General features: G+C 49.7%; 48 protein-coding genes (1 of these 48 running past the window's edge). 33 read left to right on the plus strand and 15 right to left on the minus strand.

The window, feature by feature from the left end:
- From T495_RS0114050 to T495_RS0114060, 3 genes are all read left to right on the plus strand, one after another.
- Positions 1–632 (plus strand): hypothetical protein (locus T495_RS0114050; RefSeq protein ID WP_231495123.1); only part of this gene is annotated, 632 nt, incomplete at its 5' end.
- 129 nt (positions 633–761) lie between these two features.
- Entirely contained in the window at positions 762–1,442 is a 681-nt protein-coding gene (locus T495_RS0114055) for a hypothetical protein (RefSeq protein WP_033149141.1), read from the plus strand.
- A 321-nt stretch (positions 1,443–1,763) separates the two neighbouring features.
- Positions 1,764–3,659: a hypothetical protein gene (locus T495_RS0114060; protein WP_155993714.1), complete on the plus strand. Its 1,896-nt coding sequence runs from the start codon at positions 1,764–1,766 to the stop codon at positions 3,657–3,659.
- A 55-nt stretch (positions 3,660–3,714) separates the two neighbouring features.
- Here the strand turns inward: T495_RS0114060 and cysS are convergent, their stop codons facing one another.
- Together cysS and T495_RS0114070 are read right to left on the minus strand one after the other, a co-directional pair.
- On the minus strand, positions 3,715–5,208 hold the full coding sequence (cysS, locus tag T495_RS0114065) for a cysteine--tRNA ligase (protein WP_028903316.1): 1,494 nt from the start codon (positions 5,206–5,208) through the stop codon (positions 3,715–3,717).
- Positions 5,209–5,275: 67 nt separating this feature from the next.
- The gene (locus T495_RS0114070; protein ID WP_033149142.1) at positions 5,276–6,067 is read right to left on the minus strand and encodes an inositol monophosphatase family protein; all 792 of its coding nucleotides are present in this window, start codon (positions 6,065–6,067) and stop codon (positions 5,276–5,278) included.
- Positions 6,068–6,145: 78 nt separating this feature from the next.
- Here T495_RS0114070 and T495_RS0114075 point away from each other — a divergent pair, with 78 nt between their 5' ends.
- Positions 6,146–7,090 (plus strand): DMT family transporter, encoded by a 945-nt coding sequence (locus T495_RS0114075; RefSeq protein ID WP_033149143.1) that lies wholly within the window; start codon positions 6,146–6,148, stop codon positions 7,088–7,090.
- Here T495_RS0114075 and T495_RS0114080 read toward each other — a convergent pair.
- The 4 genes from T495_RS0114080 to T495_RS0114095 are packed head-to-tail and all read right to left on the minus strand — an operon-like array spanning position 7,071 to position 12,478.
- On the minus strand, positions 7,071–8,894 hold the full coding sequence (locus T495_RS0114080) for a CotH kinase family protein (protein ID WP_028903319.1): 1,824 nt from the start codon (positions 8,892–8,894) through the stop codon (positions 7,071–7,073). The genes T495_RS0114075 and T495_RS0114080 overlap by 20 nt on opposite strands.
- 6 nt (positions 8,895–8,900) lie before the next feature.
- Positions 8,901–10,766, minus strand: a complete 1,866-nt coding sequence (locus T495_RS0114085) for a glycoside hydrolase family 97 protein (RefSeq protein WP_051652080.1) — start codon at positions 10,764–10,766, stop codon at positions 8,901–8,903.
- A 1-nt stretch (position 10,767) separates the two neighbouring features.
- On the minus strand, positions 10,768–11,679 hold the full coding sequence (locus T495_RS0114090) for an amidohydrolase (protein WP_033149145.1): 912 nt from the start codon (positions 11,677–11,679) through the stop codon (positions 10,768–10,770).
- A 7-nt stretch (positions 11,680–11,686) separates the two neighbouring features.
- Positions 11,687–12,478: a C1 family peptidase gene (locus T495_RS0114095; RefSeq protein WP_033149146.1), complete on the minus strand. Its 792-nt coding sequence runs from the start codon at positions 12,476–12,478 to the stop codon at positions 11,687–11,689.
- A 136-nt stretch (positions 12,479–12,614) separates the two neighbouring features.
- Here T495_RS0114095 and T495_RS0114100 point away from each other — a divergent pair, with 136 nt between their 5' ends.
- The 6 genes from T495_RS0114100 (at position 12,615) to nrdG (ending at position 18,660) form a co-directional block, all read left to right on the plus strand.
- Positions 12,615–13,229: a deoxynucleoside kinase gene (locus T495_RS0114100; protein ID WP_028903323.1), complete on the plus strand. Its 615-nt coding sequence runs from the start codon at positions 12,615–12,617 to the stop codon at positions 13,227–13,229.
- Positions 13,230–13,262: 33 nt separating this feature from the next.
- Positions 13,263–13,883, plus strand: coding sequence for a deoxynucleoside kinase (locus T495_RS0114105; protein WP_033149147.1), 621 nt, complete (start codon positions 13,263–13,265; stop codon positions 13,881–13,883).
- 42 nt (positions 13,884–13,925) lie between these two features.
- Complete coding sequence (locus tag T495_RS0114110) at positions 13,926–15,173, plus strand: peptidase U32 family protein (RefSeq protein ID WP_033149148.1); 1,248 nt, start codon at positions 13,926–13,928, stop codon at positions 15,171–15,173.
- Positions 15,174–15,484: 311 nt separating this feature from the next.
- Positions 15,485–15,907, plus strand: a complete 423-nt coding sequence (locus T495_RS0114115; protein WP_028903326.1) for a SufE family protein — start codon at positions 15,485–15,487, stop codon at positions 15,905–15,907.
- 18 nt (positions 15,908–15,925) lie between these two features.
- Entirely contained in the window at positions 15,926–18,163 is a 2,238-nt protein-coding gene (locus T495_RS0114120; protein WP_033149149.1) for an anaerobic ribonucleoside triphosphate reductase, read from the plus strand.
- Positions 18,163–18,660 (plus strand): anaerobic ribonucleoside-triphosphate reductase activating protein, encoded by a 498-nt coding sequence (gene nrdG, locus T495_RS0114125; RefSeq protein WP_033149150.1) that lies wholly within the window; start codon positions 18,163–18,165, stop codon positions 18,658–18,660. The genes T495_RS0114120 and nrdG overlap by 1 nt, the downstream gene beginning before the upstream one ends.
- Here nrdG and T495_RS0114130 read toward each other — a convergent pair.
- Positions 18,650–19,954: a histidine-type phosphatase gene (locus tag T495_RS0114130; RefSeq protein WP_033149151.1), complete on the minus strand. Its 1,305-nt coding sequence runs from the start codon at positions 19,952–19,954 to the stop codon at positions 18,650–18,652. The genes nrdG and T495_RS0114130 overlap by 11 nt on opposite strands.
- A gap of 68 nt (positions 19,955–20,022) precedes the next feature.
- Between T495_RS0114130 and T495_RS0114135 the strand changes: the two genes are divergently transcribed.
- Genes T495_RS0114135 through ispG form a run of 5 tightly spaced genes read left to right on the plus strand, consistent with a single transcriptional unit; the run spans position 20,023 to position 24,778 of the window.
- Positions 20,023–20,673 carry a hypothetical protein gene (locus T495_RS0114135; protein ID WP_028903330.1) on the plus strand — a complete coding sequence of 217 codons (651 nt, stop codon included), beginning with the start codon at positions 20,023–20,025 and terminating at the stop codon, positions 20,671–20,673.
- 37 nt (positions 20,674–20,710) lie between these two features.
- Positions 20,711–22,213 carry an RNA polymerase factor sigma-54 gene (gene rpoN / locus T495_RS0114140; RefSeq protein ID WP_155993723.1) on the plus strand — a complete coding sequence of 501 codons (1,503 nt, stop codon included), beginning with the start codon at positions 20,711–20,713 and terminating at the stop codon, positions 22,211–22,213.
- Positions 22,210–22,830: a phosphatase PAP2 family protein gene (locus T495_RS0114145; protein WP_033149153.1), complete on the plus strand. Its 621-nt coding sequence runs from the start codon at positions 22,210–22,212 to the stop codon at positions 22,828–22,830. Before rpoN ends, T495_RS0114145 begins: the two co-directional genes overlap by 4 nt.
- 34 nt (positions 22,831–22,864) lie before the next feature.
- Entirely contained in the window at positions 22,865–23,371 is a 507-nt protein-coding gene (gene purE / locus T495_RS0114150) for a 5-(carboxyamino)imidazole ribonucleotide mutase (RefSeq protein WP_028903333.1), read from the plus strand.
- A gap of 27 nt (positions 23,372–23,398) precedes the next feature.
- A complete protein-coding gene (ispG, locus tag T495_RS0114155; RefSeq protein ID WP_033149154.1) occupies positions 23,399–24,778 on the plus strand; it encodes a (E)-4-hydroxy-3-methylbut-2-enyl-diphosphate synthase in 1,380 nt (459 codons plus the stop codon).
- Between the two features lie 81 nt (positions 24,779–24,859).
- On the opposite strand, the gene T495_RS0114160 is transcribed toward ispG, so the two are convergent.
- Positions 24,860–25,546: a Sir2 family NAD-dependent protein deacetylase gene (locus T495_RS0114160; protein ID WP_028903335.1), complete on the minus strand. Its 687-nt coding sequence runs from the start codon at positions 25,544–25,546 to the stop codon at positions 24,860–24,862.
- 148 nt (positions 25,547–25,694) lie between these two features.
- Here T495_RS0114160 and T495_RS0114165 point away from each other — a divergent pair, with 148 nt between their 5' ends.
- From T495_RS0114165 to T495_RS0114190, 6 genes are all read left to right on the plus strand, one after another.
- Positions 25,695–26,300: an FKBP-type peptidyl-prolyl cis-trans isomerase gene (locus T495_RS0114165; protein WP_033149155.1), complete on the plus strand. Its 606-nt coding sequence runs from the start codon at positions 25,695–25,697 to the stop codon at positions 26,298–26,300.
- Positions 26,301–26,317: 17 nt separating this feature from the next.
- Complete coding sequence (locus T495_RS0114170; protein ID WP_028903337.1) at positions 26,318–27,196, plus strand: FKBP-type peptidyl-prolyl cis-trans isomerase; 879 nt, start codon at positions 26,318–26,320, stop codon at positions 27,194–27,196.
- Positions 27,197–27,208: 12 nt separating this feature from the next.
- On the plus strand, positions 27,209–28,147 hold the full coding sequence (locus T495_RS0114175) for an FKBP-type peptidyl-prolyl cis-trans isomerase (RefSeq protein ID WP_231495124.1): 939 nt from the start codon (positions 27,209–27,211) through the stop codon (positions 28,145–28,147).
- A gap of 113 nt (positions 28,148–28,260) precedes the next feature.
- Positions 28,261–28,740: an Lrp/AsnC family transcriptional regulator gene (locus T495_RS0114180; RefSeq protein ID WP_028903338.1), complete on the plus strand. Its 480-nt coding sequence runs from the start codon at positions 28,261–28,263 to the stop codon at positions 28,738–28,740.
- Positions 28,737–30,455 carry a membrane dipeptidase gene (locus tag T495_RS0114185; RefSeq protein WP_033149157.1) on the plus strand — a complete coding sequence of 573 codons (1,719 nt, stop codon included), beginning with the start codon at positions 28,737–28,739 and terminating at the stop codon, positions 30,453–30,455. Before T495_RS0114180 ends, T495_RS0114185 begins: the two co-directional genes overlap by 4 nt.
- Positions 30,456–30,506: 51 nt before the next feature.
- A complete protein-coding gene (locus T495_RS0114190) occupies positions 30,507–31,502 on the plus strand; it encodes a M28 family peptidase (protein ID WP_155993727.1) in 996 nt (331 codons plus the stop codon).
- Between the two features lie 27 nt (positions 31,503–31,529).
- Here the strand turns inward: T495_RS0114190 and T495_RS0114195 are convergent, their stop codons facing one another.
- Together T495_RS0114195 and T495_RS0114200 are read right to left on the minus strand one after the other, a co-directional pair.
- On the minus strand, positions 31,530–32,609 hold the full coding sequence (locus T495_RS0114195) for a DUF4831 family protein (RefSeq protein WP_081832150.1): 1,080 nt from the start codon (positions 32,607–32,609) through the stop codon (positions 31,530–31,532).
- Positions 32,606–34,117, minus strand: a complete 1,512-nt coding sequence (locus T495_RS0114200; protein ID WP_033149159.1) for a bifunctional ADP-dependent NAD(P)H-hydrate dehydratase/NAD(P)H-hydrate epimerase — start codon at positions 34,115–34,117, stop codon at positions 32,606–32,608. The genes T495_RS0114195 and T495_RS0114200 overlap by 4 nt, the downstream gene beginning before the upstream one ends.
- Positions 34,118–34,208: 91 nt before the next feature.
- Here T495_RS0114200 and hpt point away from each other — a divergent pair, with 91 nt between their 5' ends.
- From hpt to T495_RS0114260, 11 genes are all read left to right on the plus strand, one after another.
- The gene (gene hpt / locus T495_RS0114205; RefSeq protein WP_028903343.1) at positions 34,209–34,745 is read left to right on the plus strand and encodes a hypoxanthine phosphoribosyltransferase; all 537 of its coding nucleotides are present in this window, start codon (positions 34,209–34,211) and stop codon (positions 34,743–34,745) included.
- A 35-nt stretch (positions 34,746–34,780) separates the two neighbouring features.
- On the plus strand, positions 34,781–35,353 hold the full coding sequence (locus T495_RS0114210) for an adenylate kinase (RefSeq protein ID WP_033149160.1): 573 nt from the start codon (positions 34,781–34,783) through the stop codon (positions 35,351–35,353).
- Positions 35,354–36,523, plus strand: a complete 1,170-nt coding sequence (gene obgE / locus T495_RS0114215; RefSeq protein WP_028903345.1) for a GTPase ObgE — start codon at positions 35,354–35,356, stop codon at positions 36,521–36,523.
- A gap of 141 nt (positions 36,524–36,664) precedes the next feature.
- Complete coding sequence (locus T495_RS14960) at positions 36,665–40,099, plus strand: carboxypeptidase regulatory-like domain-containing protein (RefSeq protein ID WP_036891344.1); 3,435 nt, start codon at positions 36,665–36,667, stop codon at positions 40,097–40,099.
- Positions 40,100–40,119: 20 nt separating this feature from the next.
- On the plus strand, positions 40,120–41,724 hold the full coding sequence (locus tag T495_RS0114230; protein WP_033149161.1) for a BACON domain-containing protein: 1,605 nt from the start codon (positions 40,120–40,122) through the stop codon (positions 41,722–41,724).
- Positions 41,725–41,799: 75 nt separating this feature from the next.
- Positions 41,800–42,858 carry an endonuclease gene (locus T495_RS0114235; RefSeq protein ID WP_197020405.1) on the plus strand — a complete coding sequence of 353 codons (1,059 nt, stop codon included), beginning with the start codon at positions 41,800–41,802 and terminating at the stop codon, positions 42,856–42,858.
- Between the two features lie 334 nt (positions 42,859–43,192).
- On the plus strand, positions 43,193–46,534 hold the full coding sequence (locus tag T495_RS0114240; protein WP_033149162.1) for a carboxypeptidase regulatory-like domain-containing protein: 3,342 nt from the start codon (positions 43,193–43,195) through the stop codon (positions 46,532–46,534).
- A 126-nt stretch (positions 46,535–46,660) separates the two neighbouring features.
- Complete coding sequence (locus tag T495_RS0114245) at positions 46,661–48,202, plus strand: glycine--tRNA ligase (RefSeq protein WP_028903349.1); 1,542 nt, start codon at positions 46,661–46,663, stop codon at positions 48,200–48,202.
- A 3-nt stretch (positions 48,203–48,205) separates the two neighbouring features.
- The gene (locus tag T495_RS0114250; protein ID WP_051652083.1) at positions 48,206–48,820 is read left to right on the plus strand and encodes an FKBP-type peptidyl-prolyl cis-trans isomerase; all 615 of its coding nucleotides are present in this window, start codon (positions 48,206–48,208) and stop codon (positions 48,818–48,820) included.
- A gap of 28 nt (positions 48,821–48,848) precedes the next feature.
- Complete coding sequence (locus T495_RS0114255) at positions 48,849–49,685, plus strand: AAA family ATPase (protein ID WP_033149163.1); 837 nt, start codon at positions 48,849–48,851, stop codon at positions 49,683–49,685.
- A 30-nt stretch (positions 49,686–49,715) separates the two neighbouring features.
- Complete coding sequence (locus T495_RS0114260) at positions 49,716–50,717, plus strand: DUF4435 domain-containing protein (protein ID WP_033149164.1); 1,002 nt, start codon at positions 49,716–49,718, stop codon at positions 50,715–50,717.
- Here the strand turns inward: T495_RS0114260 and T495_RS0114265 are convergent.
- From T495_RS0114265 to T495_RS0114285, 5 genes are all read right to left on the minus strand, one after another.
- Positions 50,700–51,653 carry a type I phosphomannose isomerase catalytic subunit gene (locus T495_RS0114265; protein WP_033149165.1) on the minus strand — a complete coding sequence of 318 codons (954 nt, stop codon included), beginning with the start codon at positions 51,651–51,653 and terminating at the stop codon, positions 50,700–50,702. The two genes, T495_RS0114260 and T495_RS0114265, sit on opposite strands and share 18 nt — an antisense overlap.
- 28 nt (positions 51,654–51,681) lie before the next feature.
- Positions 51,682–53,139 (minus strand): TrkH family potassium uptake protein, encoded by a 1,458-nt coding sequence (locus T495_RS0114270; protein WP_033149166.1) that lies wholly within the window; start codon positions 53,137–53,139, stop codon positions 51,682–51,684.
- Entirely contained in the window at positions 53,133–54,488 is a 1,356-nt protein-coding gene (gene trkA / locus T495_RS0114275; RefSeq protein ID WP_028903354.1) for a Trk system potassium transporter TrkA, read from the minus strand. The genes T495_RS0114270 and trkA overlap by 7 nt, the downstream gene beginning before the upstream one ends.
- A complete protein-coding gene (gene dxs, locus T495_RS0114280; RefSeq protein WP_028903355.1) occupies positions 54,485–56,383 on the minus strand; it encodes a 1-deoxy-D-xylulose-5-phosphate synthase in 1,899 nt (632 codons plus the stop codon). The genes trkA and dxs overlap by 4 nt, the downstream gene beginning before the upstream one ends.
- Before the next feature lie 70 nt (positions 56,384–56,453).
- Positions 56,454–56,990, minus strand: coding sequence for a DUF4294 domain-containing protein (locus tag T495_RS0114285; protein WP_155993730.1), 537 nt, complete (start codon positions 56,988–56,990; stop codon positions 56,454–56,456).
- 211 nt (positions 56,991–57,201) lie between these two features.
- Here T495_RS0114285 and T495_RS0114290 point away from each other — a divergent pair, with 211 nt between their 5' ends.
- Positions 57,202–57,671, plus strand: the 5' portion of a protein-coding gene (locus T495_RS0114290) for a helix-hairpin-helix domain-containing protein (RefSeq protein ID WP_033149168.1). Its footprint extends 1,456 nt past the window's final position; 470 of the gene's 1,926 nt are visible here — the first part of the coding sequence; its start codon is at positions 57,202–57,204; its stop codon lies beyond the right edge, outside the window.

Genomic DNA, 57,671 nt, shown 5'->3' on the forward strand with positions numbered 1-57,671 from the left:
TCTCTACCTTTGCCACCAAATTAATTAAATCATTTCGATATATGAATAAAAAAGCCATTAAACTGATAATGCTACTTGGCCTTTTTTCCTGTTGCACATCAGATGACAACAAGGAGAATAGCGAATTGGAGTGTACTGTTGAAATCAGGAATAAGGATTTGGTTGAGGCCATTACAGAATACCAGAATATGATGTATAGCGAATACAAAAAAGATATTGAATCAGGAGATTCTGTCTATGTAGGCATTTGGTCAAGAGATATTAACGATAGCATATATCGATATTACCTAAGTCCTGTTCGTGGTATGTTGATTCTTCCTGTACTTGCTCCCTTTGACCTTTGCAAAGTAAATGGACACCACGTATTATCCTCGCATGCTAATTTGTCAATGATAATTCGGCAGGAAAGAAGATTTAGTGTTCTTTCTGATAATGCATACATCAAGTATTCAAAGATTCTTTTTCCCAACGAATATAAAGATAATCCTAAAGGGAAAATCCTGGATATTTGCCACCCTACAGATTGCTATCTTACATTCCTTGGTGATAGTTTGATAGATAAAACATATAGATGTGGCAGTCCAAGAGATAAAGTCCTTGTAAAACTTAATGGCGAGGAGGTGTGTCTATAAATTGTGGCGTTCGTTCGTGGTATGTGACATGCGATGATTTGAAAGACTGTGTCTGTCGGGAAGTCGGTATAGATGAGTCTGGTAGTTTGGAATAAATCGTAAGGTAAGAAAGATTGGAAGGGTTAAGCAATGGAAATTACAAATTGTCTAAAGAAGTATTCTGACGTTTATTACGAAGAAATGTTTGGTTCTTCTGTTACGAAAAACAATGATGGCTTCAGTCATGCATCGAAGTTCTTGTCAGACTTTGCTCTAAGTACTGATGAGTATCTTCAGGAGTGTGCTCCCAAAATGCAGAAAGTATTCAAGCCCGTTGGAGTTGCAGAATTTAAGATATGCACATCTCCTGTTAATATGCTTTTCCAACCTGATTATGAAACAACACTTCTGATTTCCTCTCCGCTGTTTATGGAAGATACCTATCATCTTATCCAAAAGATTTGTCAAGCGTGTGGCGATCGTTTTCTCTATATCGTTGAGGATTCGGTGGAAGATACGGCGTTTCAACTGAAGATACCAGTTACTACAAGGTGGGAGCAATTACAGTCTGGAGGTTTCATTTCTACTGTATTGTTTAATATGCCATACAACAATTATCGCATCTTTGGTGATAGCTGTAGTTGGGGAAGATGGTGCGATTACGAAAATTCTTGGGCGGATTATGAGATATTCGGCAGCAAATGTGATATACCAGAAATAAAGGATTATCTTCAAAAGATGGCTTTGTCTTTAGATGATTATTTATATATGCAAAACAATATAGGTTTCCCCAAGAGTATTCATGTCATGATTGATGGGGAGCGCGGGTGACAGGGGATGTTAACTCTCCTGATTGAAAGGTATTTCGTTTGGTGTAATACAAAAGTTATAGAGATGAAAAAACAACAAATCATCCATAAAAATGATTATTATCTCCGACTTCGTAAATCCGGACGTTTTTTCTGCTGAGTTAACTCGATTGATGAAATGAGCCAGCTCGTTTCATCGTTTGAATTAACTCGCGGTTTTTCAGTCACTTTATTTTTTTGAAAGAATTGTTAATAAAAATGCTAACGTAAGGATAAAAAACGTATATTTGCAGCATCAACTCTTTCATAACATTAAAGTATCAACCTAAGACTAAGAAGTAGTATGAAGTATCTTAGCAAAATGCTATTCGCGGCTGTAGCCGTGTGGCTGACGTTGCCCATGGTGGCAGGCAAACCCAAGTTCCAGAACTTTAAAGTGTCGACTTATATCCGAGCGCAGGATGTGGCGAGGATGGACGATGAGAAGTTCCTGAAATCAACATGGGAAGTGGTTAACTCACAGGTGGACCTCGACAAGATCTATCTCGAAACGCACCGTGATGCCTTCACAGTGCCCGAGAAGACCATGCTGAAGGTGAAGAAGTTCTTCCTGTCGAAAGGACTCGAGGTGGGAGGCGGTATCACCTATACCCGTTCGGAACCTACCGATTTCGAGACCTACAGCTATGCCCGTCCCGACGAGCGCCAGGTGGTGAAGGAGGTGGCTGAGTACACGGCTAAACTGTTTGATGACTTTATACTCGACGATTTCTTCTTTATCGACCTGAAGAATGATGATGAGATTGCTGCCAAGGGGGCGAAGAGCTGGACAGAATACCGCCTGCGACTGATGGCTGATGCCGGACGTGAACTGGTGGTTAATCCTGCCAAGGCGGTGAATCCCAAGGTGAAGGTCATCGTCAAATACCCTAACTGGTACGACCATTTCCATGGTCTGGGGTTCAATCTCGAGGAAGAACCCGTGTATTTTGACGGCATCTGGACTGGTACCGAGACGCGCGATCCTGGGTCGGCACAGCATCTGCAGAACTATCTCAGCTATAATGTGGTGCGCTACTTCGATAATATCGCCCCGGGCAAGAATGGCGGTGGCTGGGTGGATGCCGGTGGTATCCACATGAGCATGGACCGTTATGCCGAGCAGCTGCATCTCACCATGCTGTCGAAGACACCGGAGATTATCCTGTGGAACTACATGCAGCTCTGCGAGGTGAAGATTACGCCCCAGCAGCGCGCCAAGTGGCAGGAGGCTGCCAGCAGTTTCAACTACGACGCGATGGTGGCTCCCTATACACGTAACGGCAAGACTGTTACGCCCACCACATTGGCACGCTATGCCGATGTGACCCTGCATCAGACGGACAAGCTGATAGGGCAGCTGGGGCGTCCCATCGGTCTTGCCTCGTACAAGCCTTATCATTCTTCGGGTGAAGACTTCCTGCAGAACTACTTAGGTATGATAGGCTTGCCGATGGATATGCACCCGCAGTTCCTCGCCGACCGTCAGCAGATACTGCTCACCGAGCAGGCTGCCAAGGATCCACAGGTAGTGGAGAAAATCAAAGCGCAGTTGAAGAAGGGGGGCGATGTGATTATCACTACCGGTCTGCTCAAGGCCATCCGTTCAAAGATAGCCGATATCTGCGAGCTCTATTGTGGCGACCTGAAGGCCATCGTCAACGACTTTGGCTATTCGGGCAAGTCTGAGCGTGAGTTTATCATTCCTCAGGTGAAGTACTTTACCAACGATGCCTGGGAGGTGGTGAGCGCCGGTCGTCCGCTGAACGGGGGCGTGTCGGGCTATCCCATCCTCCTGCGCGATACCTACTCCAAAGGTACGCTCTTCGTGCTGACCATACCTGATGACTACGGTAACCTCTATGATTTCCCCGCAGGTGCGCTGAACATCATCCGTCGGGCCATGAGCAAGGATGTGGGCGCTTATATCGAGGGCCCGTCGAAGGTGTCGTTGTTCCCTTATGACAATAAGACCATGGTGGTCGAGAACTTTAACGACGAGGCGGTCAGCATCCGTGTGGTGGTATGTGCCAAGGTAGCTGCTATGCGCAATCTGCTGACGGGCGAGAAGCTCTCACCAGCCCAGTTGCCCAAGATGCCACCGATGTGGGGGCGTAACCGTTTCTTCGGCTATCCCGATGGCGCATCGGTGTTCGATGTCAGGATTCCCGCCCACAGCTATGTGGGATTAGGCTATTAAATAAAAATCTCCCGCTCAGTTGAGTGGGAGATTTTCGTATCTTGTGCTTTCTTATTTACTTGTTCAGCTTCCAGGTGACACCGTCCTTGGTATCCTTCACCTCGAAACCGGCGGCTGCCAGTTCGTCGCGGATCTTGTCGCTGGTAGCCCAGTCCTTGTCGGCCTTGGCTTTGGCACGCAACTCAAGCACCATGTCCATTACCTTACCAAAAGCAGCCTCGCGCTCATCGTTAGTACCGCTCTTCTCTTCCTTCAGTCCAAGGATGTCGAAGGCGAAGAGGCGCATGGTCTCTGAGAGCTCCTTCAGGCAGTCGGCACAGATGGTGGCCTTGTGGTCGATCAGCTTGTTAACCACGGTGCAAGCCTCGAAGAGATAGCTCAGTACAAGCGGTGTGGCCAGATCGTCGTTCATGGCGTCGTAGCACTTCTGGCGCAGGGCTTTTACTATTTTCTCGGTCTCGGCATCGCACTTATCGGCAACCTGTACGCGCTCCAGATCGGCAATGGCGTTCATCAGTTTCTCATAACCCTTCTCGGCAGCCTGCAGGGCCTCGTTCGAGAAGTCGACGGTGCCACGGTAGTGGGCACTCAGCACGAAGAAACGGATGGTCATGGGCGAGTAGGGCTTCTCCAGCAATTCATGCTTGCCGGTGAAGAACTGCTCGAGGGTGATGAAGTTGTTATACGACTTACCCATCTTCTGACCGTTGATGGTCAGCATGTTGTTGTGCATCCAGTATTTCACAGCAGGATGACCCATCGATGCCTGAGCCTGGGCAATCTCACACTCGTGGTGGGGGAAGATCAGGTCCATGCCGCCGCCGTGGATATCAAACTCCTCGCCCAGATACTTGCGGCCCATAGCGGTACACTCGCAGTGCCAGCCGGGGAAACCGTCGCTCCAAGGCGATGGCCAGCGCATGATGTGCTCGGGCTGTGCTTTCTTCCACAGGGCGAAGTCGGCCTGGTTGTGCTTCTCGCCTACGCCGTCGAGGTTGTCGCGCGAAGCATCCTTGATATTCTCTAATGAGCGTCCGCTCAGGATGCCGTACTTGAACTTCTTGTTGTAAGCCTCGATATCGAAGTAGATAGAGCCGTTGCTCTCGTAGGCAAAGCCGTTGTCCAGAATCTGCTGCACCAGTTGCTGCTGCTCGATGATATGACCTGTGGCGTGGGGCTCGATAGAGGGGCGCAGCACATTCAGCGCATCCATATACAGATGGTAGCGGTTGGTGTAGTACTGGGCAATCTCCATAGGCTCCAACTGCTCCAGGCGCGCCTTCTTGGCAATCTTGTCCTCGCCCTCGTCGGCATCGTGCTCCAGATGGCCCACGTCGGTGATGTTGCGTACATAGCGTACCTTATAGCCCAGGTGTTTCAGATAGCGGAACACCAGGTCGAAGGTAATCGCGGGACGGGCGTGCCCCAGATGGGGATCGCCATACACCGTTGGTCCACACACGTACATGCCCACATTCGGGGCGTGAAGCGGCTCGAAACGCTCCTTCTGTCGCGTCAGCGTATTATAAATGACAAGCTTTGATTCCATATTCTCTGTAATTTTTGGCTGCAAAGGTAATAAAAAAATAGAAAATAATGCACATTTCGTGCATTTTTTATTCGTTGCCGATGGATTGGATGCTGTGGAGCAAGTCCTGCTGAATGAGCCCGTTGGTGGCTACCACGCTGTTGCCTTGTGTGAAGTCTGCCTGACCATTATAGTCGGTGACAGTGCCGCCAGCCTCTTTCACCATCAGGGCACCTGCCATGAAGTCCCATTGCCCGATATATTGTTCGGCATAACCGTCAAAACGTCCGGCTGCCACATAGCATAACGCCATGGCTGCCGAGCCGCACATGCGGATGCTGCCTACATGACCATAGAACTGATCGATGAGACGTTTGATGACGGGTTTGTAGGCATCGCTGTTGTATGGCAGCTGCAGGCAGAGCAGGGCGTCCTGAATCTGCTGGTTGCTGACCTGCAACCTGTTGCCGTCTAAGTAGGCACCGCCGCCCTGCCATGCATAGTAGCACTCATCGTGGCACACCTCGTAAACCACGCCTATCAACACCTCGTGGCCCTGCAACAAGGCTATGCTAACGGCATATGGCGCATACTGGTGGATAAAGTTGGTAGTGCCGTCGAGTGGGTCGACCACCCAGGTGAGGGCTGCGGGCTTATCCTTGGCTGTTCCCTCCTCGGTGATGAATCCTGCCTCGGGCAGTAACTCGCGCAGAGCACTCACAATACGCTGCTCCGAGCCTTTGTCCACATACGATACATAATCGTGAGCGTGCTTACGTTCTACACGCTCTAACGAGAACTTCTTCCGCTCCTCTCTGATATAGGCGCCTGCCTGTCTGGCCACTTCGCAGACCGACTTTGTTAATCTCTCTAACTCCATTTTTCTTTCACTTAATGCTGCAAAGGTAAGAAGTATTTTTGAGTATTCCAAATAAAATGAGTAACTTTGCACCCGAATATGGAAAAAAGTATTTCGCAACAAAGTGTTTTTCAGCGTCCTCTATGGGCGGCACTCATGGCTTTTACGGCTGCCTTCCTGTGGGGATGGGCTTATCCGTTTATCAAACTCGGGTTCAACGAGTTCGAGATAACAACGGATATGACGGGCAGTAAGATGCTGTTTGCCGGTATCCGATTCTGTATCTCGGGCATCATCATCCTCTCTATTGCATACTTCACGCACCGCTCATTCGGCTTCAAGGATGAGGCGAAAGCGCATATCGTGGGCAACAGCCTGTTCCTGCTGGCATTCACCTTGTTGAATACCACGCTGCATTATGCCGCTTTCTATATCGGCTTGTCGCATAGCCAGGGCAGTAGGGCCGCCATTCTGAACTCCCTGAGTGTGTTTACACTGGTCATCCTGGCGTGTGTGTTCTTCAAGAGCGATAAACTGACCATGCGTAAGATCATCGGTTGTACCATCGGCTTTGGAGGTATCCTCTCGCTCAATGTAGGTGGTGCGGAGAGTGGTTCCTTTACCATTCTCGGCGATGGCATGATTATTCTCAACGCGCTATGCGGTGCCTTTGCCGGCCTGCTGACACGTGGCGTAAACAAGCGCGTGGATGTGTTCGTGGGTACGGGCTACAGTCTGGGTGTTGGCGGTGCTCTGCTCATCATTCCCGGTTTGCTGTTAGGCGGCACGTTGCCCCACGTCACCCTGCTCGGCCTTTTTTATCTGCTGATGCTTATCGCTATCTCTACCATCGGCTTTACACTCTACAACAAACTGCTGACCTGCAACCCGGTGGGTAAGATAGCAATATGGAACTCGCTCATCCCGGTTGTAGGTGCTGTCACCTCATGTCTCTGCCTGGCTGAGGAGTTCCAATGGAAATATGCCGTTGCCGCAACGCTGACAACGGCAGGTATCTACATCATCAATAAGGGGAAACGATGACCTTCTTGGTGGTCTGGCCTTGACGCACGATGTAGATGCCGGGCGACAGGGCATCGAGACTGTTGCCGCAAGGCTGGCCTGCTAACGTGTAAACCTGATAGCTCTTGGTTGTATCGAGAGGTACATCGGTGATGCCGCTGGACTGATGGGTGTAGTTCAGCTTGCGGTCCATCCAGCCGATACGCTGCTGCATATACTGGCGCACATTCTCTACCTCGGCTGTATAGCTACCCCATATATGCGGGTTCTGGTGTACATACTCATTCATGATGGGCCAACGGAGGAAGTTGAGCTTTTGCGACTGGTCCAGCGCCTGTTCTAATGAGTCGATATAGGCCACCATGCTCTCCTCGGTCAGTCCCCTCTGGCGGGCTTCGCCCCAGAGGGCGGTGAGCTGTTGCTTGGAATAGGTGTCGTTAACCACAATCTTATCCACAAACTGCTTCATGTTGCCTGCGCAGCTGCCACCGCTCCTGTAGATATAGTCGGAACGGTTGCTGGTGATGGGGTAGGTGCGGTTGTCGTTGTTGAATGCCAGATCGAAATCCCATACCGGACCGGTGTATAGCATCTCCTCATCGGCGGGCTTATACATATATACACTCCAATAGGTGTCGGTATTGCCTGATAGCTCGCCCACCAGGAAGTGGCGCAGGAAGCTGTTCAGGTCAAGATACTCTTTCCACTGGTTCTCCATCTTGTTGAAGAAGTTCTTGATGTCGGTGACCTGCTCGGCGGTGATGGTCTCCTCGTCGGGCGACTTGATGGTGACGGGATTGTTCTGATTGGATACAAAATACACGGGCTCGTCGTAGGCATAGGCATCTACCTCAATCAGATAGCTGTCGTCGGTGATGTTGACACGATTCTTGTTGACCTCAATCTGATCGCACAGCTGATAGCAACCCTTATATTCGCCATTCAACAAGACATCTACTGCCGTTCCATAGGGCGTGTAGCTCAGTCCCATCCGGCGGCTCAGCTCGAAGGCCAGCAGATTACGCATCAGTGTCTTGTCGCCATAGTTGTTGATCAGTGTCCACTTCTTGGCTTTGGCAGGCGCGTCGAGCACGTTCTGTTTCTTGTCGAACTTGATGCGATAAGGCTTTTTGGGGAACTGACGTGAGGCATTACCACGCTCCTTGGTGGTACCAGGCTCTGACAGCAGATGGGTACCGTCTTCGGAGATGATGGTGAGCTGCGAGGTAATCTGGTGCTCCTTGTCGTAAGGAATCTCGCCGTTCAGCGTGTGGATACTGACTGTGGGCAGGTTGGTTACCTGATAAAGATGCGAATCGTCGCCCTCGCCGGGGGTGCCGTAGAACTCCAGCTCGGCAATGTTACAGCGTGCATCCGACGGTCCGATGTAGCGTACGTAACGGAAACCACGTGAGCAGTTCACATCGGCATACGACATGGTGCCGATGGTACCTTTTTCGCTGATCAGGTAGATGGGGAGGGCATCCATAAAGTCCTCGCGGTTGGCGCCTTCGAATACACCTAATACTACTCTGCCTTCACCCAGTCCGTCATTACGGGGCGACCAGCCCACACGGGTGATGACGTGAGGTGAACCTAAGTCCAGTCCGGTCCATGTGTAGCTTCTGTCCCACGAGGCAAAAAACGTGCTCAGATCGCCATCGAATGCGTTCTCGCGGGTGTTGACAGTGGTTGACTTCTGACCAGTCTGATAATTGACTGCTTCCAGCGTGCCGATAACGGTGCCTGATAGCTTCCCGTCAGCATGAGCTGTACTTTGATAACTTGTTAGTAAGAAAAGAGCAAAAATAAATTTATTAGTCATAGTTGTTTATTTGATGACGAGTACAAAGCCGCCACGGGGTTGTGTGGTGATATGGCGCGGGAGCTGATTGCCTGTAGTGATCAACCAGTCCTTGTTGCCAGTCAGTTGCCATTGTGATGGATCAGCATCGGCAAAGGTCTTCACGCAGTGGTTGCTGCCTGTGATGAAACTCAGATCTACATCGAGTGTCTTCTGGCTGTCGGTACCGTTGATACCGGCTACATACCAGGTGTTGCCACTGCGACGGGCCAGTACCACGCTTTCGCCAGGATAGCCGCTCACATAGCGTGTCTCATCCCAGGTGGTGGGCAGCTGACCGAAGAAATCCTGTACGGCCTGTGGCTGTGCAAGATAGCTCTCGGGCTTGTCGGCGAGATGCTGCAGGGCACTCTCGTAGAGTACGGTCAGCGCCAACTCGTGGGCATCACTGGTGATATGCGGGTGCTGCGAATCGCTGAAGGTACAAGGGGTGTAGTCCATCGGACCGATAATGTTACGGGTGAATGGCAGGGTGGTGTTGTGACTGGCTGCTGCCTTGGTAAAGGTAGCCACGTTGTTGTACCACTCAGCACCATATACACCCTCGGTAGAAAGCAGGTTGGGGTAGGTGCGCTGCCAGCCACGGGGTACGGTAGCGCCATGGAAGTTGACCAGCAGGTGGTGCTTGGCGGCGCACTCCAGCAGGTCGATGCAGTAGGTCATGTCGCGCTGGCAGTCGCCTGAGAAGAAGTCGATCTTCACGCCTGCCACGCCAATCTTCTCGCACCAGGCAAACTCCTTTTCGCGGTCTTCGGGCTTGTTCAGGCGGAACTTGGGTGTTGGTGCGCCGTCAATCCAGCCTACTGATGAGTTGTACCAGATCATGGGCTTGATGCCTTTCTGGTTAGCGTAAGCTACGGCATCCTCGATGGTCTTACCATCTTGCATCTCATCCCACTCGGCATCAATCAGTACGTAAGGTAACTTGAGTGTGACAGCCATGTCGACGTATTTCCTGATGATGTTATAGTCGTTTGAGCCATGGTTGTATGCCCAGTATATCCATGATACTACACCCGGCTTGATCCAGTTGGTGTCCTGCAGCTTGCAAGGCTCGCTGACATCGGTGACGAGGGTGCTCTGGATGAGGTCCTGCATCGAACCGATGATGGCAACACGCCAGGGTGAGTGCCACTTTCCCTTGAAGCTGATCTCGTTCACATCAGGGGTGACGCGCAGCAGGTCGCCATCGGTGTAGAGACATGCCGCAGCCTGGTTACGCTCGATATTAGCTTCGGTAAGCAACATGAACACGCCGTCCTGAGGTTCTACCAGTGTGGGGAATCCCCAGCGCAGGTTGTAGCCCTCGGGCGATTTGACCATACCAGCCATACGACCGATAGGCTTGATCTTGCCTGTGGTGCTCATGGGGTAGAAGCCCTCGTAGCTGTCGGTCCACTGCAGCATCCAGCGCTTGGTGCCTTCGGGAATCATGTAGGCCGTCTGCTCCTTGGGCAGTTTGCCGTTCAGGCCACTCAGCTCGTAGCGGAAGGCAGCGCCGTCGTTGTAGAGGCGCAGTACCAGTTGCAGTCTGCCGTTCAGCTTGGCCACATATTCGTTGGCCTCGTTGGTGCAGATGGACTTCTTACCTGCCAGCATCTCGTAGTTGGCGGCAATCTTATGGGTGGGTTTCCATTTCAGTCTGCTATTCTTGATGCCCTCATAACCTAACACAGGGATGTTGAGCACTTGTTTCTGCTGGTAATTCACAGTGATGCCTGCGGCACTGTTTGCAACGGTCAGTTTGCCGTTGGGTGATACGGGTTGTTGAGCCCAGGTGCTGACAACAGCCAGACACATGGCGCATACTGATAAAATGGATTTCTTTATCATATTATTCACTCATGTTTTTGATATACGGTAATTGTGGCAGTTCGCCGAAACCAAAGAACTGCTTGGCATTCTCGCCTAAGAAGAGCTGTTTTTCGCGGTCGGTCAGCTCGGTCGACTTCAGGACGAAGTCGTACGACATCTTGTAGGTGATGGCGGTGATGGTGCGTGGATAGTCGGAGCCCCACATCAGTTTCTCCATGCCTACCTCGTCGGCAGCCTCCTTGATGGCACGAACGGCTGAGGGGAATGGATAGAACTCATCGTTGAAGAGCCAGGTGATGCCACCACTCTCTACAAAGACGTTTTTGTGACGAGCCAGGCGTATCTGACTCATCCAGCCCTCGCGGGTCACCATGCCGAAATGGCCGATGGCTATTTTCAGGTTGGGGCACTCTTGTATAATCTCCTCCATCTGCCCCACCTGGGCATCGCCATCCATCAGCTCGATGCCGAGAATCCTGCCTTTCTCTTCCAGCAGGTGCATCAGCTGCATCATCTCGTCGGTCAGGAACTGTTGGGGCAAACGGGCGGCAGGCACTTTGATGCCCTTGAAGGAATCGACCACTGCCGGTGCCATCTCCATGTATCCCGGATAGCGATAATCCAGCATGCCAAACGTGAAGAAACGGTTGGGGTAGCGGTTCTCTACTTGTATCAGATAGCTGTTCTGGATACCGTCGATGAACTCCTGGGTTACTACAGCAGCAGCCACCTGGGCGTAGTCCATGTTCGAGAGGAAACGCTCGGCGGTGTTCTGTCCGTCGGTCATGAAGGGGGGCAGCATCTGTCGTTCCTCACCAAAGAACAGCGAGCGACTGCGGTTGGGTTCCAACTGGCAGATACGGGTGCCGTTGACCACCGTGTCCTGATTCAGCCAAAGATGGCTATGTGCATCAATAATTAGTTTCTCCATATCTTGTTTATTCTTCGTAGGCTTCCTGGGTCATTTCCACGGCTACGGTCTCATCCTTGAACCGTGCCATAGGGTAGTATTCCAGACCTTTGTACTGTCCCTTGTCGCCCCATGAGTTCTTCATCACGAAATACTGCTCGCCGGCTTCATCATGGGCAATGCCGACAATAGCCATGGCATGGTTCTGGTCTTCCCAGCACACACCGTGGTGGCGCCTGACTGCCCGTACGGTCTTTGCTAACAATGAGTCCATGGGAATGTTCAGATAGCGTTCGTGGGTCCAGTTGTCGGGCACGTCCAGTTCTGCCTCCTCATCGTAGGGCAGCTTGTCATTGCTCATCAGGGCTATGTATTCGCCTGGCTTGCACACGCTACGGGCAAACTCCTGAGGTGTGTATTGGGCGCCCAGCATGAATACCCATTGGGGAGCAGGCGTGTCAACTTTGCGCATGGCATCGTAGCCACAAATGCCGTATTTCTCTATCATCGTGATGAGTGTGGTGGGCTCGCCACGCTTGGTGGCGGGGCAGGCTGTCTCCTGTTCAATCAGCTTCTCTATATAATAAGGTGATAGGTTGACCGAATCGCCCCAGCTCAGGTGCTCGGTCTCGATGGCAGCCAGCATGGCGTATATCCAGCACGTCTCGCTGTCGCCCTGGTCCTTCACGGGGGTCATGCGGTTCATGACCTCGACGGTGAAGTGTTTGCCCGTTGGTGTGTAGGTACTTGTTTGCTGGGCACAACTGGTCACCAGCATTGCCAACCCCATACAATATACGATCACGGTTTTAAGTTTCATGGGCGCAAAGGTAATACTTTTTTAAAAGACTGAGATACAGAGGTGCAGAGAATTATATTAAAAAAACAAAAAACTCGGTATCTCTGTGTCTCTGTGTTTTATATTTTGCGTAACTTTGCAGCCCAATTCAACGAGTATGCATATCGCAGTAGCAGGAAATATAGGTAGTGGAAAGTCAACGCTCACCCGACTTTTGGCCCGTCATTACGGCTGGGAGGCGAGGTATGAGGCCGTGGACCATAACCCCTATCTTGAAGATTACTACCGTGATATCCAACGTTGGTCGTTCAATATGGAAGTGTACTTCCTGAAGGAACGTTTCCATGATCTCATTGATATCGCCCAGGCCGATCATACCATCATTCAGGACCGTACCATCTACGAGGGTGTGTATGTGTTCATGGAGAATAACCGCGATATGGGCAACCTGAGCGAGCGCGACTACGAGACTTATATGGAGCTGTTTGAACAGATGATGACAGTCGTCAAGGTTCCCGACCTGATGATCTATCTGCGAGCTTCGGTGCCCCATCTGGTAAGCAATATCCAAAAGCGTGGCCGTGACTACGAACAGAGCATACAACTGGAGTATCTGCAGAACCTGAATCGCCGTTACGACGATTTTATCAAGAACAAATACCCTGGTCGTGTGATTACTATCGAGAAAGATCATCTCGACTTCCTTAATATTCCTAAGGATCTCTCTGGCATCATCGACAAAATCGATGCAACACTCTTCGGATTGTTTTAATTATCAATTGTCAATTCTCAATTTAAATAAATTATGCATATTGCCGTAGCAGGAAACATTGGTAGTGGCAAGACCACGCTGACTAAGTTGTTGGCACATCGTTACAATTGGATTCCCCGTTTCGAACCCGTGGATAATAACCCGTATCTGGCTGATTTCTATGCCGATATGCCTCGTTGGTCGTTCAATCTGCAGATTTACTTTCTGAACAAGCGCTTCAAGGAGGTGGTTGAGATTGCCCAGTCGGAGGATACCATCATCCAGGATCGCACCATCTTCGAGGATGCCCGTATCTTTGCACCTAATCTACATGGACAGGGCTTGATGAGCGATCGCGATTTTGCAAACTATACCGATCTGTTCGATCTGATGATGTCGCTCGTGAAGTTGCCCGACCTCATGATCTACATCCGTTCAAGTATCCCAACTTTGGTGGCTCAGATTCAGAAACGTGGTCGTGAGTATGAGCAGACCATGCGTCTGGACTATCTGCAGGGCTTGGAGAAGCGTTATGAGGACTGGATTGCTACTTATAAGGGCCCGCTGATTATCGTTGATGGCGATAACTGTAAGTTTGGCGACAACCCCGAGGACTTCCAGCAGGTATGTGATCTGATAGACCAGAAGCTATACGGCCTGTTCCCCTTGGAGTAAAAAGTCCTGAAGTCCTGTAGTCCGTTGCAAAAAAATATCAAGATGATACAAGATTACGAAATAATGGCCCCTGTGGGTTCACGCGAGTCGCTTGCCGCAGCTATCCAGGCTGGGGCTGACAGCATTTACTTTGGTATAGAGAAGTTGAATATGCGCGCCCATTCGGCGACAACTTTTACCATCGACGATCTGCGCGAGATTGCTCAGACCTGCGATGAACATGGCATTAAGAGCTATCTCACCGTGAACACGATTATCTATGGTGAGGATATCCCCTTGATGCACGAGATTATCGATGCAGCCAAAGAGGCAGGCATCTCGGCTGTCATTGCCAGCGATGTGGCTGTGATGACCTATTGTAATCAGGTGGGCCAGGAGGTTCATCTGTCAACCCAGCTTAACATATCTAATATAGAGGCCTTGAAGTTCTATGCCCAGTTTGCCGACGTGGTGGTGCTGGCGCGTGAGCTGAACATGGATCAGGTGGCTGAGATCTTCCGTCAGGTAGAGGAACAGCATATCTGCGGCCCAAGCGGCAATCAGATCCGTATCGAGATGTTCTGTCATGGTGCCCTCTGCATGGCTATCAGCGGTAAGTGCTATATGAGTCTGCATGCTGCTAACCGTTCGGCGAATCGTGGTGAGTGCATACAGGTGTGCCGTCGTTCATACACAGCTACCGACAATGAGACCGGCTATCAGCTGGATATCGACAATAAGTATATCATGAGTCCGAAGGACTTGAAGACCGTGCGCTTTATCGACCGTATGATGAAGAGTGGTGTGCGTGTGTTCAAGATTGAGGGTCGTGCCCGTGGTCCCGAATATGTCTATACCGTGGTTACCACCTACAAGGAGGCCATACAGGCTGTGCTCGATGGAACATTCACCGAGGAGAAGAAGGATGAGTGGGATGCTCGTCTGGCAACCGTGTTCAACCGCGGTTTCTGGGACGGTTATTATCAGGGTCAGCTCATGGGCGAGTGGAACAAACACTACGGATCGAACGCTACCGAGCGTAAGGTATATATAGGTAAGGGTGTGAAATACTTCTCGAAGTTGGGCGTGGCCGAGTTTACCGTTGAGGCCAACACCTTCAAGGTGGGCGATAAGATGCTGATTACAGGTCCTACCACCGGCGTGATGTATGTGACAGCCAACGAGATTCACGGCGACAATGGTCCCGTAGAGGTGGCAGAGAAAGGCACCCGCGTGTCGATAGCCGTCACCGATAAGATCCGTCCGAGCGATAAGCTCTTCAGATTGGAACCGGTAGAACCGAAAGCATGATCATACCATTAGGGGGGCGCATCACTGCGCCCCCCTAATTAACTTACTAACCAATTACTAATCATTATACTAACAAAAACCTATAAATGTATGAAAAAACTAACTCGTTATCTAACTAATCATTTCTGATTTCCGATGCAAAGATAGGCTGAATTTCCGAGCCTTCAAAATACTTTCAACGAACCCCTAAAAATGTTCAGTCAATTTGTAGATTTATATTTTCTTAAGGCTGAAAATTAACTGATTTTAATATGGTGGATGTTTGGTAGGATAGGGGAAATTTAGTATCTTTGCAGGCAAAAATTAGAGCTATGACAATTAACGAAATTCAGGATGAGATTATCGAGGAGTTCAGTGGTTTCGACGACTGGATGGATAAGTATCAGTTACTCATCGATTTAGGTAACGAACAGGAGCCTTTGGATGAGAAGTACAAGACAGAGCAGAATCTGATTGACGGCTGTCAGAGTCGTGTGTGGTTGCAGGCCGATCTGGTGGATGGCAGTATCCACTTCAGTGCAGAGAGCGATGCCCTGATTGTGAAGGGTATTGTGGCCTTGCTGATTCGTGTGCTGAGCGACCATACGCCTCAGGAGATTCTGGATGCAGATCTGTACTTTATTGAACAAATAGGCCTGAAGGAGCATCTGTCGCCTACCCGCAGCAATGGTCTGCTGGCCATGGTGAAACAGATCAAGATGTATGCGTTGGCATTTAATGAGACACTTAAATAATAATAACTAAATAACCATATGATACAGACAGTAAAGAAGCGCGATGGGCGCATAGTAGGATTTAACGAACAGAAAGTAATGGCCGCTATCCGTAAGGCCATGTTGCACACTGATAAAGGCGAGGACGAGCGTCTGCTCTACCAGATTACCGACCGTATTGCCCAGAGAGGTGAGAGTCAGATGACGGTGGAGGAGATTCAGGACCTGGTGGAGATGGAGCTCATGAAGTCGAGTCGTAAGGACGTGGCTCAGAAGTACATCGCCTATCGCAACCAGCGTTCTATTGCCCGTAAGGCCAAGACCCGTGAGGTATTCCTTGATATCGTGAATATCAAGAACAACGACGTGACGCGTGAAAACGCCAACATGAATGCCGATACCCCTGCGGGCATGATGATGAAATTTGCCAGCGAGACAACCAAGCCCTTCGTAGATGACTATCTGCTGAGTGAGGAGAGTCGCAACGCCGTAGAGCATAACTATCTGCACATTCACGATAAGGATTACTATCCCACCAAGAGTCTTACCTGCGTGCAGCATCCTCTGGATAATATCCTGCAGAACGGTTTTACCGCCGGACATGGTGCCTCGCGCGCAGCCAAGCGTATTGAGACAGCCAGTGTGCTGGCATGTATATCGATGGAGTGTGCTCAGAACGAGATGCACGGCGGACAGGCTATCCCTGCCTTCGACTTCTATTTGGCACCCTACGTGCGTATGAGTTATATTGAGGAGCTGAAAGCCCTCGAAGACCTGTATGGCGAGAGTTTCAAGGACTTATACGATGAACCTTTGATGGACTACCTGAAGGCACCACTCGATGGTCTGGAGGGGCGTGATCGTGCCCGTCAGCATGCTATCAACAAGACCGTTGGTCGTGTGCATCAGGCTATGGAGGCCTTTATCCACAATATGAACACCATCCACTCGCGTGGTGGTAACCAGGTGGTGTTCTCGAGTATCAACTACGGAACCGACACCAGTGCCGAGGGTCGTTGCGTGATGCGTGAGATCCTGCTTTCTACTTATGAAGGTGTGGGCAATGGCGAGACAGCTATCTTCCCTATCCAGATATGGAAAAAGAAACGCGGTGTGAACTACCTGCCTGAGGATCGTAACTTCGACCTGTATCAGCTGGCATGTAAGGTGACTGCCCGTCGTTTCTTCCCTAACTTCCTGAACCTGGACGCCAGCTTCAATCAGGATGCAGAGTGGCGTGCCGATGATCCCAAGCGTTTTGTACACGAGGTGGCTACGATGGGCTGTCGCACCCGCGTGTTCGAGAACCGCTTCGGGCCAAAGACCAGTATTGGTCGTGGTAACCTCTCGTTCTCGACCATCAACATCGTTAAGCTGGCCTTGGAGTGCCGTGAGGAACAGGATCAGCAGAAGCGTATCGATATGTTCTTTGCCAAGCTCGACCAGATGCTGGAGATTACTGCCAAGCAGCTGGACGACCGTTTCCAGTTCCAGAAGACAGCCTTTGCCAAGCAGTTCCCTCTGCTGATGCAGTGCCTGTGGATTGGTGCCGACAAGCTGAAGCCGATGGATACCATCGAGAGCGTCATCAATCAGGGTACTCTGGGTATCGGCTTTATCGGACTGGCTGAGTGTTTGGTGGCTCTGATTGGCAAGCACCATGGTGAGAGCGAAGAGGCACAGGCCTTGGGCGTGAAGATTGTAACCTATATGCGTGACCGCGTGAATGAGTTCTGCGAGCGCTATCATCATAACTATAGTGTGCTGGCTACGCCTGCCGAGGGTCTGAGCGGTAAGTTTACCAAGAAGGACCGTAAGGAGTTCGGTATCGTGCCAGGTGTGACTGATCGTGATTACTATACCAACTCGAACCATGTGCCCGTGTACTATAAGTGCTCTGCCCGTCATAAGGCTGAGATTGAGGCACCTTATCACAACCTGACCCGTGGCGGACATATCTTCTATGTAGAGATTGATGGTGACGCTACGCATAATCCACAGGTGATTATGAGTGTAGTCGATATGATGGATCAGTTGGATATGGGTTACGGCAGTGTTAACCACAACCGTAACCGTTGTATGGACTGTGGCTATGAGAATGCCGACGATCATCTGGAGAAGTGCCCCAAGTGCGGCAGCGCTAACATCGACAAGCTACAGCGCATTACAGGCTATCTGGTTGGTACTACCGACCGCTGGAACTCAGGTAAACTGGCTGAGTTGAACGACCGTGTGACTCATATCGACCACGCCGCCCAGGAGCAGAAACTGTTCTGATGATCAGGGTATTAGACGTCATAGAAGATACAATGGTGGATGGACCGGGGTTCCGGACGTCCATCTATTGTGCTGGATGCAGGCATCAGTGTCCCAGCTGCCATAATCCCCAGTCGTGGGATTTTGGTGGCGGGCGCGAGATGAGCACTGAGCAACTGATGCAAATCATCGAGGCCGACCCATATGCCAACGTGACATTCTCGGGTGGCGACCCTATGTATCAGTGCGACGGATTTGCCGAACTGGCCCGCGCCATACACAGCCGTACCAACAAGGATATATGGTGCTATACGGGATTTACCTACGAGGCACTGATAACACGCGCACAGCGCGAACTGCTATACGAGATAGATGTGTTGGTGGACGGTCCGTTTGTAGAGCGCCTGAAAGATCCCGACCTGCTGTTTCGTGGCAGCTCGAACCAGCGCATCATCAACGTGCCCGCATCGCTTTACGAGGGGCACGTGGTATTGTGGGAGCCGGATATCAACGTTTAGGCTTGGCTAATTTTGCCTCATAATCATTAATTTTCTTCATGTAGTATTCGCGGAAATCGCGATAATGATAATAGGGCGCTATATCAGTAGGTATAGGCAGCGTGGCCTCGTTTTCGTTAAGCAGTACCTTGAAGATAATGTCATGATCTTTTTCGTCCTTCCGGTAGAATATAAACTGGATGTTGGCCGCCATGGGGAATACCTCGAAGTTGATCCAACCATCGATATCCAGGCGGTCCAGATCGCGTATCTCACGACCATAGCCATTCAGTCCTAACAGACAGGTGAGCGGCAGGATAATCGTTTCGTGTCCAAATCGCAATGTGGCGCCAGGGTGCGGCTGGTTAATGCAGCTGTCGGCATCCAGGATGATACGCTCCAGAAGCCGGCGCTGGGTGTAAGGCTGTTTGCCGCCATTGAAGGGATTGCAGCCAAAGCTGAGGTACCAGAATGCATTAGCCTGGAGCCAGTTATTGTAGAGCTCGTCGGGCGAATAGATATCGAACAGACTGAACAAGTCGCGCATCTCGGTGCCTTGTACACTCGATGCAATCTTGAAGATGGAGCGGTTTAACTCAAAAGCGTCCACCTCCCGATTGAAATAATCCTTGTCATTAAACAGTTTGCTCATGGCGGGCTTGTGAATTTCGTATTTCGCACAGAAATTCTTGTATGCCTGTTGGGTTTTCTTGGAATAGCGTTTCTTGTAGAGCGCCGAGTCCTGCATGTTCATGTAGTACATGTCGTGCTGTGAGGCATCGGCATTAAAGATGAGCTTCGGGTTGTTTTTTGCCAGTTGTAGTAGCTCGTGCTGCATGGAGAGGATACAGCGGATAACGACTGTGCTCTTGGCTTCAATCACAGAGCGCCCTTGGAATACTTCTGGGAAACGGTCGTACATGCGCTGGGCAATCTGCTGATGTTGTACGGCGCCAAGCGGTGTCAGGTCGCCATAACGGTCTTGGGCATCTTCGCGCAAGTAGCCTAATAGCCGTAATGCCTTCTGACCTAACTCGGTCAGTTTTCCAAGGCTGTCAGCCTTGAGTAGAACCTGATAGGGATAATCGTACTCTTCGGCCTTAATGAGATAACGCGATCCATGACGCGAATAACTACTGATGTAGAATGGCTTTTCACCTGAGGGTGACGGCGTGAGTTCTCGTGTCGGTCCCTGGTAAGCATAGTAATTACTGCCCGCCTTGAGAAAGTCTCGTTTCAGTTCTTCGCGAACGTTTTGAGCGCAGACGGAGGTTACAGATAGTGCCCAAAGGGCAAATAATACCACTTTTCTCATAATTTTCTCTCCTTTTCGGTGCAAATATACAAAAAAAACATTATTTTTGCAAAAAAATAGCACATAATATGGCAAAAAACTCAAAATGGCAGGATGAATACTGGCTGCTGCTGATGCAGTTGTACTTACAAAACCCCATTGGTATCAAGCCGATGTATAGTAAGGCAATGGTTGATTTGAGCATGGAATTGCATATTGCGCCCAATGTGCTCTTCAACAAAATGTGTCAGATAGCCAATCTGGAAACACCCCGTATCGAACACTTCTGGGAGGTGTACGGGCAGAATCCCCGCAAGCTGAAACGCGCAGTGAACTTATTGCGCGAGATGTGGGGGTTCAACAATGCGTTGGAGTTCTATAATGGTGTGGAGACCAACGAGAGTTTTGAGAAGGATTTCAGACCTGTTGCCGATACAACCCCGTTGACACCTGTCATGTTGACGTTAATCCTGGACCTTTATTTCCGTCTGACACCTATCACGATGGTGGTAGAGACGCCCGAGGTGCAGGAACTGGCCAAAGATATGAAGGTGAAGCCTCAAGATGTGGTCGAGGCGATGGCAACCTTCCAGCATTGTGATCCTTACCTGAACCGCAAGGATGTGGTGAGGGACGATTTGGTGCAGGCTTGTCAGCAGATATGGCGCCGCTATGGCAATGCCAATCCGGAGGATCTGGCCTCGTTTGCCGAGCAGCTGAAAGAGTACTTTAAACATTGAACATTGAGCATTGAACTTTGAATTTTGAACTTTGAGTATTAAGAACGCACAGATACAGGAACAACTACAGCAACAGAAACTGGGACAGACGTTTTCTCAGCAGCAGTTGTTGCAATCGTCGCTGATAGAACTGCCAGTGACGCAGTTGGTTGACCGTATCAACACAGAGATGAACGACAATCCAGCTCTGGAGAGCGAGTCGCCTTATGACGATGATACCATAGCCACTGAAGAAAATGATTTCGATAATGATGCCGAGGGCACTGAGGATTTCGAGACCGTCAACGAGCGTGAAGAGCGTCAGTCGGCGTTGGACGAAGCCCTGAGTGGTATCGGGCGTGACGACGAGGATCTGCCTGTCTATCAGAGCGGCAGCTCGTATAGCGAAGAGCGTGAGGAGATGGTCTATGGTGAGACCGTATCCTTCTATGACCAGTTGAAGGAACAGGTGGGCGAGATGGATCTGACACCGAAAGAGCGTGATATCATGGAATACCTGATAGGGTCGCTCGATGATGACGGACTATTGCGCAAAGATCTTTCGATTGTGAGTGACGAGCTGGCGATATACCATAATATTGATGCAACAGAGCAAGAGATAGAGCATGTACTGCTGATGCTGCAGGCTTTTGACCCGGCAGGTATCGGAGCCCGTTCGCTGCAGGAGTGTCTGCTGTTGCAGATAGAGCGTCGCGACCCGTCGAGGGTGCGCGATCTGATGGAACGTGTGGTGAACGACTATTTCGAAGCCTTTACACGCAAGCACTGGGATAAGATACAAGATGACCTGAAGCTATCCGACATGCAGGCCGAGGCTTTGTTTCATGAACTGCGTAAGCTGAATCCGCGTCCAGGTGCCTCGTTAGGTGAGACTGTTGGCAGGAGTATGCAGCAGATAACCCCCGATTTCATCGTAGATACCCAGGACGATGGTACCATCACCTTTACGTTGAATAATGGTGAGGTGCCCGAACTGAGGGTGTCGCAGTCGTTTGTCGACTCCATGAAGGAGTATCAGCAGAACAAAGACCATCTGAGCAAGCAGACCAAGGAGGCGCTGTTGTACATCAAGAAGAAGGTGGATGCTGCTCAGGGATTCATCGAGGCTGTCAAGGTGCGTCGCCATACGCTGACGGTTACCATGCGTGCCATCATCCAGTTGCAGCGTCAGTTCTTCCTGGATGGTGATGAGGCTTCGCTCAGACCGATGATTCTGAAGGATGTGGCTGAGAAAGCCGGACTCGATATCTCGACCATCTCGCGTGTGAGCAATTCGAAATATGCTCAGACCCGTTGGGGCACCTTCCCGTTGCGTCATTTCTTCAGTGACGGCTACGTGACAGAGAGTGGTGAGGAGTTGAGTACCCGACAGATCAAGGCCGCGCTCCGCGATCTGGTGGATGCTGAGGATAAGCGTAAACCGCTGAGCGACGATCAGTTGAAGGACCAGTTGGCTACCAAGGGATTCCCTATTGCCCGTCGTACGGTGGCCAAGTATCGTGAACAGTTAGGAATTCCCATAGCAAGACTTAGGAAATGAGCAGAGAAAAGAATATCATATTGACGGCACGCGTGGTGAGCATGGTGTTCACACCATTCTATCTGCCGATTGTGGGACTGATGGCACTCTTCTTTCTGAGTTATCTCAGTCTGATGCCCTTGGCCTACAAGTTGCAGGTGCTCGCGTTGGTGTATTTCTTCACAATCCTATTGCCTACGGTACTGATTCATCTCTACCGTAAGTATAATGGTTGGAACCTGATTGAACTGGGACATAAGGAGCGTCGTATGGTGCCCTATGTGATCTCTATTCTGTGCTATTTCTTTTGCGTGTATATCATGGATATGATGCATATCCCCCATTTCATGGGAACCATCGTGTCGGCAGCTCTGGCCATTCAGATTGTGTGTGCCCTTGTCAATGTGTGGTGGAAGATTTCTACCCATACCTCTGCTATCGGCGGTGTGGCTGGCGCTCTGTTTGTGTTTGGCGAATTGTTTGGGTTCAACCCCATCTGGTGGCTATGTCTGGTGCTGATACTGGCAGGTATGCTGGGCACCAGCCGTATGATTCTGCGTCAGCACTCGTTGTCGCAGGTGGTAGCAGGATTCCTGGTGGGCCTTGTATGTTCTGTACTCGGTCTGCTGTATCTGTAAATGGTAAATTGTAAATAATGAAATTGTAAATGATATGAAGCCATTAGTTAGTATTATCATGGGCAGTACAAGCGATCTGCCCATTATGGAAAAAGCCTGTAAGTTTCTCGATGAGATGCAGGTGCCTTTTGAAGTAAATGCCCTTTCAGCTCATCGTACTCCCGATGCTGTGGAGGAATTTGCCCGTACCGCTAAGGATCGTGGCATCAAGGTGATTATTGCTGGTGCCGGTATGGCTGCTGCCCTGCCTGGCGTCATCGCTGCTTCTACTACGCTGCCCGTCATTGGCGTACCCATCAAGGGTATGTTGGATGGTCTTGATGCGATGCTGTCCATCATCCAGATGCCCCCGGGAATTCCCGTGGCTACGGTTGGTGTGAACGGTGCACAGAACGCTGCTATCCTGGCTGTTGAGATGATGGCGCTGGCTGATCAGGATCTGGCTCAGCGTCTGGCTGTGTATAAAGGTAATCTGCGTATCAAGATTGAGAAAGCCAACGAGGAACTCGCAGAGATCAAGTATCAGTTCAAAACCAACTAAAGTTCAAACCTCAAAGTTCAAAGTTCAATGTATAAAAGAAGACAATCATCCGAAGCCCGTGTAGGCGGTATTGGCATTGGTGGTCAGAACCCTATCCGCATCCAGTCGATGGGTACGGTAGATACCAATAATACCGAGGGGTGTGTGGCGCAGGCCAAGCGCATCATCGACGCTGGTGGCGAACTGGTGCGTTTCACCACTCAGGGAACTCGCGAGGCAGAGAACATGAAGAACATCTCGGCTCAGCTCAAGGCCGATGGCTATCAGACACCACTGGTGGCCGACGTGCATTTCACCGCCCATACGGCCGATGTGGCAGCCCTGTATTGTGAGAAGGTACGTATCAATCCAGGCAACTATGTGGATCCGGGACGTACGTTCAAACACCTGGAATATACTGATGAGGAGTATGCTGCTGAGTTGCAGAAGATAGAGAAGCAGCTGGTGCCATTCCTGAATATCTGTAAGGAACATCATACTGCCGTTCGTATCGGTGTGAACCACGGTTCGCTCTCTGACCGTATCATGAGTCGTTACGGCGATACGCCCGAGGGTATCGTGGAGAGCTGTATGGAGTTTCTGCGTATTTTTAAGCGTGAGAACTTCAATGATGTGGTTATCTCGATCAAGGCTTCGAATACCGTTGTGATGGTAACCACCATGCGTCTGCTGGTAAAGACCATGGATCAGGAGGATATGCACTACCCCCTGCATCTGGGTGTGACTGAGGCCGGTGAGGGCGAAGACGGACGTATCAAGAGTGCTGTAGGTATCGGCGCCCTGTTGACTGAGGGTATCGGCGACACCATCCGTGTATCGCTGAGTGAGGAGCCCGAGTGTGAGATTCCTGTGGCTCGTAAGCTGGTGGATATGATTCCTGAGTGTACCGCCCTGCGCGAAAAGGCTGAGGCCAGCATCAAGAATGATACCATCACACTCGATGTGGATGCTCCCGATTGGGAGACGCTCCAGCTGAAAGCAGCGATGGCAGTTGGTGCCCTGCTGATAGATAAAAAAGCCCACCAGCTGGTCATCAACAGTTCAACGTTCAAAGCTCAAAGTTCAAAGTTAGTTGAGCTGGCCGATGCCATCCTTCAGGCCGCCCGCATCAAGTTTACCAAGACCGAGTATATCTCGTGCCCAGGTTGCGGACGTACGCTCTATAACCTGCAGGAGACCATTGCCAAGATCAAGGCTGCTACCAAGGATCTGGTAGGTCTGAAGATTGGTATCATGGGCTGTATCGTGAACGGTCCTGGTGAGATGGCCGATGCCGACTACGGTTACGTAGGTGCTGGGCGCGGAAAAATCTCGCTCTACAAGGCCAAGGAATGTGTTGAGAAAAATATCCCAGAGGAGGAGGCTGTAGAGAAGCTCTTAGAGCTTATCCGCAAGGATAGAGGATAAAGAAAAATCCGTAAAAACGGGTTATTTTGAAAAGTACCTGGAGAGCAATTGTTTTCCAGGTACTTTTCATTTGCAAACCAGTTAGAGAATTTTTACTAACTCTTTCATGCCTTCGGAGGCGCCTTTTTGGATTTGTGTGACGCGACCGCCTGCGTTCACAGGGTTAGGGTCGATCAGGTAGATGGGTACGCCAGGACGGGCATAATGCAGCAGGCCTGCGGCAGGATAGACCACTAACGAAGTGCCGATGATAATCAGAATGTCGGCCTCCTGTACCTCTTCGGCTGCCACGGTGATGTTAGGCACTGCCTCGCCGAAGAAGACGATGAACGGGCGCAGCAACGAGCCGTCGCCAGCCTTAGTGCCTGGTTCTATCTCGCAGTTCTCGGGGGTGAGCTGTATCTGGTAGCGCGGGTCGTCAACATCCCGACTGGAACACACCTTCATCAGTTCGCCGTGCAGGTGGATGACTTTGGTGGAACCTGCCATTTCATGCAGGTTATCAACATTCTGTGTCACCACTGTCACATTGTAGTTCTTCTCGAGTTCTGCCACCAGTTTATGCCCTTCGTTGGGCTTGACGCCCCAGCACTTTTTACGGAGCATATTGTAAAAATTGGTGACGAGTGTAGGGTCGTCCAGCCAACCCTCGTGAGTAGCTACTTTCTGTACGGGATAATTTTCCCATAAACCATCGGCATCACGGAAAGTCTTCAGGCCGCTTTCTACCGACATGCCAGCACCTGTAAGCACAACGATCTTTTTCATAAGAATGATTTTTAAGTTTGATGTTGCAAAAATACAACTTTTCTGATATAAAAAAGAAATTTTAGCAATTATAATGCATCGGAATAAGAAAAAAAGTGTAACTTTGCAGCCGATTTTTTAGAAGGTTACACATTATTAATAAATAGAAATGGATAAGTTAAGTTATGCTTTAGGTCTGGGCATTGGTCAGCAGTTGTCTCAGATGGGTGCTGAGAACATCAGTGCCGAGGATTTTGCACAGGCCATCAACGATGTGCTGAAGGGCAATGAGTTGAAGGTTTCACACCGTGAGGCTCAGACTATTGTACAGGAATATTTCCAGAAGCAGGAGCAGAAGCTCCAGGCTGAGCGTGCCGAGAAAGGAAAGGCACATAAGGAGGCTGGCGAGAAGTTCCTCGCTGAGAATAGTAAGAAGGATGGAGTCATCACCCTGCCCAGCGGCCTGCAGTATCAGGTGCTGAAGGAGGGTAACGGTAAGAAGCCATCTGCAAAGGATACCGTACAGTGCCACTACGAGGGCACACTGATTGATGGTACCGTATTCGATAGCTCATATCAGCGTGGCGAGCCCGCTACATTCCCACTCCAGCAGGTAATCGCTGGTTGGACCGAGGGTGTTCAGCTCATGCAGGAGGGTGCTAAGTACCGTTTCTTCATCCCTTACCGCTTGGCTTATGGCGAAGGTGGTGCTGGTGCTTCTATTCCTCCATTCGCAGCTCTGATCTTCGATGTAGAGTTAATACAAGTAGTTTAAAATAATAACAGAAAACAATGAAAAAGTTATCAATTGTAGCCGTTCTGGCTATCGCTGCTGCTGGTTTCACCGCATGTGGCAATTCAACTCCTAAAGCTAGTCTGAAGACAGACGTTGACACCATGAGCTACGCTATTGGTATGGCTCAGACTCAGGGTCTGAAAGAGTATCTCGTTGGTAGTCTCGATGTAGATACTGCTTACATGGCTGAGTTCATCAAAGGTCTGAACGAGGGTGCCAATGCCGGTGACAACAAGAAGAAGGCTGCATACTATGCAGGTATTCAGATTGGTCAGCAGATTTCTAACCGTATGATCAAGGGTATCAACCATGAGGTATTCGGTGAGGATTCTACCAAGACAATCTCTCTGAAGAACTTCCTGGCTGGATTCATCAGTGGTACAACTGGTAAGAAGGGGCTGATGACTCCCGAGGTTGCTCAGGAGGTTGCTCAGCGCCTGATCCAGGAAATCAAGGCTAAGGAGATGTTGAAGACCTACGGTCCTAACAAGGAGGCTGGTGAGAAGTTCCTCGCTGCTAATGCCAAGAAGGACGGTGTGAAGACTCTGCCCGGCGGTGTACAGTATAAGGTTATCAAGGAGGGTACAGGTGCTATCCCTGCTGATACTTCACTGGTAAAGGTACACTACGAGGGTCGTCTGATCAATGATACAATCTTTGATAGCTCTTACAAGCGTGGTGAGCCTACTACATTCCGTGCTAACCAGGTAATCAAGGGTTGGACTGAGGCTCTGACTCACATGCCTGCTGGTTCTGTATGGGAGGTTTACATTCCTCAGGATCTGGCTTACGGTGAGCGTGCTCAGCGTAACATCGACCCATTCTCAACTCTGATCTTCAAGATCGAACTGCTCGAGGTTAATCCTAAGAAGTAAATGAAAAAGACTATGATTATTGCACTCGCCCTTGTGGCGGGTGCATCTTTATCTATAGATGCTGCCAAGAAAAAGAAGGTAGTCAAGCAGCAGAAGCCTGCTGTCGAGGTTTTCAGCTTGAAGTCTGTTTCTGACTCTATCAGTTATACAGCTGGTATGAGTGTTGGTAGCAGTGTTATTCCTTTCTTGCTCCAGCAGAAGGTGGATACCGCTTATATGGCCGACTTCGTACGTGGATTCCAGGAGGCTGCCAAGGCCGAGGGCGATGCACGTCAGAAGGCTTATCTGATGGGTATTCAGATTGCTAATCAGGTAAATGAGCGTGTACTCCCCAGTGTTAAGCATGACTTCGAGGGCTCTTCTGATTCTATCGAGACCGCAAAGTTCTATCGTGGATTCACAGATGCACTGCTGAAGGATACTTCTGTATGCAAGGTGCTTGATGCTGAAAGCTACTACATGGTGAAGACCAAGGTGGCCAAGGCAGTGAAGGAAGAGAAACTCTATGGCGCCAACCGCGACGCTGGTAAGAAGTTCCTGACTGATAATGCCAAGAAAGATGGGGTGGTTACCCTGCCCAGCGGTCTGCAGTACAAGGTGCTGAAACAGGGTAAGGGCGCTGTGCCTACCTTGAGTGATAAGGTGATGGTGAACTATGAGGGCCGACTGATTGATGGCACTGTGTTCGATGCCTCAAAGAATCATGGCGACAAGCCTGCTGAGTTCCGTCCCACTGATGTCATCAAGGGCTGGACCGAGGCACTGACAATGATGCCTGTTGGCTCAAAATGGCAGCTCTACATCCCTGCCGAGCTGGCTTACGGCAATCGTGAGGCAGGTCAGATCAAGCCTTACAGCACACTGATTTTTGATATCGAGCTTGTTGGAATCGATGGTAAGACATCGACAACCGGCAAAAACACCAAAAGTCAGAAAAAAACAAAGAAATAAGTAAGTGTGTCACGAAAGTGACACGCTTTTTTTAATTTTTTCTCCAAAAAAGTTGCATTGTTCGATTAAAATGCTTACTTTTGCTGACAAAATGTAACCAAAAGGGGAAAATCATGGAAAAAATTGATTTTTTGGATAAGAAGATATTGAGTATCCTATCCAAGAATGCGCGTATTCCTTTCAAGGATGTAGCAGCAGAGTGTAATGTTTCAAGAGCCGCCATTCACCAGCGTGTTCAGCACCTGATTGATGCTGATGTGATTACTGGTAGTGGATTCGATGTTAATCCTAAAAGTCTGGGCTATTCTACCTGTACTTATGTAGGTATCACCCTTGAAAAGGGATCGATGTATAAAGAGGTGGTAGAGCGCCTGCAACATATTCCAGAGGTAGTGGAATGTCACTTTACTACTGGTCCGTATACGATGATGGTAAAGCTCTATGCCAAGGACAACGAGCAGCTGATGGAACTGTTGAACGGCAAACTGCAGGGCATTCCTGGTGTTGTAGCCACAGAAACCCTGATCTCGCTGGAGCAGAGCCTGAAGCGTGAGATACCTATCGTACTCGACGAAGACGATAAGAAACTATGAACAGATTTGACCTTCAGTCGCATCTGAGTGATGTGTATGCTCACTTCCCAGAGGCTGAGAAGCGTCCAATAATCGGTATCACTGGTAATTACGAAGACCTGACCTGTAAGTTAGGTCGCGGCTATTACCAGTCGGTAGTCGAGGCGGGTGGTGTGCCTGTAGTGATACCACCTGTAGCTGATAAACATGTGATTGTGAACACCCTGGAGCATATCGACGCCCTGATTTTGAGTGGAGGCGGCGATATTAATCCTTTATGGGCTGGTGAGGATCCCTCGCCTAAGCTTCATGGTATCAATCAGGAGCGCGACCTTCCTGAACTGTTGATAGCCCGTTTGGCTTATAACCGTCAGATCCCGATGTTAGGCATCTGTCGTGGTATCCAGACGTTGGCTACGGCTTTAGGCGGAAAGGTGCGTCAGGATATCAGCGATGTGGCTACAGTGAAACATTCGCAGGATGCCGACCGTTCGGAGGCAACCCATCGTGTGAAGATTGAACAAGATTCGGTTCTTTACAGCATATATGGCCATGAGAACCTGATGGTCAACTCGTTCCATCACCAGGCAGTGTCGGAAGCCGGCGACAAGTTCAAGGTTGTAGCCAAGTCGGCTGATGGAATTGTTGAGGCGATGGAGAGCAGTGAGTTCAAGTCGATACTCGGTGTGCAGTGGCATCCAGAGTGTATGGCTGATGGTCTGCCCTTGTTCCAGTGGCTGGTGGGCGAGGCCAAGTGCTTTCATGAAGCCCACAGAACGCATGATCGTGTGCTGACACTCGACACCCATTGCGATACCCCGATGTTTTTCCCTCAAGGAATTCATTTTGATCATCGTGATTCCAAGATTCTTGTCGATCTGCATAAGATGACAGAAGGTCGTCAGGATGCTACCATCATGGTGGCTTATCTGCCACAGCCAACGGTTAATCCTACGGCTTTTGCCGACGATATCTTCGACCAGATTGAGGTGATTGTGAGTCAGAACAGCGATTATATCCGTATTGCCAGCACCCCTCACGACCTGTGGATGAACAAGCACATGGGATTGAAGAGCATCATGCTGGGCATAGAGAACGGTATCGCCATCGATGGAAAACTGGAGAATCTGCAGCACTTTGTGGATCGAGGCATTGTGTATATGACACTTTGTCATAATGGCGATAATGATATCTGCGATTCGGCTTCTAAAACCAATCATACCCACCATGGTGTGAGTGCCTTTGGTGAGCAGGTCATCAAAGAGATGAACCGTCTGGGCGTGATCGTCGATATGAGTCACGCCGGCGAGGAGAGCTTCTATCAGGCTTTGGAAATCAGTAGCAAGCCTATTGTGTGCAGCCACTCTTCTGCCCGTGCGCTTTGTGATCATCCACGTAACCTGACTGACGACCAGATGCGTGCCCTTGCTGCTAAGGGCGGTGTGGCGCAGACTACCATCTATCATGGTTTCCTGAAGAAGGACGGCGAGGCAACCATCAACGATGTGATGGCTCACTTAGAGCATGCCATCGACGTGATGGGCATCGACCATGTGGGGCTGGGTACCGACTTTGATGGCGATGGCGGCGTTCGTGGTCTGGCTGATTCGTCGGAGCTGATTAACTTTACCCGCAGATTGCTGGCGCGCCGTTTCAGCGAACAGGACATCCAGAAAATCTGGGGTGGTAACTTCCTGCGTGTGATGGAGGAGGTACAGAGAAACGTGAAAAGGTAAAAGGGTAAAAAAGTAAAATTTGAAATGAGAGATAATAAAATAGCAAAAGTAATGAGGTTGGTAAGGATTGTACCTTTTTACCTTTTTACCTTTTTACTTTTAGTGAGTTGTGGTAATCTGAAGAAACAGACCACTGATGAGTCTGTGTCAATGCAGCCTATTGGTCCTGCTTTCTGTGCAGATAGTGCGTATCAGTACTGTCAGGCTCAGTGCGATTTTGGTCCTCGTACCATGAACAGTCAGGCACACGATGATTGCGAAGCGTGGATTATCTCGAAGTTCAAGAGCTTCGGCATGACGGTGCTGCCGCAGAAGGCTGTGCTCAAAGGCTATGACGGCACGCCGCTCCACAGCACCAATATCATTGCCAGCTATCGTCCGGAACAGAAAGACCGTATTCTGCTTTGTGCCCACTGGGACAGTCGCCCTTGGGCTGATAATGATCCTGATGAAGCCAACTGGAAAACGCCTGTGATGGCTGCCAACGATGGCGCCTCGGGTGTGGCAGTGATGCTTGAAGTGGCTCGATTGCTGTCGCAGGACACCTTGAAGCTGGGTGTAGACTTTATCTGCTTTGATACTGAAGACTGGGGTGTGCCTCAGTGGGAGGAGAATGATTACGAGGGCGACTCATGGGCTCTTGGGTCTCAGTACTGGGCAGCCAACCTGCATCAGAAAGGCTATAAGGCCCGTTTCGGCATTCTGCTTGATATGGTAGGCGGTCAGGGTGCACAGTTCTATAAGGAGGCCATGTCGGTACAGTATGCCAGTCATATTGTGGATAAGGTTTGGCGCGCTGCACAGGTTGTTGGCTATGGTAGCTTCTTCCCTGGTCAGATAGGCGGGGGTGTTACTGATGATCATCTGCCTGTCAATACGAAGGCTAAGATCCCTACCATCGATATCATCCCACACTATCCCAATTGTGCGCAGAGCACCTTTGGACCTACCTGGCATACCATCAATGATGATATGGCGCATATCGATAAAAATACCCTACAAGCAGTAGGGCAGACATTGATTCAGGTACTCTTCTCAGAGAAGTAGTACCTGAATCATCTTTTTACTCTGTTTTTATTTGGGCTGTTCTGCCTCTAAGTTCTCTACCGCTCCTGTCAGGGGGTGGAGTAAGAGGCGTGTGGTATATTTCTTGTTGAACAAGGCGCCGCTCAGCAACTCTACATTGCCAAACTGTGCGGCAGGGAACTCGCTGGCCAGAATCTGGTTCTTGGCGTCGAAGATGGTGGCGCGCAGTCTGCCGGGAATGTTCACATAGATGCCTGCCTGCTGAGGCTTGACGGCCTTCTTGGGGTCAGCAGGTGCTGGCTCGGCAACTGTCTTCAGATTCTCTATATTAATATAATAAGGTGTACCAGAGAGGTCGTCGTTGTCAACCAGTCCGAATTCAGGCGAGATGCGGAATAGTACGTCACGCTTGATGGGCTTGTCAACTATGTAGGTGATGGTGTGACTGGTGGTGTCGCAAGTGGTGACACCAGTAAACATACTGGTCAGGGCCTGGTCCTGTGTGCCCAGCTCCTGCAGCATCAATCGCAGCTGCTCACCATCTTTAGGCATGAAGTCGGCCTGTCCCTTAGCCAGCATACCTCTGCTTTCTCTGATTTCATAAATCTCCTGAGCTGTCAGTTCGGCCATCTTGGCGGTGCTACCTGCTGAAAGGATCTCCTCGCTCAGGTATGACTTGGGCGATTTGGTGATGGGCGCAGCCTTGATGGGGGCTGTGGTCTGAGGCGTTTTCTGTTGCTTGATGTCTCTGTTGATAGCCAGCAGGATACCGTCGTCGGACAGTCTGACGTTGCAGGCCGATGTCCTGGCGTCGAACTTCACGGCAAAGCACTTCGAGGTATCGGCCACGGCAAACGGTTCCTGACTGACGGCCATCAGTCGGTACTTGGTAGATGGCGTAGGCGATACGTCCTTGATACGCAGGTATTTCTCGGAATATTTGCAAAACTCACCAGGGGTATAGGTGGTCTTCTCTATCTGGAAGGTGATGCGGATAGCGGTCTTGGGCAGGTAATACACTGCTCCCTCGCTGGTAACTCCTGGTTTGTATGAACTGATAACTGTCTGGGCCTTCATACTGCCTGTAGTCAGCAGCAAGGCCATAATCATTACTGATAATTTATTCATTCATTAAGTCTTTTAAAGGCGTAGGGTAAGTTCTGTATCAGGTCGCTGGCAATGACGCTCTCCTCGCCTAATTCGCGAGCGGCAATATCGCCAGCCAGTCCGTGCAGGTACATACCTACGATACAAGCGTTTTCCTGATTATATCCACGGGCCAGCAATCCGGTGATGATACCTGTCAGCACATCGCCGCTGCCTGCTGTTGCCATGCCGGCATTGCCTGTAGAATTGATGATAATATGTCCGTCGGGCAGACAGAGTGAGGTGTGGTGCCCCTTCAGTACCACGTAGCCCTGTATGCGCTCTGCCAGTTCGCGCGCTTTCATCAGTCGTTCATAACTGTCGTTCGAATGACCTTCCATGCGGTCGAACTCCTTGGGGTGGGGTGTCAAGATGATGCCCTTGGGCAGCTGCTGCAGCCAAGCACGATGGGTGGCCAGGATGTTGATGGCGTCGGCATCGGCAACGATAGGGCACTGGGTGCGGCGTAGCTGTGCGATGATAGCGATAGCTGTCTGTTCGCTGGTGCCTAAACCCGGACCAATGCCTACAGCGTTGAATCCCTCTGTATCGACAGCCTCAGAGAAAGTCGTCTCCTCTCTGTCGAACTGGATAATGGCCTCAGGTACACTGACTTGCAGAATGGCACTGTTGCGCTTAGGGGTGTGGGTGGTGACCTTGCCTACACCTACGCGCAGACAGGCCTTGGTGGCCAGTACTGAGGCGCCTGCCATGCCATAGCTGCCAGCTATGATCAAGGCATTTCCCATCTTGCCTTTATGGGCGAATGGATCACGTTTTAGCAGTCGCGCGCGTATGTCGCTCTCTTCGAGCAGCGTATAGTTGGCATCAATCTTTTTCATGCCTTGTTTGCTCAGTCGGATGTCGAGCACCTTCAGTTTACCAATGAAGATCTGGTTCTCTGGGAACAGGAACGAGAGTTTGGGCATCTGAAGCGTCAGCGTCAGGTTTGCATGGATGATGTTGGTCCTGACGTTGTAGGTGTTATCCTCCGTCATCAGTCCTGAAGGCACGTCGATGCTCACTACCTGAGCTGGCGAGGCATTGATGTATTTTACAAGTGAACCGAATCCGCCTGCCAAAGGCTTGTTGAGGCCTGTGCCGAACAGACCATCAACCACCAGCATGCCTTCTTCCAGCTGTGGTGGCTCAAACTCCTGAATCACCTCTATCAGCGCCTTCGACCGTTTTTCGATCAGACGACGCTTATTGATATCACAGTCTTCAGAGAGGTGATTGGATATGTTGAATAAATAGACTTTGACATCGTAATCCTTGTCGATGAGCATTCTGGCTACGGCCAGCGCGTCGCCACCGTTATTGCCTGGTCCTGCAAAGATAATCACAGGCGTGTTCACACTCCAGCTATCGGTGATGGCTTGAGTTATGGCTTTTGCAGCGCGCTCCATCAGGTCGATAGACTTAATGGGCTCATTTTCTATGGTGTATTTGTCCAATTCATGGACTTGTGCGCTCGTAAATATCTTCATAATGGTGCAAAAATACGAAAAAATTGCTAATGAATGATAGAGTTTGGCAGATTTTTTGTAATTTTGCACAAATTTTTAATTCTTTCAGCGTATGAGTGTCATTCAAGTTAAGGATAAATCGTTCAAAATCTCTATTCCAGAGGCAGAGATTAAGGAGCGTGTAAAGGCTCTTGCTCAGCAGATCAGTAAGGATATGGAAGGTAAGAATCCTCTGTTGTTAGGCGTACTGAACGGCGCGTTTATCTTTGCTGCCGACCTGATTCGTGAGATGACTATCCCTTGCGAGATATCGTTTGTAAAATTAGCTTCCTATCAGGGAACTACCTCTACAGGTAAGATCAAGGAAGTGTTTGGTATCAACGAGGACTTGACTAATCGTACGGTGATTATCGTGGAGGATATTGTGGAGAGCGGACTCACCATGAAGCAGATGATTGAGTCGCTGGGTACCCGTAACCCTGAATCCATTCATATCTGCACTTTGTTCTTGAAACCCAGCAAGTTGAAGGAGGATATCCATCCGGAGTATGTGGCATTCAGCATTCCTGATGATTTCATTCTCGGCTATGGTCTCGACTACGATCAGCAGGCCAGAGGTTTGAAGGATATATATACCATTGTAGAATAAACGTAGCAACTTAAATAAAACTAAATATCAGGATAATGAAGAATATCGTTATTTTTGGTGCTCCCGGCTCAGGCAAGGGAACACAGAGTGATAAGATGATTGAGAAGTACGGACTGAATCACATCTCAACTGGTGACGTACTTCGTGGTGAAATCAAGAATGGTACCGAACTGGGTAAGACGGCTGCCAGCTATATCGAGAAGGGACAGTTGATTCCCGACGATCTGATGGTTAGCATTCTTGCTTCTGTTTATGATAGTTTCGGACGCGACAGCAAGGGTGTTATCTTCGATGGCTTCCCCCGTACCATTCCACAGGCCGAGGCTCTGAAGAAGATGCTCGACGAGCGTGGCGACAAGGTGGCTGCTATGATTGAGCTGGATGTGCCTGAGGACGAACTGATGAAGCGCCTCATCCTGCGCGGACAGCAGAGCGGTCGTGCCGACGACAATGAGGAGACCATCAAGAAGCGTCTCGTAGTTTACCATTCTCAGACTATGCCTCTCATCGAGTGGTATAAGCAGGAGGGTGTTCACTTTCATATCGACGGTCTGGGCGAGCTCGACCGCATTTTTGCAGACATTTGCCAGGTTATTGACAATATCTAAATGGAATCAAATTTCGTAGACTACGTAAAGATCTACTGCCGCTCCGGTAAGGGTGGTAAAGGCAGTATGCACTTGCGTCATGTAAAGTATAATCCCAACGGTGGCCCTGATGGTGGCGACGGTGGTAAGGGTGGCAGCATTATTCTGCGTGGAAACCATAACTACTGGACGCTGCTCCACTTGAAATACGAGCGCCATATCTTTGCCGAACACGGCGGAAATGGTGGTCGCGACAAGTGTCATGGAACCGATGGTAAAGATGTTTACATCGATGTGCCTTGTGGTACTGTGGTCTATAATGCCGAAACAGGTAAGTACGTCTGCGATGTTACATACGATGGTCAGGAAGTATTGCTCCTGAAAGGTGGTCGTGGTGGATTGGGTAATTTCCAGTTCCGTACCTCTACCAACCAGGCTCCCCGCTATGCACAGCCAGGTGAGCCCATGCAGGAGATGACCATTATTCTCGAATTGAAACTCTTAGCTGATGTGGGCTTGGTAGGTTTTCCTAATGCAGGAAAATCTACCTTGGTCTCATCGCTGTCGAATGCTAAGCCCAAGATAGCAAACTATCCTTTTACCACGATGGAACCCTCATTGGGTATCGTTGGCTATCGCGATAACAAGTCGTTTGTGATGGCCGATATCCCTGGCATCATCGAGGGTGCTTCGGAAGGAAAGGGCTTGGGACTTAGATTCCTGCGCCATATTGAGCGCAACTCACTCCTGTTGTTCATGGTACCAGGCGATACCGACGACATCAAGCGTGAGTACGAAATTCTGCTGAACGAACTCTCGCAGTTCAATCCTGAGATGCTCGACAAGCATCGCGTCTTGGCTGTTACCAAGTGCGACCTGCTTGATGAGGAACTCATCGAAATGCTGAAGGAGAGCCTGCCAGAGGATCTCCCCGTGGTCTTTATTTCTGCCGTCACTGGTTATGGTCTCGACGAGCTGAAGGATGTGTTGTGGAACGAGCTGAACGCTGAAAGCAATAAGCTCAATGCCATCACTTCGGAGGACTCTTTGGTACACCGCGACAAGGATATGAGCCGTTTTGCTCAGGAGCTTGCCGACGAGGGCGAAGATGAGGATATTGAGTATATTGACGAGGATGAGATCGAAGATCTCGAGGATTTTGAGTTTGAAGACCTCGACGACGAGGCTTAACATTTCTCAAGAGTTTTTACCAATTTTAAAAATATTTTCCGATTTAGAACAATAAATCGGAAAAATTTCCTATCTTTGCACCGAAATTTTAAACCAATCGGACGTAGTCCGCTAATTATTTAATTAAAACAGTTCTAGTTTATGCAGAAAAGATTGCTCTTTCTGGTTTCATTAATGTTGACATTCTCGTTAACATTGATGGCGCAAATCACAACTTCAAGTATGGCTGGAAAGGTGACCCTCGACAATGCGAATGGCGAGGAAGTCATCGGTGCTACAGTTGTGGCTGTACACGAGCCTTCAGGTACTCGTTACACGGCAGTGACTAATACCACAGGTCGTTTCTCGATCAATGGTATGCGTACTGGTGGTCCTTACAACGTGACCATCTCTTACATTGGTTTCCAGCCAAAAACCGTCAAGGGTATTACCCTCCAGCTGGCTGAAACTTACAATCTCTCAGTGTTCTTGACTGAGGATGCTACTGAGCTGGCAGAGGTTATCGTAAGTGGTAAGGCCTCTAAGTTCGCTGCTGAAAAGACGGGTGCAGCTACTAACATCAACAGTTCGCAGATTACCAATCTGCCAACCGTAAGCCGTTCTATTACCGACGTTACACGTCTGTCTCCTTATGGAGGTAATGGTATGAGCTTCGCTGGTGCTGATGGTCGTACTGCTAACTTCACCGTCGATGGTGCTAACTTCAACAACAACTTCGGTCTTTCTGACAAGTTGCCTGGTGGTGGTACCCCAATCTCTATCGATGCTATCGAGGAGTTGCAGGTGGTTATCTCTCCTTACGATGTTCGTCAGACCAACTTCATCGGTGGTGGTGTGAACGCTATTACCAAGTCGGGTACTAACACCTTCAAGGGTAGCGCCTATGTTTATCACCAGAATGAGAATATGCGTGGTGATGCTGTGAAACGTCAGCAGATTACAGGTGCTCGTGAGAAGGCTCAGACCACTACTTATGGTTTCACCCTGGGTGGCCCAATCATTAAGAACAAGCTTTTCTTCTTTGTAAACGGTGAAATGTCAAAGATTCCTTCAATCGTTAACCGTTGGAGAGGTTCTGAGGATGGTGTAGCTGATGCTACCAACTACATCTCTCGTACAACTAACGCTGATTTGGAGGCCGTTTCTAAGTATGTCGCCAACAAGTATGGTTACGATACTGGTTCTTGGACCAGCTTCCCTGCTGATGAGAGTAACTACAAGTTGATGGCTCGTATGGACTGGAATATCACCGACAGACACCATCTGGCAGTTCGCTATAACTATACTAAGAACAACATCTGGAACGGTCCTAACGCTACCTCTATGGACGGTGGTACACGTATGTCGGGTGCCCGTATGTCTCAGTATTCTATGGCGTTCGCTAACACCATGTACTCTATGGAGAATTTGGTTCACTCTTGGTCAATCGACTTGAATAGCCGCCTCACTGACAATCTGTCTAACCAGTTCCTGGCTACTATCTCTAAGCTCGACGACATTCGTGGTACCAACTCTTCAGCGTTCCCACATATCGATATCACTAAGGACGACGATAACTACATGGCTCTGGGTTATGAGCTGTTCACTTGGAACAACGCTGTTCACAATACTATCTGGAACATCAAGGATGATGTAACTTACTACATGGGTGCTCATAAGATTATGGCTGGTTTCAGCTTCGAGCATCAGATGGCCGACAATATGTACATGCGTAATGGTGCTGGCTACTATCGTTTCAACATTACAGACGATATGTACAACGCCAACGGTGTACTCAATGCAGCTATGCTCTTTGGTGAGGAGGCTTTGCCAAATGGAAAGTATAATCTTCCTGAGATCTTCTGTCTGACCTATGGTTACGATGGTAAGTCTGATCCTGCTGCTCGTGTACAGTTCAACCGTCCTGGTTTCTATGCTCAGGATGAGTGGAACGTTAACGATAAGTTCAAGCTCACTTACGGTCTGCGAATTGATGGACTTTTCTTCAATAATAGCGACCTGATGACCAATGGCGTGTATAATCCTAACTATACAGGAACTCTCTATGACAAGAATGGAAAAGTTGCAACTTCTAGTACATATCCTCTTTATGATGAAAAGGGCGATTATGTTCGTAGCGGTATCCTTGGTCTTGATTATAATGGACGTCATATCGATACTGGTAAGTGGCCTAAGAACAGCATTACCTTCTCTCCACGTCTCGGCTTTACCTACGACGTATTTGGTGACAAGAGCCTGAAGGTACGTGGTGGTACTGGTATCTTCTCTGGTCGTCTGCCTCTGGTATTCTTCACCAACATGCCTACCAACGGTGGTCTGGTACAGTATCAGGCACAGGTAAATGCTAAGAATGCTGCCGCTAAGGGCTTCACAATGGAAGAGTTCAGCGCTAACAAGAATGGTGGTAAGTTGATTACTGATGTCAACGAGATGATTACCAAGCTGCATTCTTTGGGCTATCCTACCACAGCCACTCCTGAGGATGGATCTGTTCCTTCTACTATCTCTGCTGTTGATCCTAAGTTCAAGATGCCACAGGTATGGAAGACTTCTTTGGCTGTCGACTATCAGATTCCTGTTGACTTCCCATTCTCTGTAACAGTTGAGGGTATCTTCAATAAGAAGATCTATGATAACTGCATCTCTGACTGGTCAATCCAGAATGTAGGTGGTTTCGCACGCTTCAACGGTGTTGACAACCGTCCTATCTATCCAGATAATTTCCGTTCAGGCACACCTGCCTTCGTTCTTGAGAACACTACAAAGGGTTATGGTTGGAGTGCTAACGTAACTCTGAACGCTCAGCCTGCTGACTGGATCAGCTTGATGGCTGCTTATACTCACACTGTATCTAAGGAGGTAACTGGTATGCCTGGTTCTAATGCTGAGTCTGCATTCACATACGTTCCTACTTCTGAGGGTCCAAACAATATCAAGTTGCACAACTCTCAGTATGTAACTCCCGATCGTGTAGTTGCTTCTGCTACTATTCACGACAAGAGCGGTAACCACTATAACTTCGTTTACGAGGCTTGGCATGGTGGAAACAGCTATGGCTGGATGCTGACTAACGATATGAATGGTGATGGCTACAAGTACGATGCTCTCTATATTCCTACCGACGAGCAGGTTGCTAACAAGGAGTTCCGTTTCAAGACTGAGGATGATGCTAAGCGTTTCATGGACTTCGTTCATAACGATAGCTACCTGAGCAAGCACCAGGGTGAATATGCTGAGCCTTACAGCGCTTACTCTCCATGGGTACACCGTATCGACTTCGGTTACAAGCACGACTTCAAGTTCAACGTAGGTCAGACCAAGCACATGCTGCAGCTCACCTTCGATGTGAAGAACGTCCTGAACTTCTTCAACTCTGCATGGGGTGTTGCTAAGTACCTGAATCCTGAGATTGGTACAGAGTCTCGCTGCCTGAAGTATGAGGGCGTTGATCGTGATGGTTACGCTGTATTCTCTACTCCAAGCGCTATCAATGGTAACACTAAGACTTGGACTACTAACTATGGTCTTGGTCAGTGCTGGTATGCTTCTGTAGGTATCAAGTATTATTTCAACTAATTAATTAAGGTAAGATAAATATGAAACTTAAATATTTCATTCCGTCTCTCGTAGCAGTTATTGGTGCTTTGTTCACCAGCTGCTCTGAGGACAATACTCCCACTTATCTGGGTAACGTGAAAGTTTCGTCATCTTATGTGGCACTCCCACAGGCTGGTGGAACAACGACGATTACAGTTAATGCTGCTGAGAACTGGAGCATTGATGCTTCGTCAGTACCTGAATGGCTCACTATCAGCCCCATGTCAGGTAGCGTAGGTGAGAGCAAGGTTTCTTTCTCTGCTGCTGAAACAGAGGATGGTAATAGCTGCGAGGTGCTGCTCAACTGTGGTGAAAACACGCAGCGTATCAACGTACTGCAGTTTGCTGAGGAAACAGAGCCTGTTATCCTGACTGTTAAGGAGGCTGTTGATATGATCAAGGCTGGTACTCAGGGATCTAAGTCGTACTATGTAAAGGGTATCGTTTGTAAGATTAATGAGATCAGTACCTCTTATGGTAACGCAACCTTCTTTATCTCAGATGATGGCTCATACAAGGGCGATAACGCTAATGAACTGGAGATTTATCGTGGTCTCTGGTATAATGGTGGCGCTTACACCGATGCGAACGCCTTCTCTGTAGGTGACGAGATTGTTATTAAGGGTGTACTGATTGACTATAAGGGTACTCCTGAGACTCAGGAGAAGAACTCTGAGGTAGTATCACTCTCTAAGTCACTGATCAAGTGCGAGTATCTGGCTATTGGTGAGGAAGTAACCGACGAGCTTCCTGTTGATGGTGGTGAGATTACTGCTTACCTTACCTGCAAGACTACCAATGGCGTAGCTGTTGAGATTCCTGCTGAGGCTAAGGATTGGCTGGGTGTAGTTTCTTCTACTGTAGGCGAAGTTCCTTCTGTAACCTTCTATGCCAAGAAGAATGAGGGTGGTGATCGTTCTGTTACTGTTTTCTTCAAGACAACTGACGGTTCTAAGGACTACACCTCTCAGGCAACCATTAAGCAGAAGGGAGCTATCGTCACTTGCAGTAGTTTGGCAGAGTTCCTTGCTGCACCAGTTGGAAACACTCAGTATCGCATAACTGGTGTTATTTCCAAGGTTGCTAAGGCTCAGTATGGTAACATCTATATTAAGGACTTCTCTGGCGAGGTTTACGTTTATGGTGTTGGTGCTAAGGGTGACTTCGAGGCACTTGGACTGAAAGTTGGTGACATTGTAACACTCGTAGGTAAGCGTGGTGAGTTCAGTGGTACTGCTCAGATGACAGGTGGTCAGTATGAGAGCCACATTCCTGTTACTGAGGTAACTATCGAGGAATTCCTCACCAAGCCTGATAGTAAGACTACTTATTATATGGTAACAGGTACTATTAAGTCTCTGCTTGACAGTAAGGGCAAGGCTAACGATTATGGTAACCTCTACATGACTGATGGCACTAACGACCTTTACGTTTATGGTTGCTATCCTGGTTATGGAGCTACGGGCGACAACAAAAAGTTCTTCATTGCTGAGAACGAGATTCAGGTAGGAGACAAGCTGACCATGATTGGTTACAAGGATACCTACAATGGACTTGTTGAGCTCTGTGGTGGTATCTGCTTCGGATTCGAGCACGCTGAATAATCAATTTGAATACAATATTTGCTCCCGATGTCGTTAGTGGCATTGGGAGCATTTTTTCCTAAAAACCAGATTTATATGAAGAAATCTCTACTTTTTCTTTTTGTTTTTTCTGTCTGCTCAGTTTGGGCGCAGGGACCAAATGAAACAGGAACTTACTATCAGGCAGCTGATGGTAAGAAAGCTGCGGAACTGAAATCAGCCCTTTTCGCAATCATTAGCCCGCATACTATCCAGAAGTACACCTATGGTGTATGGGATGCGATTGAATCTTACGATCTTCGTGAGGATGGTAAGATTTGGGAAATCTATTCCAGCATCTCTAATTTTACCCCAAAGACTGATCGGGATAAGGGAGATGAAACTGTAGTTGATGAAGGATTGAAGTATAATCGTGAGCATGCGATGCCTAAGAGTTGGTTTAATGAAGCTACTCAGGATAATTATTCTACCAATGTGTATCCCATGTATACCGATCTTCATCATCTGTTCCCAACAGACCGAATCATTAATACAATGAGGTCAAACTATCCTTATGGAGAGGTTGGCAACGTCGTTACCAAAAAGTCAGAAGGTGGTTTTTCAAAATTCGGCCGCTGTAAAGAGGAGCTTGGTTATAAGGTGAACAATCAGAACGGACGCGTGTTTGAACCCAACGATGAGTACAAGGGCGATTTGGCTCGTGTGTACTTCTATATGGCTACGGCCTATGAGTCGTACACGAACGAAAAAGGTGAAACCCGCAGTCCTGCCAACTGGACAAGCGATATGCTGGCTTCGAATGTTTATCCTTTCTTTACGGAGTGGGCGCTGAACATGTTGCTCCGTTGGGCTGCCAATGATCCCGTTAGCGAGAAGGAGATCAAGCGTAATCAGGGTATCTATGAGATTCAGGGCAACCGTAATCCCTTCGTGGATTATCCTGGCCTTGAGCAGTATATCTGGGGTAGCAAAAAGGAGGATGCCTTCAGCTACGACAATTACGTGCCTGTAACTTCTGGTATCGAGGAGATTACCAAGACCATCTTCGTTGAGGACGATGGCGCTATCTATAACCTGCGTGGACAGCGTGTAGATGGTAAGAACCTGAAAAAGGGTATCTACATCCGTAAGAATAAGAAGGTGATCGTAGAGTGATTTTTTTCAGAATTTTCTGAAAACATATCAACATCTCATCCAGACGGCCTGAAAGCCTTTGTGGCAAAGGGTTTGCGCTGGATGAGATGTTTGCTTAACCTCTCACTCAACCTCTCCCTTAACCTCTCACTTTTTCTTGTTTCCAGTCCTCTTTTGGTAGTACGCCAGTCCTCTTACTGCAGTACTCCAGTCCTTTGACGCCAGGACTGCAGTCCTTTAACGGGAGTATTGGCGCTGAAATGAATACAATCTTAAACTTTTGACCTAAAAACTTGCATCCTATCAAATATTTTTGTATCTTTGCCGCAATAGTATAAACGAAAAACCGGTTCGAATGATGAAAAGACTATCTACATTGCTATTGACCCTTCTGATATTCACGATTTCTGTTGTGGCTCAGGTTACTACGTCGGGTATTACTGGCGTGGTGATGGCTGATGGCGAGGAGGCTATCGGCGCTACCGTTTCGGCCAAGCATGTGCCATCGGGAGCCATCTATCGTGCTGTGACAAATATCGAGGGCCACTACTCGATAACTGGCATGAAAGCGGGTGGCCCTTACGAGGTGGAAATATCGTATATCGGATTCCAGACAGCTAAGTTTACCGATATCCAGCTGATGCTGGGACAGAACGCTGTGGTAGATGCCACGCTGAGCGAAGGAACGGAGCTGATTCAGGAAATCGTAGTGACGGCAAAGGCCAACAACACGATGCGCTCTGACCGCAGTGGCGCCGTGACAAATCTGAACGCCCAGCAGATGGCTGCTGTACCTAACATCGGCCGCTCTATGCTTGATATCATGAAGATGACACCACAGTCGAGCTCGGCCAGCGGTATGGCTATCGGTGGTGGAAACTATCGCCAGTCGTTTGTGACTATCGATGGTGCCTCGTTCAACGACTCGTTTGGTATGGAGCCCAGTCCGCTGCCTGGCGGTGGCACGCCTATCTCGCTCGAGGCGCTCGACCAGATGACGGTTTCGGTGACGCCTTACGATGTGCGCCAGAGTGGATTTACAGGTGGTGGTGTGAACGCTGTCACCAAGAGCGGTACCAATACCTTTAAGGGTATGGCCTATACGTTCCTGACCAGTTCAGATCTGAAGGGTAAGAAAATCCGCAATGCCGAACTGCCAGTATCCGAGGGGCATAACAGCACCTTCGGCTTGAGCTTCGGTGGTCCTATCATCAAGGATAAGCTCTTCTTCTTTATTAACGGTGAGTACGAGGATAACGTGACGGCTGGTCCGGCAGTGTTGGCAAGTACTGATGCTACGTCTTCTGCATCTTATTCGGCTATCAACCGTCGTCCGAGGATTGGCGAGCTGGAGAGTCTGTCGAAGTTCTTGCAGGACACCTACGGCATTACCACAGGTCCTTGGCAGGACTATCATCTGAAGACGCCTGCCTATCGTATTCTGGCCCGTATCGACTGGAACATCAACGAGAATCATAAGCTGAACGTACGCTTCACGAAGTCGAACCGCAAGGAGTCGAATCCTGCTTCGGCCTCACGCAGCATCGGCAGCAATCGCACCTCTATTATATATGGTGGCAATCAGAACTCGTATGGTGGCAATACCGACTACGGCATGTCGTCGCTCTCCAGCAGGTATATGACCGAGTTCCGCTTCACCTCGGTAGCTGCCGAGTTGAATAGTAAGTTCGGCAAGTTGCACAACACCCTGCGTGGCACCTATTCGTATCAGGACCAGCCGCGTAGCAACGAGTATGGCGTAGGTGTGCCTGTGGTTGAAATCGTGATGAGCGACAATCAGGGCCACTATCCTTACTGGGCGCTGACTGGCGACCTGTTTACCTATGGCAATGTGGCGCAGACTAAGAATACCGTGATTACCGACGAGGTGAACATCCAGTTGGGTAAGCACAACCTGTTTGGTGGCTTGCAGTTCGAGAACGATTGGGCTGCTAACGGCTATGCCCAGGCTGGTGCCGGCTATTATGCCTTTGAAGCTACTCCCGAACAAGTGGCTGCTGGCGACTGGAAGAGCGTGTTTACCCTCGAGCATACCCGCCTGTTTGGTATCACCTACGGCAATGGCGACGACCACTCTCACTTCGTAGCTAAGATGAGCACCAACCAGTGGTCGCTCTATCTGCAGGACAATTGGAGTATTTCCGATCGTTTCCGTATGTCGTTAGGTGTGCGCTTCGAGCTGCCATCTTATCCCAGTCTGAAGAATAATTTCAATAAGGAATACTATGACTTGGGCGATCTGCCGCCTACAGACAAGAACTACTTTGGCGGACAGCACTTCCGTACGGATAATGTGCCCAAGGCCAGCATATCGTTCTCGCCGCGTGTGGGATTCAACTGGGATATCACAGGCGAGCGAAACCTGATACTGCGTGGCGGCTCGGGTATCTTCGTAGGTCGCCTACCGTTCGTATGGCTCATCTCGGCAGTGGGCAACTCGGGTATGGGACAGACCTCGTATATCGCCTCGCAAAAAAATCCGGAAGGTATTCCCACTTTTACTACCAGTCAGCAGGATATGCTGCAGCAGATTAAAGCTAAAAGTAAGGTATCTATCCCCAGCAGCGCTACGATTCTGAGCGACAATCTGCGTATGCCCAAGACGTGGAAGACCTCGTTGGCACTCGATGCCAAACTGCCTGGCGATATCGACTTCACCATCGAGGGAATCTACAACCGTGATATCAACCCTGTGGTGGTGGCCAATCGCGATATCTACTGGGACGGGCATTCTACCATCGACTTAGGGCATGGCGATGTGCGCCACAGTATGTCGTACTATAATCCCAACTACTCGGCCTACGTGCTCGAGAACGCTGGTCATAAGGCCTACTATCTGTCGCTGACAGCCCAGCTGCGCAAGAAGTTCGACTTCGGTCTCGATCTCTCGGGAAGTTACACCCTGTCGAGAGCCAAGACCTATACCGATGGTATCGGCAACCAGGTGGCTTCGGCCTATAACAACTACCGCAATTCGGTGAATGCGGTTAACGACAACGAGATGGGCTATGCCACCTATGTGGCGCCTAACCGCTTGCTGCTCTCAGCCAGCTATACCCTCAAGGAGTCGAAGCGTGCCAGCTCGCACTTCTCGCTCATCTACGATGGCTACCAGTATGGCTTCCTGACCGAGTATGCCTTCAGCCGTTACAGCTATATCTTCTCGGCAAATGTGAACAACGATGCCTTGGCGCCTGCCAACCTGATCTATGTGCCTGCCTCGCGTAAGGAACTCGACAGTTGGGATTTCGCCGAGAGCGTATATGATGGCCATCAGGTATATACTGCCGATATGCAGCGCGACGACTTCTGGGCTTATATCCAGCAGGACGACTATCTGAAGCATCGCACAGGTCAGTATGCTGAGCGTGGTGGCGCCAAGATGCCTTGGCACCATCAGATCGACTTCAAGTTCCAGCATGATATGAGTCTCGACTTCGGTAAGACCAAGCACACTCTGCAGTTAGGCGTCGATATCCTGAACCTGCCTAATCTCCTCAACAAGAAGTGGGGCCTCTACAAGCAGATAAGCGAAACAGCGCTGCTCTCGTACAGTAAGGGAAAATACACCTATAACACGGTTAATGGCGAGCGCCATCTGCACACCTATACTGACTTCCTGGGGCTGCAGTCTACTTATCAGATTATGTTCACGATACGCTATCTCTTTAATTAACAGAGATTAATCCTCGCCAGATGGCGGGGATTTTCTCTGATTTTTTGTTAATTATCAATCCACCATGAACAATTCTCGATTTATTTGTGTATCTTTGCACCCAAAATAGCAAAATAAACGTTTATTATGGCACAAGAAGATGTATTTAAGAAGATCGTAAGCCACTGTAAGGAGTATGGCTTTGTATTCCCCTCAAGTGAGATTTACGATGGTTTAGGAGCCGTTTACGATTATGGACAGAACGGTGTAGAGTTGAAGAATAACATTAAGCAGTACTGGTGGAAGGCTATGACGATGCTTCACGAGAACATCGTTGGTATCGATAGCGCCATCTTTATGCACCCCACCATATGGAAAGCGTCAGGACACGTGGATGCTTTCAACGATCCCTTGATCGACAACCGTGACTCTAAGAAGCGTTATCGCGCTGACGTGCTCATCGAGGACCAGATTGCCAAGTACGACGAGAAGATCCAGAAGGAAGTGGAGAAGGCTCGCAAGCGTTTCGGCGACAGCTTCGACGAGGCTAAGTACATGGAGACCAGCGAGCGCGTGAAGGAGACCAAGGAGAAGCGCGACAACCTGCACGCCCGCTATGCTGAGGCTATGCAGGGACCGGATCTCGAGGCCCTCAAGCAGATTATCCTCGACGAGGAGATTGTGGATCCTATCAGCGGTACCAAGAACTGGACCGATGTGCGTCAGTTCAACCTGATGTTTGCTACCGAGATGGGTGCCAGCGCCGATGCCTCAATGAAGGTTTACCTGCGTCCTGAGACTGCTCAGGGTATCTTCGTGAACTACCTGAACGTGCAGAAGACCGGTCGTATGAAGATTCCTTTCGGTATCGCACAGATCGGTAAGGCTTTCCGTAACGAGATTGTAGCCCGTCAGTTCATCTTCCGTATGCGTGAGTTTGAGCAGATGGAGATGCAGTTCTTCGTACAGCCTGGTACAGAGCTCGAGTGGTTCCCCAAGTGGAAGGAGACCCGTATGAAGTGGCACCAGGCTCTGGGCTTCGGCGCTGAGAACTATCGTTTCCACGACCACGACAAGCTGGCTCACTATGCCAACGCTGCTACCGATATCGAGTTTAAGATGCCATTCGGCTTCAAGGAGGTTGAGGGTATCCACTCTCGTACCAACTTCGACCTCTCGCAGCACGAGAAGTTCTCTGGCAAGAGCATCAAGTACTTCGATCCTCAGACCAACGAGAGCTATACTCCATACGTTATCGAGACTTCTATCGGTGTCGATCGTATGTTCCTGAGCATCATGTGCCACGCCTTCGAGGAGGAGAAGCTCGAGAATGGTGAGACACGTACCGTACTGAAGTTGCCCGCAGCTCTGGCTCCTGTTAAGTGTGCTGTGATGCCTCTGGTTAAGAAGGACGGTCTGCCCGAGAAGGCACGTGAGATCATCGACCAGCTGAAGTTCCACTTCAACTGCCAGTACGATGAGAAGGATTCTATCGGAAAGCGTTATCGTCGTCAGGATGCCATCGGTACGCCTTACTGCGTAACAGTCGATCACGACACCCTCACCGATGGTAAGGTAACTCTGCGTTTCCGCGACACTATGGAGCAGGAGCGTGTGAACATCAGCGATCTGAACTCTATCATCGAGGATAAGGTGAGCATCGCATCATTGCTGAAGAAACTCCAGTAAACAATGAAGAATTGGAAATACATATTGCTGAGCGTGATACTGTTCCCACTTGTGGGGATGGTATCATCGTGCAGCGAAGATACTACTGAGGAAGATGAGTTCGGTAACTGGGAGCAGAAGAACGAGGCTGTCATCACTGAGTGGGCCAAGAACACCAGCTATCAGAAGATTCTGACTTATACCAAGGATGCTACGGCTCAGGGCTTGACCAACTCCGACTATATCTATGTAGAGGTGCTTGAGGAAGGCGAGGGTACAGAGTCGCCACTCTATACTGATACCTGCCGTGTGGCTTATCGTGGACATTACATCCCCACCACATCCTATCCGGAAGGATTGGTCTTCGCCCAGACTTATACACAGAAGGATTTTTCTTGGGATCGTGCCGATACCGCTGATGACCAGTCGTGGGTGGATGGCTTCTCAACAGCCCTGCAGCACATGCATATTGGCGATCGCTGGCGTGTTCGTATCCCCTATACGCTGGGCTATGGTGCCAGTGCCTACAATAGTATTCCAGGCTACACCAACCTGGTATTCGAAATTGCCCTCTACGACTTCTGGCATCCAGGTGAGAAACGCCAGCCTATGAAGTCGCGCGTTATTGATATCGAATAAGGTTATCATCTTTTAATACCCATTGCCTATGCCTAAATATGCCGATTACATTAAACGCATCGAGATCGACTCGCTGTGGAGCGGGAAGAAACACATTGTGTGGGAGCTAAACCGTCAGGTGAACATCCTGAGTGGCATTAACGGTGTGGGTAAGAGTACTATCCTCAACAAGGTGGTGAAGGGATTGGCCGCTGGCGGCGAGTTCCCCTCACACATGTTGAAGGGAGTACGCTTGGATGTGGTGCCCGAGGATGCCAAGTGGATTCGTTACGACATGATCCGCTCGCTCGACTCCAACCTGCAGCAGTCGCTTGCTGAGGGCGAGGGCTTCCTCCGTCAGGCACTCTCTGCGCTTGCGGGTGTGGGTGGTGGTTCGCTGCTCGACATCCAGTTGTACAACCTCCAGCGCAAATACCTGGACTATCAGGTGAATATAGGCAATCGCATTATCGAACAGCTGCAGGCTGGTAATGCCGATGCTGCCCAGAAACTATCACAGAAAAAGACACGCTTCCAGGATATCGTCGACGAGTTGTTTCGCGATACTGGCAAGAAAATTATCCGTACAGAGAACGAGCTCCGCTTCACGCAGATTGGCGAGGTGCTGTTGCCCTACCAACTGTCGAGTGGCGAGAAGCAGATGTTAGCTATCCTGCTCACCGTGTTGGTGGAGGATAACGAGCCTTATGTGCTGTTTATGGACGAGCCTGAGGTATCGCTGCATTTCGAGTGGCAGAAACGCCTTGTGGATCTCTGTATCGAACTGAATCCCAACGTACAGATTATCCTCACCACCCATTCGCCTGCTATCGTCATGAATGGCTGGGTTGACTCCGTAACTGAAGTGAGCGATATCACGGTCTAATTGACAATTGATGATTGATAATTGACAATTATGCCAAATAGGCTGAGGGATAATCTGAATAGCAAGTATTTCGAGGCGGCCAATGCACTGACCTCCAAGATGGCACGACGTAGGATAGTGGCCTATGTCGAGAGCTATGATGATATCTACTTCTGGCGAACGGTACTCTCTGATTTCGAGAATGATAAGCGCTATTTCGAGGTGATGCTGCCCTCGAAAATCAACCTTACACGTGGTAAGAAGTCAGTCCTGATGAACTTCCTTGAAGGCGAGCCGCTGGGGCGTGATATGATAGCTTGTGTGGATGCCGACTACGATTATCTTATTCAGGGGCGCACCCACCAGTCGCGTCGTGTGTTAGAGAGTCCGTATGTATTCCATACCTACGTGTATGCCATCGAGAACTACCAGTGCTATGCCCCTTCGTTGCATAATGTCTGTGTGTCAGTGACGCTCAACGACCATCGTATCTTCGATTTCCGCGACTATTTCCAGCAGTTCTCCGAGGCCATCTTCCCGCTGTTTGTGTGGAGTATCATGGTGTATCGCAATGGCAACTACCCCAGGTTCTCCATCACCGACTTCTGTCGGATAGCCGATCCAGGCGGATTCAGTGTGCAGAATCCTGCTACCTCTATCAACAAGTTGAAGCACAAGGTGCGCACCAAGGTCAACGAACTGCAGCGCCTGTTCCCAGATGCCAAGGATGAATATCTGCAGACCAAGGACGATATCCGTGCTCTGGGGGTAACGCCACAGACCACCTATTTATATATACAGGGACACCATCTGTTTGATACCGTGGTGTCGCCCATGCTGTCGAAGGTGTGTAACCAGCTGCGCCAGGAGCGCCAGAACGAGATCTATCATGCAGTGGCTCATCGTACGCAGAAGCGAAATGAAATGTCCTGCTACGAAAACTCGCTGCAGGACATTAAGTCGATGCTTAAGAAAAATACGGGCTACATGAGTTGCGAACAATTCCAACGCCTGCAATCCGACATCCGTCAGTATTTAGACGAACGTCTCTAAGAACTTTACTTCGCCCTCGATCTTGACTTCGCCAGTAGTCGCTGGCAGCAGGATGGTGTCGCCCATACGGAAGGTGGTTGCCTCGCCATCAGCCTTGATGGTGCCCTCGCCCTTGACTGCAATCAGGATGACAAACGAGTCGAGCTCTGAGTAGTCAAGCGTCATGGGCTCAGTCAGGTCGTACACGGCTGTGGTGAAATAGGGACATGTAGCCACTTGTACACCCACATTCTTGGTGCGCTCGTATTCGGTACGGTAGTTGGGCAGTACGGTGTAGTCGATGCTCTCAGCCGCCAGTTCGGTGTGCAACTCACGATAGTTGCCGTTCTTATCCTTGCGCTTGAAGTCGTAGATACGGTAGGTCACGTCGCTGGTCTGCTGGATCTCAGCCACAAAACAGCCAGCGCCAATGGCATGGATACGTCCTGCAGGGATGAAGAACACGTCGCCCTCGCTCACCTCGTAGCGAGCTAATGCATCTGTGATGGTATCGTTAGCTACCATCTGCTTGTACTGATCGGGTGTGATCTGCTGCTTCAGTCCGTTGTAGAGTTGTGCGCCCGGTGTTGACTCCAAGGCATACCACATCTCGGTCTTGCCACGACTCTTGCCTTGGCGGTGGGCTATCTCGTCGGTGGGGTGTACCTGTATGCTCAGATCCTGACGTGCGTCGATAAATTTGATGAGTAATGGGAACTCGTCGCCAAAGCGCTGGTAGTTGTCTTCGCCCACCAGTTGGCCTTTCTGCTCGCGTACCAGTTCGTTCAGACTCTTACCTTTGTCAGGTCCTTCGGCTACGATGGTCTCATTGTTGTTAACACCTGAAATCTCCCAGCTTTCGCCTACGTTTTCCAGTTGATCTTTTAAGTTCTTAAAGGGGATAATCTTGTCGCCTCCCCAGAGCGTCTGCTTAAGCAGTGGTTCAAATTTGTACATTGTTCTCGTTATAATAATAGTTGTTAGTTTAATTTTCTTTCCAGAAGCTGGGTGTAAACAGCACCAGTACCGTCATGATTTCCAGACGTCCCATCAGCATCAGCGGACAGAGAATCCACTTGATATACTCGGGTAGGACTGACCACGACATGACGGGACCAATCTGTGTGCCGAGGGTGGGGCCGACATTGCTTACACAGCTGAGGGCTATGGTGATAGCATTTGTATTATCGATACCTGCCACAATCATGATGGTGGCGGTGACGAGTGTCATGAGCATGGTCAGTGTGAAGAAGGCGAATAGCGCCACCAGCTTCGATTGTGGAATGCTGATGCCGTTGATCTTCACGGGCAGTATGGCGTTGGGGTGCAGTATCTGGCGAAAGTTGTTGCGGATCACCTTCAGCAGCATCACGCCTCTGATGCACTTGAATCCGCCACTGGTACTACCAGCACAGGCGCCTAAGTACATCACCACGCCTAAGATGACCCATGTGATATGGGGCCAGGTGCCGGCATCCTCGTTGAACATACCTGTGGTGGTAATGAACGATACTACTTGGAACAGAGCACTACGGAAAGCGTGCTCCAGGTCGTAGTCCATACGCGTCAGGAGCAGATACATGATCCAAAGGGTAGCGCCTACCACCATACCGAGATAGAGTTTGAACTCTGAGTTGGTAAAGAGGGCCTTTACGCGCATCTTGATGATGCTGATATATAATAAGGTGAAGTTGATACCCGATAGGAACTGGAACGTGATCGAGATGTAGTCGATAGTGGGTGAGTGGAAGTACTCCGTGCTCTCGTTGTGTATAGCAAATCCGCCAGTGGCTGTAGTGGTCATCGAGTAGTTTAGTGCCTCAAACCAGTTCATGCCGGCAGCCCAGTATGCCAGTCCGCATGCCAAGGTGAGAATCACATAGATACTCCAGATCCACTTGGCAGTGGTGGTCAGTCGTGGGTGCATCTTTGCCTTGATAGGTCCGGTAGCCTCGGCAGCAAACACCTTGACGCTACCACCTACCAGCGACGGGAGGATGGCGATAGTGAAGAATACGATTCCCAAGCCGCCAATCCATTGTGTCAGCGATCGCCAGAAAAGGATGGCGTGGGGCAGTATCTCTACGTCGTCGATAATCGAGGCGCCTGTAGTGGTGAAGCCTGAAGTGGATTCGAAGAAGGCATCTGTGATATTCGTGATGCAGCCGTGTGTCAGGAAGGGAAGCATGCCGAAGAACGAGAATACCGCCCAGGCAGCAGTCACCAGCAGGTAGGCATCTCTACGGTTCAGGCTGTTGTCGGAGTCGCGTCCCAGGTACATAAAGAAGAAACCGCTACCGAAAGTTGCCAATAACGATACGAGAAAGGCCATCAGGTCGTCCTCATGATAGAGGAACGACATCAGGGCGCACAGCGAGAGAAACAGTCCCTCGATGAAGAGCAGTGAGCCTATGATCTTACTGATGATACGGAAGTTTACCATATCGTATTCTTCTTGAAATATTTCTCTATGTTGTTTAATTTCTGCTCATGACAGAACACCATCACCGAGTCGCCTGCCTCGATCTGTGAGTTTCCGTTTACCAGCATGCCCTGTCCCTTGCGTACCAGTCCACCAATCGTTACTCCGAATGGCAGCCCTAAGTCCTTCACGGGTTTCTTGGTCACCTTCGAGTCCTCTGCAGCTGTAAACTCAGCCACCTCGCTGTCAACCATCATCAGCGAGCGCAGGTTGTTTACGTCGGCATCCAGTAGCATCTGGTAGATATGGCTGGCGGCAATGGTCTTCTTGTTGATGATGGTACCGATGTCCAAGCTCTCGGCCATGCTCACGTAGTCCAGGTTCTCAACCATGGCCACGGTCTTGCGTACGCCCATCTTCTTGGCTGTGAGACAGGCCAGAATGTTGGTCTCGGCATTCTCTGTCAGTGCAACGAAGGCCTGTGTATTGCGGATTCCTTCCTCCTCTAACAGTCCTAAGTCGCGTCCGTCGCCGTGAATCACCATGGTGTCCTGATTCTCCAATAGCTCGTTCAGCTGTTCGCAGCGCTTGGCGTCCTTCTCGATAATCTTCACGTGCATGTAGTCGGGGGTGGTCAGCGCCGCACGTACGGTGGTCTTGCTGCCGCCCATCATGATCACGTTCTTCACGTCGGTATAGTGCTCCTTGCCCACAATCTTGCGGATATAGGGAATATAGCTCTTGGTGGTCATGAAGTAAGCCAGGTCGCCCACGCGCAGTTCGTCGAGTCCGCTGGGTATGATGGTGTCGCCGCCTCGTTTGATAGCCACGATGTGATAGGGATCATCAGGTCCGCACAGGTCTTTCAGTGGCTGGTTCAGTATCTCGGCTTGTTCTCTCAGTTTTACGCCCAACAGTGTCAGTGCGCCATCGTGTACGTCCCAGCGCTGTCGTACCCACGACAGCTTCAGACCGTTGTTAATGTCGATGGCAGCCAGCACCTCAGGATAGATGAGTGAGTCGAGTCCTAAGTTCTTGAAGAATGACTGCAGGTTGGGTGCTAAGTACTCGTAGTTGTCGATACGTGCCACGGTTTTCTTGGCACCTAAAGCGTGTGCCAGAATACAGGCATTGATATTGGTGCTTTCCTCAGGCGTTACGCCTACAAACAGGTCGGCATGCTGCACGCCAGCCTCCTTCAGTGCCTTGATGCTGGTGGGCGATGCGCAGTATGTCATCACGTCATATTCGCTCATCTTTGCCAGACGTTCATCGTCAGCATCTATCAGCACGCAGTCCTGATGCTCTCTCGACAACAATCTTGCCAGGTGTGTTCCAACGGCGCCTGCACCTACTATTACAATCTTCATTTCTCCAGTATAGCTTTTTTGATACCTTCCTCGTCGATGCCTACGATGTGTTGCAGCTCCTTCACGGTACCGTGCTCCACAAAGTGGTCGGGCAGTCCTAATCGTTGTACCCTTGGGGTGTAGCCGTGATCGTTCATCCACTCTAATACGGCACTGCCTAATCCGCCTTGCTTTACACCGTTCTCAACAGTGATGATGCGTTTGAAGTTACGTCCCACCTCTTCGAGGATCTTCTCGTCGAGAGGTTTCAGGAATCGCATGTCGTAGTGTGCAATAGATAGCTGACAATTGTCAGTTGACAGTTGCTCAATGGCGCGGGTGACGTTGTTGCCTATCGGACCAATGCTCAGCACGGCTACATCCTTTCCTTCATGCAGTTTGCGTCCTGTGCCTACCTCGATCTCCTCTAATGGGCAGCGCCAGTCCTGCAATTCACCGCCACCGCGTGGGTAGCGTATCACGAATGGTCCCTTATTGGGCAACTGTGCCGTGTACATCAGTCGTCGCAGCTCATGCTCGTCGAGTGGCGAGCAGATAGTCAGATTGGGCACAGGTCTCAGGGCTGCCAAGTCGAAGGCGCCATGGTGTGTAGGTCCGTCTTCGCCCACCAATCCGGCACGGTCAAAGCAGAACACTACGTTCAGGTTCAGCAATGCCACGTCATGTATGATATTATCGAATGCGCGCTGTGCAAAGGCACTGTAAATATTACAGAATGGCAGCAACCCGTCTTTAGCCATACCGCCGCTGAAAGTTACGGCGTGGCCCTCGGCGATACCCACGTCGAAGGTGCGCTCAGGCATCTCCTTCATCATGATATTCATCGAGCAGCCGCTGGGCATGGCAGGCGTTACGCCTACAATCTTTGGATTCTGCTGAGCAAGTTCCAGCAGCGTATGTCCGAACACGTCTTGGTATTTCTGTGGTTTAGTAGGGTCGTTGTCTACGATGCGCTCACCTGTATCTGGATTGAATTTGCCTGGAGCGTGCCAGATGGTCACATCCTTCTCTGCCGGCGCATAACCATGTCCCTTTTGGGTGTGCAGGTGTAGCAGCTTGGGACCGCTCATCTCCTTCAACTGGCTCAGGATACGTACCAGTTCCTTTACGTCGTGTCCGTTGAAAGGACCGAAGTATTGGATATTCATGCCGTCGAAGATGTTCTGTTGGTGTGAGATGGCGCTCTTCATGGCATTGGTCAGTCGGATGAGCCCTTTCTTACGGTCGTCATTCATCAGTCCGTGGCGGTTCAGCCAACGGTTGGCCTTAAACTTAAAGGCGTTATAACATTCGTTGGTGCTCAGGTTGAGCAGGTATTTCTGCATGCCGCCCACGGCACGGTCGATACTCATGTCGTTGTCGTTCAGGATGATGAGCAGGTCGTTGGGACTGCTCGATACATTGTTCAGTCCCTCAAAGGCCAGTCCGCCGCTCAGTGCGCCGTCGCCTATCACCGCTACCACGTGGCGTTTCTTCTCTCCTTTTAACTCAGCAGCCACGGCCATACCTAAGGCAGCCGATACCGAATTGCTGGCATGGCCGCAGGCAAAGGTGTCGTATTCACTCTCTTCGGGCGATGGGAAAGGCTTGATGCCGCCCAGTTTGCGGTTGGTGCAGAACTGTTCTTTTCTGCCTGTCAGTATCTTATGTCCGTAGGCTTGGTGTCCTACGTCCCAAACGATGCGGTCTTCTGGTGTGTTGTACACATAGTGTAGGGCCACGGTAATCTCGGCTACACCCAGACTTGAAGCCAGGTGGCCAGGGTTTACCGCTACCTCTTCGATGATGTCGCGTCGCAGCTCGTCGCACACCTGTGGTAGTTCGTCCACCTGCAGTTTTCTCAAATCCTGAGGTGTTTGGATTCTATTTAGTAACTTAAACTCAGCTTTTTCCACACAATAGATATTTATTTCGTCTGCAAAGTTATACAATTTTGATGAATAAACAAAATTTATTCGTGAAAAATCAAATCTGTCCACTCTCCACCATGAGTACCACGCGTTCGGTCAGACGGTCTACACCCTGTGCGTCGTATTCTTTTTTCAGACTGGCGCCGAATCCCCAGGCAAACACCTGCCAGAATCCTGCGCGGATGGGGCCCATAAAGGCTTTGATCATGTCGTAACTGCTCGAGTGGCACTCGCGGTCAATGAGTTTTATCAGCAGCTTACCTTGGCTGTAGGTCAGTTTTTTCATTTTCGGTTTGTAGGTTTTAAAAATGTCTTCTTCTACGCGTTTCATATGCTCGGCCTTCTCCTTGTCGTTTGATAGCGTCTCCAGATATTCCGTTGTCTCTATCAGCATCATACGTGCCTCCTTGGCTATGGGTAGCACTTTCTTAACATTCTGCACCAGTCGCATATACTGCTGTGCCTGTCGTTTGTTCTTAAACGTCAGCTGGGGATACACATACACATTGTTCATCTCCATATACTGTATGCTGTCGCCCTCGTGAAGCACCTTGCCCACTTTGACGGTTGGCACAAAGGTGGGTGAGTCCATCTCCGCCAGCACCTGCTCAGCGGTCAACCGCTGCTCCTCCTGGGCCAGCGCACAGGAAGAACAAAGGAGTAATGCGATGATTGCATGTTGTCTCATTTCGGGTGCAAAGGTAATGCTATTTTTTCTATTCTCATTCACTTTTTTGTGCTTTTTGTATTTATTTTCGTAAATAATCATTATCTTTGCCACAACAATTAAATAACATAAACCCATGAGACTGCTATTGTTAGTGCTACTACTCCTTTCTGTTGTACGTATAGATGCCCAAGGAACCTCTCAACCTTGGGAACAGTATTTGAATCAGGTAATGACTGCGGAAGATATGGAATCGGAAGCTTGGCAGCAGACTTACGACCTGCTGTGTGACTTGGCACAGCATCCGCTTGACATCAATCAGGCAACACGCGAGGAATTAGAGGCACTCCCTTTCTTATCGGCACAACAGGTGGAGGCGCTAATGGCTTATCGGCATCGCTATGGAGCAATGAAATCGCTGGCTGAGCTGCAATTGATACGGGAGATAGAACCGCCACTAAGACGGCTTATGACGTGCCTGTTCTATGTAGGCGAAGCGTCTCAAAAGGTGTCTCGACTGCATCATGAACTGACGGGGAGTCTACGCGTGCCATGCTATGAGCGACAGGGTGATAAGAACGGTTATTTAGGTTATCCCTACCGCCA

This window comes from Prevotella sp. P6B1 (assembly GCF_000702825.1).
Classification (GTDB): Bacteria; Bacteroidota; Bacteroidia; order Bacteroidales; family Bacteroidaceae; genus Prevotella.

What these genes read in the sequence shown, in the direction of transcription:
- T495_RS0114055 (WP_033149141.1), top strand. Translation starts at nt 762, where the DNA reads ATGGAAATTACAAATTGTCTAAAGAAGTATTCTGACGTTTATTACGAA.
- T495_RS0114060 (WP_155993714.1), top strand. Translation starts at nt 1,764, where the DNA reads ATGAAGTATCTTAGCAAAATGCTATTCGCGGCTGTAGCCGTGTGGCTG.
- cysS (WP_028903316.1), bottom strand. Translation starts at nt 5,208, where the DNA reads ATGGAATCAAAGCTTGTCATTTATAATACGCTGACGCGACAGAAGGAG.
- T495_RS0114070 (WP_033149142.1), bottom strand. Translation starts at nt 6,067, where the DNA reads ATGGAGTTAGAGAGATTAACAAAGTCGGTCTGCGAAGTGGCCAGACAG.
- T495_RS0114075 (WP_033149143.1), top strand. Translation starts at nt 6,146, where the DNA reads ATGGAAAAAAGTATTTCGCAACAAAGTGTTTTTCAGCGTCCTCTATGG.
- T495_RS0114080 (WP_028903319.1), bottom strand. Translation starts at nt 8,894, where the DNA reads ATGACTAATAAATTTATTTTTGCTCTTTTCTTACTAACAAGTTATCAA.
- T495_RS0114085 (WP_051652080.1), bottom strand. Translation starts at nt 10,766, where the DNA reads ATGATAAAGAAATCCATTTTATCAGTATGCGCCATGTGTCTGGCTGTT.
- T495_RS0114090 (WP_033149145.1), bottom strand. Translation starts at nt 11,679, where the DNA reads ATGGAGAAACTAATTATTGATGCACATAGCCATCTTTGGCTGAATCAG.
- T495_RS0114095 (WP_033149146.1), bottom strand. Translation starts at nt 12,478, where the DNA reads ATGAAACTTAAAACCGTGATCGTATATTGTATGGGGTTGGCAATGCTG.
- T495_RS0114100 (WP_028903323.1), top strand. Translation starts at nt 12,615, where the DNA reads ATGCATATCGCAGTAGCAGGAAATATAGGTAGTGGAAAGTCAACGCTC.
- T495_RS0114105 (WP_033149147.1), top strand. Translation starts at nt 13,263, where the DNA reads ATGCATATTGCCGTAGCAGGAAACATTGGTAGTGGCAAGACCACGCTG.
- T495_RS0114110 (WP_033149148.1), top strand. Translation starts at nt 13,926, where the DNA reads ATGATACAAGATTACGAAATAATGGCCCCTGTGGGTTCACGCGAGTCG.
- T495_RS0114115 (WP_028903326.1), top strand. Translation starts at nt 15,485, where the DNA reads ATGACAATTAACGAAATTCAGGATGAGATTATCGAGGAGTTCAGTGGT.
- T495_RS0114120 (WP_033149149.1), top strand. Translation starts at nt 15,926, where the DNA reads ATGATACAGACAGTAAAGAAGCGCGATGGGCGCATAGTAGGATTTAAC.
- nrdG (WP_033149150.1), top strand. Translation starts at nt 18,163, where the DNA reads ATGATCAGGGTATTAGACGTCATAGAAGATACAATGGTGGATGGACCG.
- T495_RS0114130 (WP_033149151.1), bottom strand. Translation starts at nt 19,954, where the DNA reads ATGAGAAAAGTGGTATTATTTGCCCTTTGGGCACTATCTGTAACCTCC.
- T495_RS0114135 (WP_028903330.1), top strand. Translation starts at nt 20,023, where the DNA reads ATGGCAAAAAACTCAAAATGGCAGGATGAATACTGGCTGCTGCTGATG.
- T495_RS0114145 (WP_033149153.1), top strand. Translation starts at nt 22,210, where the DNA reads ATGAGCAGAGAAAAGAATATCATATTGACGGCACGCGTGGTGAGCATG.
- purE (WP_028903333.1), top strand. Translation starts at nt 22,865, where the DNA reads ATGAAGCCATTAGTTAGTATTATCATGGGCAGTACAAGCGATCTGCCC.
- ispG (WP_033149154.1), top strand. Translation starts at nt 23,399, where the DNA reads ATGTATAAAAGAAGACAATCATCCGAAGCCCGTGTAGGCGGTATTGGC.
- T495_RS0114160 (WP_028903335.1), bottom strand. Translation starts at nt 25,546, where the DNA reads ATGAAAAAGATCGTTGTGCTTACAGGTGCTGGCATGTCGGTAGAAAGC.
- T495_RS0114165 (WP_033149155.1), top strand. Translation starts at nt 25,695, where the DNA reads ATGGATAAGTTAAGTTATGCTTTAGGTCTGGGCATTGGTCAGCAGTTG.
- T495_RS0114170 (WP_028903337.1), top strand. Translation starts at nt 26,318, where the DNA reads ATGAAAAAGTTATCAATTGTAGCCGTTCTGGCTATCGCTGCTGCTGGT.
- T495_RS0114175 (WP_231495124.1), top strand. Translation starts at nt 27,209, where the DNA reads ATGATTATTGCACTCGCCCTTGTGGCGGGTGCATCTTTATCTATAGAT.
- T495_RS0114180 (WP_028903338.1), top strand. Translation starts at nt 28,261, where the DNA reads ATGGAAAAAATTGATTTTTTGGATAAGAAGATATTGAGTATCCTATCC.
- T495_RS0114185 (WP_033149157.1), top strand. Translation starts at nt 28,737, where the DNA reads ATGAACAGATTTGACCTTCAGTCGCATCTGAGTGATGTGTATGCTCAC.
- T495_RS0114190 (WP_155993727.1), top strand. Translation starts at nt 30,507, where the DNA reads ATGAGGTTGGTAAGGATTGTACCTTTTTACCTTTTTACCTTTTTACTT.
- T495_RS0114195 (WP_081832150.1), bottom strand. Translation starts at nt 32,609, where the DNA reads ATGAATAAATTATCAGTAATGATTATGGCCTTGCTGCTGACTACAGGC.
- T495_RS0114200 (WP_033149159.1), bottom strand. Translation starts at nt 34,117, where the DNA reads ATGAAGATATTTACGAGCGCACAAGTCCATGAATTGGACAAATACACC.
- hpt (WP_028903343.1), top strand. Translation starts at nt 34,209, where the DNA reads ATGAGTGTCATTCAAGTTAAGGATAAATCGTTCAAAATCTCTATTCCA.
- T495_RS0114210 (WP_033149160.1), top strand. Translation starts at nt 34,781, where the DNA reads ATGAAGAATATCGTTATTTTTGGTGCTCCCGGCTCAGGCAAGGGAACA.
- obgE (WP_028903345.1), top strand. Translation starts at nt 35,354, where the DNA reads ATGGAATCAAATTTCGTAGACTACGTAAAGATCTACTGCCGCTCCGGT.
- T495_RS14960 (WP_036891344.1), top strand. Translation starts at nt 36,665, where the DNA reads ATGCAGAAAAGATTGCTCTTTCTGGTTTCATTAATGTTGACATTCTCG.
- T495_RS0114230 (WP_033149161.1), top strand. Translation starts at nt 40,120, where the DNA reads ATGAAACTTAAATATTTCATTCCGTCTCTCGTAGCAGTTATTGGTGCT.
- T495_RS0114235 (WP_197020405.1), top strand. Translation starts at nt 41,800, where the DNA reads ATGAAGAAATCTCTACTTTTTCTTTTTGTTTTTTCTGTCTGCTCAGTT.
- T495_RS0114240 (WP_033149162.1), top strand. Translation starts at nt 43,193, where the DNA reads ATGATGAAAAGACTATCTACATTGCTATTGACCCTTCTGATATTCACG.
- T495_RS0114245 (WP_028903349.1), top strand. Translation starts at nt 46,661, where the DNA reads ATGGCACAAGAAGATGTATTTAAGAAGATCGTAAGCCACTGTAAGGAG.
- T495_RS0114250 (WP_051652083.1), top strand. Translation starts at nt 48,206, where the DNA reads ATGAAGAATTGGAAATACATATTGCTGAGCGTGATACTGTTCCCACTT.
- T495_RS0114255 (WP_033149163.1), top strand. Translation starts at nt 48,849, where the DNA reads ATGCCTAAATATGCCGATTACATTAAACGCATCGAGATCGACTCGCTG.
- T495_RS0114260 (WP_033149164.1), top strand. Translation starts at nt 49,716, where the DNA reads ATGCCAAATAGGCTGAGGGATAATCTGAATAGCAAGTATTTCGAGGCG.
- T495_RS0114265 (WP_033149165.1), bottom strand. Translation starts at nt 51,653, where the DNA reads ATGTACAAATTTGAACCACTGCTTAAGCAGACGCTCTGGGGAGGCGAC.
- T495_RS0114270 (WP_033149166.1), bottom strand. Translation starts at nt 53,139, where the DNA reads ATGGTAAACTTCCGTATCATCAGTAAGATCATAGGCTCACTGCTCTTC.
- trkA (WP_028903354.1), bottom strand. Translation starts at nt 54,488, where the DNA reads ATGAAGATTGTAATAGTAGGTGCAGGCGCCGTTGGAACACACCTGGCA.
- T495_RS0114285 (WP_155993730.1), bottom strand. Translation starts at nt 56,990, where the DNA reads ATGGACTCACCCACCTTTGTGCCAACCGTCAAAGTGGGCAAGGTGCTT.